Annotated in this window: 45 protein-coding genes, 4 tRNA genes and 6 rRNA genes (1 of these 55 only partly in view); 43 read left to right on the plus strand and 12 right to left on the minus strand. The window is 47.8% G+C overall.

What is annotated here, in order from left to right:
• From aroB to PG915_RS02400, 12 genes are all read left to right on the plus strand, one after another.
• Positions 1-80 carry the 3' end of a 3-dehydroquinate synthase gene (aroB, locus tag PG915_RS02345; RefSeq protein ID WP_353497719.1) on the plus strand. It extends 1,006 nt beyond the left edge of the window, so the window shows 80 of its 1,086 coding nt (coding positions 1,007-1,086); its start codon lies beyond the left edge, outside the window; its stop codon occupies positions 78-80.
• A 104-nt stretch (positions 81-184) separates the two neighbouring features.
• Positions 185-1,678, plus strand: a complete 1,494-nt coding sequence (locus tag PG915_RS02350) for an AAA family ATPase (protein WP_353497720.1) — start codon at positions 185-187, stop codon at positions 1,676-1,678.
• A gap of 158 nt (positions 1,679-1,836) precedes the next feature.
• On the plus strand, positions 1,837-2,661 hold the full coding sequence (locus tag PG915_RS02355; protein WP_353497721.1) for a Dam family site-specific DNA-(adenine-N6)-methyltransferase: 825 nt from the start codon (positions 1,837-1,839) through the stop codon (positions 2,659-2,661).
• 104 nt (positions 2,662-2,765) lie between these two features.
• Positions 2,766-3,443 carry a ribulose-phosphate 3-epimerase gene (gene rpe / locus PG915_RS02360; protein ID WP_252012666.1) on the plus strand — a complete coding sequence of 226 codons (678 nt, stop codon included), beginning with the start codon at positions 2,766-2,768 and terminating at the stop codon, positions 3,441-3,443.
• Positions 3,444-3,455: 12 nt separating this feature from the next.
• Positions 3,456-4,136 (plus strand): phosphoglycolate phosphatase, encoded by a 681-nt coding sequence (locus PG915_RS02365; protein ID WP_353498646.1) that lies wholly within the window; start codon positions 3,456-3,458, stop codon positions 4,134-4,136.
• A gap of 158 nt (positions 4,137-4,294) precedes the next feature.
• Entirely contained in the window at positions 4,295-5,311 is a 1,017-nt protein-coding gene (gene trpS, locus PG915_RS02370) for a tryptophan--tRNA ligase (RefSeq protein ID WP_353497722.1), read from the plus strand.
• Positions 5,312-5,564: 253 nt separating this feature from the next.
• Positions 5,565-8,231, plus strand: coding sequence for an ExeM/NucH family extracellular endonuclease (locus tag PG915_RS02375; RefSeq protein WP_353497723.1), 2,667 nt, complete (start codon positions 5,565-5,567; stop codon positions 8,229-8,231).
• Positions 8,232-8,358: 127 nt separating this feature from the next.
• Entirely contained in the window at positions 8,359-8,940 is a 582-nt protein-coding gene (locus tag PG915_RS02380) for an aminodeoxychorismate/anthranilate synthase component II (protein ID WP_353497724.1), read from the plus strand.
• A gap of 380 nt (positions 8,941-9,320) precedes the next feature.
• Positions 9,321-10,532: an aspartate aminotransferase family protein gene (locus PG915_RS02385; RefSeq protein ID WP_353497725.1), complete on the plus strand. Its 1,212-nt coding sequence runs from the start codon at positions 9,321-9,323 to the stop codon at positions 10,530-10,532.
• 81 nt (positions 10,533-10,613) lie between these two features.
• The gene (astA, locus tag PG915_RS02390; RefSeq protein WP_353497726.1) at positions 10,614-11,633 is read left to right on the plus strand and encodes an arginine N-succinyltransferase; all 1,020 of its coding nucleotides are present in this window, start codon (positions 10,614-10,616) and stop codon (positions 11,631-11,633) included.
• A gap of 77 nt (positions 11,634-11,710) precedes the next feature.
• A complete protein-coding gene (astD, locus tag PG915_RS02395; RefSeq protein ID WP_353497727.1) occupies positions 11,711-13,177 on the plus strand; it encodes a succinylglutamate-semialdehyde dehydrogenase in 1,467 nt (488 codons plus the stop codon).
• Positions 13,178-13,187: 10 nt separating this feature from the next.
• Positions 13,188-13,979, plus strand: a complete 792-nt coding sequence (locus PG915_RS02400) for a DUF1338 domain-containing protein (RefSeq protein ID WP_353497728.1) — start codon at positions 13,188-13,190, stop codon at positions 13,977-13,979.
• Positions 13,980-14,245: 266 nt separating this feature from the next.
• On the opposite strand, the gene crp is transcribed toward PG915_RS02400, so the two are convergent.
• The 5 genes from crp to PG915_RS02425 form a co-directional block, all read right to left on the minus strand.
• On the minus strand, positions 14,246-14,878 hold the full coding sequence (crp, locus tag PG915_RS02405) for a cAMP-activated global transcriptional regulator CRP (RefSeq protein ID WP_004410522.1): 633 nt from the start codon (positions 14,876-14,878) through the stop codon (positions 14,246-14,248).
• 242 nt (positions 14,879-15,120) lie between these two features.
• Positions 15,121-15,990, minus strand: a complete 870-nt coding sequence (locus PG915_RS02410) for a phosphoribulokinase (RefSeq protein ID WP_353497729.1) — start codon at positions 15,988-15,990, stop codon at positions 15,121-15,123.
• Positions 15,991-16,117: 127 nt separating this feature from the next.
• Positions 16,118-16,330 carry a YheU family protein gene (locus PG915_RS02415; protein ID WP_353497730.1) on the minus strand — a complete coding sequence of 71 codons (213 nt, stop codon included), beginning with the start codon at positions 16,328-16,330 and terminating at the stop codon, positions 16,118-16,120.
• 73 nt (positions 16,331-16,403) lie between these two features.
• Complete coding sequence (locus PG915_RS02420) at positions 16,404-17,381, minus strand: hydrolase (protein ID WP_353497731.1); 978 nt, start codon at positions 17,379-17,381, stop codon at positions 16,404-16,406.
• Positions 17,378-18,766, minus strand: a complete 1,389-nt coding sequence (locus PG915_RS02425) for a PLP-dependent aminotransferase family protein (protein ID WP_353497732.1) — start codon at positions 18,764-18,766, stop codon at positions 17,378-17,380. Before PG915_RS02425 ends, PG915_RS02420 begins: the two co-directional genes overlap by 4 nt.
• Before the next feature lie 128 nt (positions 18,767-18,894).
• On the opposite strand from PG915_RS02425, the gene PG915_RS02430 reads away from it, so the two are divergent.
• Entirely contained in the window at positions 18,895-19,491 is a 597-nt protein-coding gene (locus PG915_RS02430) for a LysE family translocator (protein WP_353497733.1), read from the plus strand.
• Here PG915_RS02430 and PG915_RS02435 read toward each other — a convergent pair.
• Both PG915_RS02435 and PG915_RS02440 read right to left on the minus strand, forming a co-directional pair.
• Positions 19,481-19,960 carry a TIGR02444 family protein gene (locus PG915_RS02435; RefSeq protein WP_353497734.1) on the minus strand — a complete coding sequence of 160 codons (480 nt, stop codon included), beginning with the start codon at positions 19,958-19,960 and terminating at the stop codon, positions 19,481-19,483. The two genes, PG915_RS02430 and PG915_RS02435, sit on opposite strands and share 11 nt — an antisense overlap.
• The gene (locus tag PG915_RS02440; RefSeq protein WP_353497735.1) at positions 19,957-21,879 is read right to left on the minus strand and encodes an ABC transporter ATP-binding protein; all 1,923 of its coding nucleotides are present in this window, start codon (positions 21,877-21,879) and stop codon (positions 19,957-19,959) included. Before PG915_RS02440 ends, PG915_RS02435 begins: the two co-directional genes overlap by 4 nt.
• A 300-nt stretch (positions 21,880-22,179) precedes the next feature.
• Between PG915_RS02440 and kefG the strand changes: the two genes are divergently transcribed.
• The 8 genes from kefG (at position 22,180) to rplI (ending at position 27,918) form a co-directional block, all read left to right on the plus strand.
• A complete protein-coding gene (gene kefG / locus PG915_RS02445) occupies positions 22,180-22,794 on the plus strand; it encodes a glutathione-regulated potassium-efflux system ancillary protein KefG (protein WP_353497736.1) in 615 nt (204 codons plus the stop codon).
• A complete protein-coding gene (gene kefB / locus PG915_RS02450) occupies positions 22,778-24,574 on the plus strand; it encodes a glutathione-regulated potassium-efflux system protein KefB (protein ID WP_353497737.1) in 1,797 nt (598 codons plus the stop codon). Before kefG ends, kefB begins: the two co-directional genes overlap by 17 nt.
• Before the next feature lie 32 nt (positions 24,575-24,606).
• The gene (locus PG915_RS02455) at positions 24,607-24,810 is read left to right on the plus strand and encodes a YheV family putative zinc ribbon protein (protein WP_338165463.1); all 204 of its coding nucleotides are present in this window, start codon (positions 24,607-24,609) and stop codon (positions 24,808-24,810) included.
• Positions 24,811-24,928: 118 nt separating this feature from the next.
• Positions 24,929-25,513: a peptidylprolyl isomerase gene (slyD, locus tag PG915_RS02460; protein WP_353497738.1), complete on the plus strand. Its 585-nt coding sequence runs from the start codon at positions 24,929-24,931 to the stop codon at positions 25,511-25,513.
• Positions 25,514-25,599: 86 nt separating this feature from the next.
• On the plus strand, positions 25,600-26,541 hold the full coding sequence (locus PG915_RS02465; protein ID WP_353497739.1) for an isoaspartyl peptidase/L-asparaginase family protein: 942 nt from the start codon (positions 25,600-25,602) through the stop codon (positions 26,539-26,541).
• Between the two features lie 199 nt (positions 26,542-26,740).
• Positions 26,741-27,130 (plus strand): 30S ribosomal protein S6, encoded by a 390-nt coding sequence (gene rpsF / locus PG915_RS02470; protein WP_353496513.1) that lies wholly within the window; start codon positions 26,741-26,743, stop codon positions 27,128-27,130.
• 77 nt (positions 27,131-27,207) lie between these two features.
• Complete coding sequence (rpsR, locus tag PG915_RS02475) at positions 27,208-27,435, plus strand: 30S ribosomal protein S18 (RefSeq protein ID WP_353496514.1); 228 nt, start codon at positions 27,208-27,210, stop codon at positions 27,433-27,435.
• A 30-nt stretch (positions 27,436-27,465) separates the two neighbouring features.
• Positions 27,466-27,918: a 50S ribosomal protein L9 gene (rplI, locus tag PG915_RS02480; protein WP_353496515.1), complete on the plus strand. Its 453-nt coding sequence runs from the start codon at positions 27,466-27,468 to the stop codon at positions 27,916-27,918.
• Between the two features lie 93 nt (positions 27,919-28,011).
• Here rplI and PG915_RS02485 read toward each other — a convergent pair whose 3' ends face one another.
• Positions 28,012-28,782 carry a DUF481 domain-containing protein gene (locus tag PG915_RS02485; RefSeq protein ID WP_353497740.1) on the minus strand — a complete coding sequence of 257 codons (771 nt, stop codon included), beginning with the start codon at positions 28,780-28,782 and terminating at the stop codon, positions 28,012-28,014.
• A 178-nt stretch (positions 28,783-28,960) separates the two neighbouring features.
• Here PG915_RS02485 and PG915_RS02490 point away from each other — a divergent pair, with 178 nt between their 5' ends.
• Both PG915_RS02490 and alr read left to right on the plus strand, forming a co-directional pair.
• The gene (locus tag PG915_RS02490; protein ID WP_353497741.1) at positions 28,961-30,355 is read left to right on the plus strand and encodes a replicative DNA helicase; all 1,395 of its coding nucleotides are present in this window, start codon (positions 28,961-28,963) and stop codon (positions 30,353-30,355) included.
• Positions 30,356-30,376: 21 nt separating this feature from the next.
• Entirely contained in the window at positions 30,377-31,459 is a 1,083-nt protein-coding gene (gene alr / locus PG915_RS02495; RefSeq protein WP_353498647.1) for an alanine racemase, read from the plus strand.
• An 89-nt stretch (positions 31,460-31,548) separates the two neighbouring features.
• Here the strand turns inward: alr and PG915_RS02500 are convergent, their stop codons facing one another.
• A complete protein-coding gene (locus PG915_RS02500) occupies positions 31,549-31,971 on the minus strand; it encodes a secondary thiamine-phosphate synthase enzyme YjbQ (RefSeq protein WP_353497742.1) in 423 nt (140 codons plus the stop codon).
• A gap of 303 nt (positions 31,972-32,274) precedes the next feature.
• On the opposite strand from PG915_RS02500, the gene pgi reads away from it, so the two are divergent.
• Positions 32,275-33,927, plus strand: a complete 1,653-nt coding sequence (pgi, locus tag PG915_RS02505) for a glucose-6-phosphate isomerase (RefSeq protein WP_353497743.1) — start codon at positions 32,275-32,277, stop codon at positions 33,925-33,927.
• An 85-nt stretch (positions 33,928-34,012) separates the two neighbouring features.
• Here the strand turns inward: pgi and PG915_RS02510 are convergent, their stop codons facing one another.
• Positions 34,013-34,486, minus strand: coding sequence for an RDD family protein (locus PG915_RS02510; RefSeq protein WP_353497744.1), 474 nt, complete (start codon positions 34,484-34,486; stop codon positions 34,013-34,015).
• Positions 34,487-34,677: 191 nt separating this feature from the next.
• Here PG915_RS02510 and PG915_RS02515 point away from each other — a divergent pair.
• Positions 34,678-34,762 (plus strand) — tRNA-Leu (locus PG915_RS02515).
• 72 nt (positions 34,763-34,834) lie between these two features.
• On the opposite strand, the gene PG915_RS02520 is transcribed toward PG915_RS02515, so the two are convergent.
• Positions 34,835-35,821 carry an alpha/beta hydrolase gene (locus PG915_RS02520; RefSeq protein ID WP_353497745.1) on the minus strand — a complete coding sequence of 329 codons (987 nt, stop codon included), beginning with the start codon at positions 35,819-35,821 and terminating at the stop codon, positions 34,835-34,837.
• Positions 35,822-36,055: 234 nt separating this feature from the next.
• Here PG915_RS02520 and PG915_RS02525 point away from each other — a divergent pair, with 234 nt between their 5' ends.
• The 3 genes from PG915_RS02525 to PG915_RS02535 all read left to right on the plus strand — a co-directional run bounded on the left by PG915_RS02525 (position 36,056) and on the right by PG915_RS02535 (position 39,249).
• Positions 36,056-36,997: a hypothetical protein gene (locus PG915_RS02525; RefSeq protein WP_353497746.1), complete on the plus strand. Its 942-nt coding sequence runs from the start codon at positions 36,056-36,058 to the stop codon at positions 36,995-36,997.
• Between the two features lie 40 nt (positions 36,998-37,037).
• On the plus strand, positions 37,038-37,847 hold the full coding sequence (locus PG915_RS02530) for a hypothetical protein (RefSeq protein ID WP_353497747.1): 810 nt from the start codon (positions 37,038-37,040) through the stop codon (positions 37,845-37,847).
• A gap of 148 nt (positions 37,848-37,995) precedes the next feature.
• The gene (locus tag PG915_RS02535; RefSeq protein WP_353497748.1) at positions 37,996-39,249 is read left to right on the plus strand and encodes an HD-GYP domain-containing protein; all 1,254 of its coding nucleotides are present in this window, start codon (positions 37,996-37,998) and stop codon (positions 39,247-39,249) included.
• Between the two features lie 69 nt (positions 39,250-39,318).
• On the opposite strand, the gene PG915_RS02540 is transcribed toward PG915_RS02535, so the two are convergent.
• Positions 39,319-40,599 carry a carbohydrate-binding protein gene (locus PG915_RS02540; protein WP_353497749.1) on the minus strand — a complete coding sequence of 427 codons (1,281 nt, stop codon included), beginning with the start codon at positions 40,597-40,599 and terminating at the stop codon, positions 39,319-39,321.
• A gap of 191 nt (positions 40,600-40,790) precedes the next feature.
• Here PG915_RS02540 and PG915_RS02545 point away from each other — a divergent pair, with 191 nt between their 5' ends.
• From PG915_RS02545 to PG915_RS02615, 15 genes are all read left to right on the plus strand, one after another.
• The gene (locus tag PG915_RS02545) at positions 40,791-41,096 is read left to right on the plus strand and encodes a PTS sugar transporter subunit IIB (protein ID WP_353497750.1); all 306 of its coding nucleotides are present in this window, start codon (positions 40,791-40,793) and stop codon (positions 41,094-41,096) included.
• A 38-nt stretch (positions 41,097-41,134) separates the two neighbouring features.
• Positions 41,135-42,460, plus strand: a complete 1,326-nt coding sequence (locus PG915_RS02550; RefSeq protein WP_353497751.1) for a PTS sugar transporter subunit IIC — start codon at positions 41,135-41,137, stop codon at positions 42,458-42,460.
• A 26-nt stretch (positions 42,461-42,486) separates the two neighbouring features.
• Complete coding sequence (locus PG915_RS02555) at positions 42,487-42,798, plus strand: PTS lactose/cellobiose transporter subunit IIA (protein ID WP_353497752.1); 312 nt, start codon at positions 42,487-42,489, stop codon at positions 42,796-42,798.
• A gap of 4 nt (positions 42,799-42,802) precedes the next feature.
• Entirely contained in the window at positions 42,803-44,134 is a 1,332-nt protein-coding gene (locus PG915_RS02560) for a 6-phospho-beta-glucosidase (protein ID WP_353497753.1), read from the plus strand.
• Positions 44,135-44,155: 21 nt separating this feature from the next.
• Complete coding sequence (gene chbG / locus PG915_RS02565) at positions 44,156-44,875, plus strand: chitin disaccharide deacetylase (protein WP_353497754.1); 720 nt, start codon at positions 44,156-44,158, stop codon at positions 44,873-44,875.
• Between the two features lie 139 nt (positions 44,876-45,014).
• On the plus strand, positions 45,015-46,016 hold the full coding sequence (locus PG915_RS02570; protein ID WP_353497755.1) for a LacI family DNA-binding transcriptional regulator: 1,002 nt from the start codon (positions 45,015-45,017) through the stop codon (positions 46,014-46,016).
• 528 nt (positions 46,017-46,544) lie between these two features.
• Positions 46,545-48,095: ribosomal RNA gene (locus PG915_RS02575) — 16S ribosomal RNA — on the plus strand.
• Between the two features lie 64 nt (positions 48,096-48,159).
• Positions 48,160-48,235 (plus strand) — tRNA-Glu (locus tag PG915_RS02580).
• Positions 48,236-48,577: 342 nt separating this feature from the next.
• Positions 48,578-51,461, plus strand: a 23S ribosomal RNA gene (locus PG915_RS02585).
• Positions 51,462-51,588: 127 nt separating this feature from the next.
• Positions 51,589-51,705: ribosomal RNA gene (gene rrf / locus PG915_RS02590) — 5S ribosomal RNA — on the plus strand.
• A 385-nt stretch (positions 51,706-52,090) separates the two neighbouring features.
• A 16S ribosomal RNA gene (locus PG915_RS02595) occupies positions 52,091-53,640 on the plus strand.
• Between the two features lie 79 nt (positions 53,641-53,719).
• Positions 53,720-53,795, plus strand: a tRNA-Ala gene (locus PG915_RS02600).
• A 354-nt stretch (positions 53,796-54,149) separates the two neighbouring features.
• Positions 54,150-57,036 (plus strand): 23S ribosomal RNA (locus PG915_RS02605).
• A 134-nt stretch (positions 57,037-57,170) separates the two neighbouring features.
• A 5S ribosomal RNA gene (gene rrf, locus PG915_RS02610) occupies positions 57,171-57,287 on the plus strand.
• The 16S, 23S and 5S rRNA genes sit together here with 3 tRNA genes alongside, the layout of an rRNA operon.
• A gap of 40 nt (positions 57,288-57,327) precedes the next feature.
• Positions 57,328-57,404 (plus strand) — tRNA-Asp (locus tag PG915_RS02615).
• Positions 57,405-57,671: the final 267 nt, after the last annotated feature.

Here is a 57,671-nt window from a genome sequence, read left to right on the forward strand (position 1 = left end):
CCTCTATCGGCAGCGCGCAAGTGGTCTCTGATGTACCAAGTGATCTGATTGAGCAAGCGATTGATTTATGTCGCAAGTAGCCAATACTTAACGATAGAGAGTTGAGGTTAGGCGACATCCGCGAATAGAATAAGAGGCTCCAGTTGGAGCCTTTTTTAGTTTGGATTGGTGGTAGAAAACCGGGATGAGTTTGTCCTATGAATTGCGAGTGCTAGAACTCGATTCACAAACCCAGTTGCTTGAAAGAATGCAGCTGTTGACGCAATTTGCTTCAAACTTTGTGGTCGTCAAAGGTGAGGCGGGAGCTGGAAAAACCTGGCTTGCTCATCGCTATCTAGAAGCGTGGTCGTATGACAAAAACCAGTCGTTAGTGACCTGCCTGCCTAACCAGGAGGATGAGGTCAATCGCGGTAATATTCTCAGGCAGCTGTTTCCACATCAAATGTACAGCACCACCGATTCACTCAATGACAGTATCGAGCGTATTTTAGATGGTGAAGCGTGTAACATCGTTATTGTGGTCGATAACGCCCACCATGCGTCTCAAGCACTATTGGCTGAACTCTGGCTGCTTTATAGCGCTGCGCTTTCCACACCTAAGCAAAACATCAGCGTGGTGTTGTTTACCGCGAGTGATTCAGTATCGACTAAGCTTGCAAGATTAAGTCATGGACTGGATATCAAGCCGGTTGAGTTGGATATTGATGAATTACCAGAGGCTGAGGCTGAGCGTTTTTTTGAGAGTTTGGTTCTACGCTATCTCGATGAAAGCGTTGAAAAAAGAATCAAAAGCGCGTTTACTAATATCAGACCGCTTCCGGGAGAAATTTTGGCGCTAGGAGAGCACAAAGTGGAAAAGAAAGTGATTATTCGTTCATTGGTGGGCTCGCCCGCGAAGATTGCCGTCACCGTTGCCGTTATTCTGTTGCTGCTGTTCTTAGGCTATCGCTGGTTACTGCAAGCTCCAAAACCGAGTGTTGCACCAGTCGAGATGGCGAGTGAACAAACCGTGATCCCGACTTTAGAGCAGCCAGTGGATGCTGCAAGTGAAGAGCAAGCGCAAAAAGCCAATCAAGAGATGCCATCAAACTTGACCGCCACGGATGATTCCGAGGCATTGCCACCGGTGGTGACGTCAGAAACGGCTAGTGTGGGCGTCGCGGAGACTGGTGAGCGTGTCGTGATCACCTCTGATGTGGTTGATGCTTTACTAGAAGATAAGACCGACATTGCCGCGCAGCAAGCTAAAGAAATCCAGCAAGCGGTGGATAGTGCAAAAAACACGAGTAATATTCAGCCAGTGGCTATTGAGCCTCCACCAGAGGTGGTGATTGATGATGGTGTGACAGAAGCGCTTCAAACGCCTATTACATTCTCGTTTGCGAGAGACCAGCTGAATGCATTAGCCTCGAACAGCTACACGCTACAGATTGCGGCGATGACAGAGCTAGAAGATGTGCAGCTATTTTTGAACCAGCATAGTTTTGATAAGCCGGTGCGCATTTATCCGACTCTGCGTGGCGAGGAAAAGTGGTATATCGTCACTTACGATAATTACGCAACGATTCAGCAAGCGCGAGATGCGGCGGAGAAGCTCCCAGCAGAGCTACAGTCGCTTGGTCCATGGCCAAAAGCGTTGAGCCAAGTGAAGCGTGAAATTGCTCGCTGGACTGAATAAGCTTTCGAGCTAGTCGACTGTGAGCTAGTTAACGGCGACTCCGTCAACATTTACACCAAGCGCTGTTGACCTTTCTACCAGAAAGGTCAACATAACAATTTGAATTATGATATATTCCACAGCCTTAATTTTTGGGGTGGCAGTAAATAGAGCAAGTAATGAAGAAGCAACGTGCCTTTCTTAAGTGGGCTGGTGGAAAATATGGCTTGGTTGAAGACATTCAAAAGCATTTGCCAGACGCTAGAAAACTGGTAGAACCCTTCGTTGGTGCAGGCTCTGTTTTTCTTAATACGGATTATGAGCAATACCTGCTCGCCGATATTAACCCAGATCTTATCAATCTTTACAACCTACTCAAGACGCAGCCAGAGCAATACATTGCTGAGGCGAAACGTCTATTTACCGCAGAGCACAATCGTAAAGAAGTCTATCTCGATATTCGCGCTCAGTTTAACCAAACCGACGACATCATGTTTCGTTCGGTAGCGTTCTTGTACATGAACCGTTTTGGGTTTAACGGCTTATGTCGTTACAACAAAAAGGGGGGCTTTAACGTGCCGTTTGGCTCCTACAAAAAGCCATACTTCCCTGAGAACGAAATGGAGTTTTTTGCAGAGAAAGCGAAGAAAGCAACGTTTGTCTGCGAGGGTTACCCTGAGACATTTAAGCGCGCTCGCAAAGGCAGCGTGATTTACTGCGATCCTCCGTACGCTCCGCTTTCCAACACCGCCAATTTTACCTCTTATGCAGGTAATGGTTTTACCTTGGACGATCAGGCTGCGCTTGCCGATGTGGCTGAACATGCGGCTTTTGACCGTGGTATTCCTGTACTGATCTCTAACCACGACACCACGCTGACGCGACGCTTGTATCACGGAGCCCAGCTTAATGTGGTTAAAGTGAAGCGAACCATTAGCCGCAATGGCGCCGGTCGCAATAAAGTCGATGAATTGTTGGCATTATTTGAACCGCGAGATCAATAACTCCTAGCCAAGGGCTAGGATTTACCCCCTTGCTTCGGTAGAATTGCGCGCACTGTTACTGTTATGTAAAGACTCGCTTGCAATCCATTTCACTGAGGTTAGGTATGAAAGACTTTCTTATTGCTCCATCCATTCTCTCTGCAGACTTTGCTCGTTTGGGGGAGGATGTCGAAAAAGTACTCGCTGCGGGTGCTGACGTCGTTCACTTCGATGTGATGGATAATCACTATGTGCCTAACCTAACGTTCGGTGCGCCAATCTGTAAAGCGCTGCGCGACTACGGCATCACTGCTCCAATTGATGTTCACTTAATGGTGAAACCTGTCGACAGCATCGTACCTGACTTTGCCAAAGCAGGCGCAAGCATGATCACTTTCCACGTTGAAGCGTCTGAGCACGTTGATCGCACGCTTCAGCTCATCAAAGAGCACGGCTGTCAGGCGGGTGTGGTACTAAACCCTGCAACGCCGCTTTCTTGCCTTGATTACATCATGGACAAGGTTGACCTGATTCTACTAATGTCGGTTAACCCTGGTTTTGGCGGTCAATCGTTCATCCCTTCAACGCTAGATAAGCTGCGCGAAGTTCGTAAGCGTATCGATGCGTCTGGTCGTAACATTCGCCTTGAGATTGATGGCGGCGTGAAAGTCGACAACATTCGCGAAATCGCTGAAGCGGGTGCGGACATGTTTGTTGCGGGTAGCGCTATCTTCAATCGTCCAGATTACAAAGAGGTGATTGATGAGATGCGTGCTGAACTTGCTAAAGTAGAAAGTAAGTAACGGGCAGTCATGATGAGCACAATTAAACTGGTTGTATTCGATCTCGATGGTACGCTTCTCGACAGCGTGCCTGACCTTGCCCTAGCTGCTGACCAAGCGGTTCAAGAGCTTGGTTACCCTGCGGTAACAGAAGAGCAAGTTCGTGACTATGTTGGCAATGGCGCTGACATCTTGATTGGTCGTTCGCTGAGCCAAAGCATTGAGGTTGACTCAAGCTTGTCTCCAGAGCTACTCGCAAAAGCGCGAGTTCTGTTCGATGATTTCTATAAAGCGAGTGGTCACAAACTTAGCCACCTTTATCCAGCGGTGCATCAAACGCTGGATACCTTGGTTGCCAACGGTATCACTGTCGCTCTGCTTACCAACAAACCATCAAAGTTTGTTCCAGAGCTACTAGAACAGCACAAGCTGGATAAGTACTTCAAGCACGTGTTGGGTGGTGATGCGTTTGAAAAGCGCAAGCCAGATCCTATTGCTCTGCACTGGTTGATGGAACAAGAACAAGTCTCTGCCGAGCAGGTACTGATGGTTGGCGATTCAAAGAATGACATTCTTGCGGCGCGCAACGCGGGCTGTCACGCGTTTGGTTTGACTTATGGTTACAACCATGGCGAGCCGATTGCCAATGCCAAGCCAGATTTTGTCGCTGACATTGTGTCGGATGTGCTAAAAGCGGTCGGTATCGACGCTTAACTTCCTCAATATGCCGTGAAGCCAGTGTCTTTCTATCCCCTAGTTATAAAACACTGGCAAAATACTCGCCAATGAGTACACTGCTAAAACCGCGTTAAAAGAACGCGGTTTTTCATTCTCCTAAATTATCTCGTCAAGAAGTCAAAGGAATCATAATCATGAGCAAACCCATTGTATTAAGTGGTGTTCAGCCGTCAGGTGAACTAAGTATCGGTAACTACTTGGGTGCTCTACGTCAATGGCAACAAATGCAAGACGACTATGACTGCCAGTACTGCGTTGTTGACCTTCATGCCATCACGGTTCGCCAAGATCCAAAAGCGCTGCATGAGGCAACTCTAGACGCACTAGCAATCTGCCTTGCGGTTGGTGTTGATCCAAAGAAGAGCACGCTATTTGTTCAGTCACACGTACCAGAGCATGCTCAACTTGGTTGGCTTCTTAACTGTTACACCCAAATGGGTGAACTGAATCGTATGACTCAGTTTAAAGACAAATCTCAGCGTTACGCTAACGATGTTAACGTGGGTCTATACGACTACCCTGTATTGATGGCTGCGGATATCCTGCTATACGGTGCCCACCAAGTGCCAGTAGGTAGTGACCAGAAGCAGCACCTAGAGCTAGCGCGTGACATCGCGACTCGCTTTAACAACATCTACAGCCCTGAATCGCCAATCTTTGAAGTACCAGAGCCTTACATTCCGACTGTGAATGCGCGCGTAATGAGCCTGCAAGATGCGACTAAGAAGATGTCTAAATCGGACGATAACCGTAAAAACGTTATCACGCTGCTAGAAGAGCCAAAGTCGATTCTTAAGAAGATTAACAAGGCGCAAACAGACACTGAGACGCCGCCGCGCATTGCTCACGATTGGGATAATAAAGCGGGTATCTCTAACCTAATGGGTCTGTACTCTGCGGCAACTGGTAAAACGTTTGAAGAGATTGAAGCGCAATACGCAGGCGTTGAAATGTACGGTCCATTTAAGAAAGATGTCGGTGAAGCACTGGTAGCCATGCTTGAGCCAATCCAATCTGAGTACCGTCGTATTCGTGAAGATCGTGCTTACATGGATGAAGTGATGCGCCAAGGTGCTGATAAGGCATCTGCTCGCGCAGCAGAGATGCTAGCGAAGGCGTACAAAGCGGTAGGTTTTGTAGCTCGCCCATAACATCATCATTGCAGAAACAAAAACCACCCCAACGGGTGGTTTTTGTTTCTGCAATAAGTGCATGATTTGTAAACGATTGCATGACCGGAACCAGTTCTGTTGAAAGTTGGTGTTGTGCTACAAATTCCTATGTAGCACTGTGATAAATCGCTCAAAACACCCTGACGTGTCTTATTTGTTTCATGAATTAACGTGATAGTTGTCCTGAATTTAGCTTCATTAGATAACAATAACGAGATATTCAGGTGGATGTATGACAACGAACAACCGACGCTCCTTGCTTGCAGTGATGATAGGATCGCTGCTGGCGGCAAATGCGAATGCCGAGCTGATCATTTCCCAGTATGTTGAAGGTGGTGGTTTTAATAAAGCGATAGAGATAGCCAATACCGGCGATACGCCGCTGGCGCTTGATGGTTATCAGTTAGCACGATCAGCCAATGGTGATGGCATTTGGGGCAGCACACTGTCTTTGGATGGTAAAACTCTCGCGGCGAAACAGGTCATGGTGTTTGCGAATTCTAGCGCAAGCGATGCAATCAAAGCCGTGAGTGACGAAGTGGAAAACAATGTCACGAGCTTTAATGGTGATGACCCCATCGCTATCTTGAAATCGGACGGCAGTGTTCATGATGTGCTTGGTATCATGGGTGATGTAGATTTTGGTAAGGACGTGACCTTAGTAAGAACCTCTGCTGCCAGCGAGGCAAGTGCGACGTTTAATGCTTCGGATTGGGTAACGTTAGATAAGGACGTGATTGATGGTTTAGGTGACTACGATCTGCAAGCAGCGCCCGAGGTATTCACGTGTACAGATTCTGGTGCTACGCCAAGCTTCACCACCATTAGCCAAATTCAGGGCAGTGGTGATAGCTCTCCATTTATTGATGGCTACCCGTATATCACCGATGAGGACTTCTTCGTTAACGGCGTGGTTTCTGCTGTTACCTCTGGCCTAACCAAGGGTTTTTACCTGCAAGATGTCACCCCAGATAACGACGTTGCGACATCCGATGGTTTGTTTGTTCACACTGGCGGTTTGGTCGCTGATCTAGTGCCTGGCGATGTGGTGTGCGTGAAAGGTAAAGTAAAAGAGTATTACTCTCATACCCAGCTTGTGTCAGACATGAACAGCTATCTCAAGCAGAGCTCTGGCACTGCCCCTGCGGCGACGCCACTGGAACCGCTTGAAGGCGAAAACCTTAAGCAAGCACTTGAGCGTCATGAAGGCATGTTGATTGAGCTCACCGATCAAAGTGCGCTGCATATTACGCGTAACTTCTCGTATGATTACGATGCGCGCCGCAATAACATGTTGCTTTCCTACCAAGCTCCGTTGTACAAGCCGACACAGTTACATCCAGCTGAGAGTAGTGAGTCGATAGCACTTGCCGAGCATAATGCCAATCACCGTGTGTTTGTTGAATCTGATCAAAAAGCGCCAAACGGTCAGATCCCTTATTACCCAGATTTTGCCACTGACCCGGATCAAAATGGCAGTTCTGAAAATCACCTACGTTTAGGCTCACGAGTGGAAGGCATGCAAGCCGTCGTTACCTATAGCTACAATGAGTATCGCTTGATTGTCACCAACGAGCTCGATAAGAGTAATTTTGTCGCGATAGGTGAGGGCTTCAATGTCGAGCGTAAAGCTGCCCCTAGCGTTGTGGATGCCGATCTGCACGTAGCAAGCTTTAATGTGCTCAACTACTTCAACTCGGTCGCAGACAGTGGCGATCCTAATGCCCTTGGTCAAAATCGCGGTGCAGAGAGTTTTGCCGAGTTTGAGATCCAACGTGCGAAAATCGTTGCGGCAATGAAAGCGATGAACGCAGACATCATCGGCCTAATGGAAATTGAAAATAATGGGTTTGGTGAAGGCAGCGCGCTGAACAACTTGGTTACCGCGCTTAATGCAGAATTTGATAATACCGATGACCACTACGCCTATGTTGAGATAGAGGCTACGGACAAACATCAAGATGCGTATCTAGGCAGTGATGCCATCATGGTGGCGATGATCTACAAGCCTAGCAAGGTGGAAGTGAATCAAAGCGCTCAAGTAATACCAATGCCTGAGCAGCACATTGAAGCTGGCTTAATCAGCCGTGAGAAAGATGACACCACCAACCCAAGCTACGATAAGTATCAGCGCCACAGTTTGCTGCAGACGTTTGATGTGAAAGGCAGTGACGAGTCCATCACCATCGTCGTCAATCACTTCAAGTCTAAAGGCTCTGAGTGTATTGAAGAGTGGATTGCCGGTGTTGAAGATAGTGAACCAAGCGATTTGCAAGGCAACTGTAATAACTTCCGCGTATCGGCAGCGAAAGTGCTAGGGGATGCCATCGACCAGGTATCTGGCGATATCCTGGTGATGGGGGATATGAATGCTTATGGCATGGAAGATCCAATTCTCGTTCTGACCGACTACGATCCTGCGCAGCACAAGCGTGAAATTAAGACCGCCTCTTACACCACGCTTGGCCTAAATGATGATGGCACTAACAAGGTTTACCAGCAGCAAGGTACCATTATTAATCAAGGGTATGGGCTCGTGAATCTCAATACCAGACTGCATGGGGCTGAGACGTTCTCATACAACTATGGTGGCGAGCTTGGCAACCTAGACCACGCGCTGGCGAATCAAAGCTTGGCGCAGAAAGTGGTGGCGATTGAAGACTGGCACATTAACTCGCTGGAGAGTAATTTGTTTGAGTACAGCAGCAAGTACACTGGAGATATGGCGAAGTACCAAGATGCGTATTCAGCATCGGATCACGACCCTATCTTGATTGCTATTGATTATTCTCAAGAGGAAGAGAAAAAGGATGGCGCTGGTTCAACTGGCCTAGCTTCTCTACTCGCGCTGTTCGGTTTTGGTGTTTATCGTCGTCAACGACGTCATGTAAAACGTTAACGCTTGTAGACTTGTAAGGCCAGCGTAAGCTGGCCTTAATTTCAATAAACCATAATTCTGCGCTTGCCTTTCATCGCAGGTATTGCACAATACCGCCTCTTGGTGCGCAACCCTTTAAAGTCTGACTATGCTACTCATCATCGACAACTACGATTCCTTCACCTTTAACCTGTTTCAGTATTTTTCTGAATTGGGCACAGAGGTCAAAGTCGTGCGTAACGATGAGATTGATATTGCCGGTATCGAGGTTTTAAACCCTTCCCACTTGGTTATTTCCCCTGATCCTTGTACACCCAATGAGGCAGGGATCTCGCTTGATGTGATCAAACACTTTGCTGGCAAATTGCCACTGCTTGGTGTCTGCTTAGGTCATCAGGCGATAGCACAGGTGTTTGGTGGCGAAGTCGTGCGTGCAAGGCAGGTGATGCATGGTAAGACGTCACCGATTCGGCATACCAACCAGAGTGTGTTCACTGGACTTAATAATCCTCTTACTGTGACGCGCTATCACTCGCTTATTGTGGCTCGCGACAGTCTACCTGACTGCTTTGAAGTAACCGCCTGGACCGAGCTTGAGAATGGCGAGTTTGACGAAATCATGGGGTATCGTCATAAGATCCTCAACATTCACGCTGTTCAATTCCACCCAGAATCTATCAAAACTGAGCAAGGGCATGAGCTTTTGCGTAACTTCCTGTTGCAGAAATAGTCGATCTAGATCACTCTTTTTGTTTTCTTATCCCTCATAAGTTTAGCTTATGGATTTGCAAATTTATTCGCTTTTACTGATGTAAAGCGAGTGAACACCTTACCTGAGCAGTTTCTTCGCCCCTTCGTCAAAAAACACTTCATTCAAATTCATTTATGATGCATAAATACTCATAAGGCGATATTGAATCCGGCGCAAAGTGCGCTTAAAAAGGTTTTTTCACTATTGCTATGGTTAAATAAATGTAAATACAATGCTGCATCTGTGGAAAGTCGATAGAAAATGTTCTGTCGACAATGGAAAGAGAAGGTTCCCCTAAAACCGTCTCGTTAAAGGCCAGTCTCTTTTCGTCCACACGCAGTAATAAGAAGGAATGTGTTATGACAACGGAAAAAGCGGTAACTCGTGAGTGGTTCGATGAGGTAATGGTGCCTTGTTATAACCCTATGGAGATGATTCCAGTTAAGGGTGAGGGTGCACGTGTTTGGGATCAGCAAGGTAACGAGTATATCGACTTTGCTGGTGGTATCGCGGTGAGCTGTTTAGGCCATTGCCACCCTGCGATGGTGAATGCGGTTACAGAGCAAGCCAACAAAATTTGGCACTTAAGTAATGTAATGACCAATGAGCCTGCACTGCGCCTTGCGAAAAAACTGACTGAAGTGAGCTTTGCTGAGCGCGTGTTCTTTGCCAACTCGGGTGCAGAAGCGAACGAAGCAGCGCTTAAGCTTGCGCGTCGCTGGGCAGCGGATGTACATGGCACTGAAAAGTCAGAAATCATCGCGTTTAACCAAGGCTTCCACGGCCGTACTTTCTTTACCGTGACAGTGGGTGGTCAAGCGGCCTACTCCGATGGTTTTGGTCCTAAGCCAGGTGACGTGACACACATTCCTTATAACGATATCGCGGCGCTCGAAGCGCAAATGTCTGAGAAAACCTGTGCGGTGATGATGGAGCCACTACAAGGTGAGGGCGGTATCGTTTCTCCGCAACCTGAATTCGTTCAAGCCGTTCGTGAGCTTTGTGATAAGTACAATGCGCTACTTATCTTTGATGAAGTACAAACAGGTAACGGCCGTACCGGTAACTTTTACGCTTACCAAGGTCTTGGTATCACGCCTGATATTCTGAGCACGGCTAAATCTCTGGGCGGCGGCTTCCCTATCGGAGCCATGCTAACCACAGAAAAACTGGCCGCTCACATGAAGGTGGGAACCCATGGTTCAACCTATGGCGGTAACCCGCTCGCGTGTGCGGTAGCAGAGGCGGTTGTTGATGTAGTTTCTCGCAAGGACGTACTAGAAGGCGTTGCTGAGCGTGAGGCTTGGTTCCGTGAAGGTCTTGAGAAAATCAACGCGAAATATGACCTATTTAGTGAAATTCGTGGCAAAGGCTTGCTACTTGGCGCTGCGCTTAACGAAGAGTGGCAAGGCCGAGCTCGTGACGTATTAGTTGCTGCAGGCCAACAAGGTTTGATGGTGCTGGTTGCCGGTGCCAACGTGGTGCGCTTCACACCATCACTGGTTATCACTCAACAAGAAGTTGAAGAAGGATTAGCTAAACTAGACAAAGCCATTGGTACGCTAGTTTAAGCAGACAGCCGATAAGTCGGCTTTTAGATACTCTCTCGGATTTGGATGTTCCGAGAGAGTTCGCGTCAGGAGGGATTATTGATGCTTGTTGTTCGTCCTATCACTATGTCTGACTACGATGCGCTGCATACTTGCGCGGTAGAATCAGGCCACGGTTTCACTTCTCTTCCCGTTAATGAAGAGCTTCTGACAAACCGAATTACCCACTCTGAATACAGCTTTGCTAAACATGATGTCACGGCGCCTACCGACGAAGGTTATTTGATGGTTGGCTTTGACACCGAAACCGGCGAAGTCGCAGGGACAACGGGTATTGAAGGTGCGATTGGTTGGGATGTTCCTTTCTACTCTTATCACATAAGTACCGTGGTGCACTCATCGCCAAAGCTGAACGTCAACAACGTGGTGAAGCTTTTGACCTTTGGCAACAATTACACTGGCTGTAGTGAAATCTGTACCTTGTTCTTGCGTCCGGAGTTTCGAGGTGGTCTAAATGGACGCCTAATGTCGAAATGTCGCTTCTTGATGATGGCAGAGCACCCAGAGCGCTTTTCTAAAACCATCTTTGCAGAAATGCGCGGCGTGTCGGATGCAGAAGGTAACTCACCGTTTTGGCAGTGGTTACAAGAGCACTTCTTCTCGATCGATTTCACGATGGCAGATTATCTAACAGGTATAGGTAAAAAAGGCTTTATTGCCGACCTAATGCCAAAGCTACCTATTTACATCAATCTGCTGAGTAAAGAAGCGCAAGCGGTTATCGGTCAAGTGCATGAAAATACGCGTCCTGCATTAAAACTACTTGAGAAAGAAGGTTTTACTTGTCGGAACTATGTCGACATCTTCGATGCAGGTCCAACGGTTGAATGCGATCTTCGTAATATCCAAGCGGTACGAGATTCATTTCGCGCTAAGGTGTCGGTCTCTGAGCACACCAGTTCACAGGACTACCTGATTGCTAATACTTCTTTTGAGCACTTCCGTGCGACGGCGGCTAAAGCGGCGTTTGACGCCGAGTCTGGCACCGTATTGTTGTCTCCTGAGGCGGCGGATGCACTGAATGTTGCTGATGGCGACATGGTTCGTATGCTGGCTCAATAAGCGACGTTACTCGCCTCCACAAGCAATAAGATGGCCGCTCACAGCGGCCACATTTAAAAGACCAAAGGAACTTCACTATGTCTCAACAAACTCAATGGATCTCGGGCAACTGGGTAGCGGGTCTCGGTGACGCGTTTCAGTCACTGTCACCATACGACAATAATATTATCTGGGAAGGTCAATCCGCGACGCCAGAGCAAGTAGATCAGGCAGTATCTTCCGCTCGCAAGGCGTTTGTTGAGTGGAAAAAAAGACCGTTTGCGGAACGTGAGGCTATTGTGCTGGCGTTTGCCGACAAGGTTAAAGAACGTAGTGAAGAGATTGCTATTGCGATTGCCAAAGAAACGGGCAAGCCGTTATGGGAAACCCGCACTGAAGCCGGCGCGATGGCCGGTAAAATTGCCATTTCGATACGTGCTTACCATCAACGCACTGGTGAGAACCAACGCGAAGCAGCTGGAAACCAAATCGTCCTCCGTCACAGGCCACTTGGTGTTATGGCAGTGTTTGGTCCTTATAACTTTCCGGGACACTTGCCAAATGGCCATATCGTGCCAGCGCTGTTGGCAGGGAACACAGTGGTCTTTAAACCCTCAGAGCAAACTCCACTAGTCGGCGAACTTGCAATGAAAATCTGGGAGGAAGTGGGACTGCCTGCCGGTGTTATTAACCTTGTTCAAGGTGGTAAAGAGACGGGTATCGCTCTTGCTGATTCGAAAGGCATTGATGGCGTGCTGTTTACTGGTAGCGCCAACACAGGGCATATCCTGCATCGTCAATTTGCTGGTCAGCCTGGCAAGATGCTGGCGCTCGAGATGGGCGGTAACAATCCGCTTGTCGTCAGTGAAGCGTTTGGTGATGTTGATGCGGCGGTGTACACCATTTTGCAATCGGCCTACATCAGTGCTGGACAGCGTTGTACCTGCGCACGACGCCTTTATGTGCCATTTGGTGAAAAAGGTGATCAACTAGTAGAAAGCCTAGTGTCTGCTATTAATAAGATCCGTATCGATGAGCCGTTTGCACAGCCTGCGCCATTTATGGGCCCGCAGATCTCAGAGCAGGCCGCTGACCATATTATTGCAGCGCAAGCTGAGTTGGTGAAGCTAGGCGGTAAGAGCCTAGTAGAAGCAAAACGCTTGAAAGCCGCCTTCGTGACGCCAGCACTGTTAGATGCCACTGATATCGATGAGCTTCCTGATGAAGAGTACTTTGGGCCGCTGCTACAACTGGTGCGCTACGAAACTCTTGAACAAGCGGTAGAGCTGTCCAACGATACCCGATTTGGTTTGTCGGCAGGGCTTATCTCAGAGCGTGATGAGGAGTGGCAATATTTCACAGACCACATTCGAGCAGGCATTGTAAACCGCAACCGTCAGCTTACAGGAGCCAGTGGTGATGCGCCGTTTGGCGGTCCGGGCGCGTCTGGCAACCTTCGTCCAAGTGCGTTTTATGCAGCAGATTACTGCGCTTACCCTATGGCATCAATGGAGGGCGATAACACCGTTCTTCCTGCGACTTTAAGCCCTGGCATCGAACTATAAGGAGCGTGCTATGACTGTTGACGCGCTATTTGGCCACTTGTGGCAAGACTATATCACTCGCCTGTGCCCATCGGCACATAAGGTGCACGACTTGCTTAGAGAAGATGAGTCGCTTATCAATGACCATATTGCGCTGCGAACCTTTAATGTCGCGCCACTGGGTATCGACACAATAGCTAAGCCGTTTCTAGATCTTGGTTACGAGGTCAGTGGCCATTACGACTTTGAAGCCAAAAAGCTGACTGCGATACACCTAGAACATAGCGATGCTTTGCTTCCTAAGGTGTTTATCAGCGAGTTGCGAGTAGAAGAGTGCTCTCAATCGCTTCAAGATATCGTGGCTAAGTTAGTGGCACAGGTGGACAGCGCCAAGCTTTCCTCTGCTGAGTTCTTATATGGTGGCCGTTTGTGGGACTTAAGCTATCAAGACTTACAAATGTTGGCACAAGAAAGTGAGTATGCCTCATGGCTTGCTGCTCACGGTTATGGCGCCAATCACTTCACGGTGAGCGTGAATCAGCTTGACTGCTTTGCCGAAGTAGTTGAGGTCAATCAGCACCTTCGTGATGCTGGGTTTGCGATTAATGAATCGGGCGGGGAAGTGAAAGGCTCACCAGAGGTGCTGCTAGAGCAATCCTCGACCATGGCAGACAAAGTGTCCGTGGCATTTACTGATGGTGATCAGTTGATTCCAGGTGGCTTCTATGAGTTTGCTAAACGTTACCAGCTAGCCGATGGCAGTTACTACCAAGGCTTTGTCGCGGCATCTGCGGACAAAATCTTTGAGAGTACGCATCAGTAACGATAAACCCTACAGCGCCGTCATTGCACTGGCCAGGCCTCTACGCAGAGATGACGGAGGAACAACAGCTCACGTCATTCCTGCGTAGGCAGGAATCTACTTGAGCTTGGGACGCGCTAAAAGAAGACCCCCTGCCTGCGTAGGGGTGACGACTATTTGGGGTTAGGGTGATATCTCAAGGCTCGTCATTCCTGCGCAGGGGTGACGATAAATTTGAAACAAAAAAAGCCACCCGAGGGTGGCTTTTTAAATCTTGTTACGTGCTCTTAGCGAGTACCGTAAACCACGATTGTCTTACCGTGGGCAGAAATTAGGTTCTGCTCTTCTAGCATCTTAAGAATACGACCTACTGTTTCGCGAGAACAACCAACGATTTGGCCAATCTCTTGACGAGTGATCTTGATTTGCATGCCGTCTGGATGAGTCATTGCATCAGGTTGTTTCGCTAGGTTAAGTAGCGTCTGTGCAATACGACCCGTTACGTCTAGGAATGCTAGGTCACCTACTTTTTGGCTAGTCACTTGTAGACGACTTGCCATCTGAGCAGATAAGCGCATTAGAATGTCTGGGTTAACTTGGATAAGCTGACGGAACTTCTTGAATGAGATTTCCGCAACTTCACAAGGTGATTTTGCTCGTACCCATGCCGTACGTTCTTGGTCCTCTTCGAACAAGCCAAGTTCACCGATGAAGTCACCTTGGTTTAGGTAAGACAAGATCATCTCTTTGCCTTCTTCATCTTTAATCAGTACCGCTACAGAGCCTTTGACGATGTAGTAAAGCGTTTCTGCTTTCTCGCCCGCATGAATAAGCGTGCTCTTTGATGGGTACTTGTGAATGTGGCAGTGTGAAAGGAACCACTCTAACGTTGGGTCGGTTTGAGGTTTACCTAGAACCATATATCTTACTTCCTCTGCAGGGTATGCTTGCTGCTTTCCATATTTGTTAGCAAGCCCGTTGGTTAAGACCTACTAGCATAAAAGCACTTTGAAGATGGCGCAAGCGATCTTCTATTTCCTAGAAATAGTATCCTTTTTTGCGCCGCTTTTCTTGATTTTAATCGTGTCAAAAGCGTATTTATCTATACAAAACTGTGCACATGATCACGATACAAAAAACAGGCTGATTTGGCTCACATTTCCTAACCTATTTTTCCCGTTTCTATAAGTTGCTGAAGTATTGGTCTGACGATTAGCTCCATCGCAAAACTCATCTTACCGCCCGGCACTACGATGGTGTTGTGACGTGACATGAACGAACCATCAATCATCGCTAGTAAGTACGGGAAGTCGACATTCTTGATACCACGTAAGCGAATCACCACAAAACTCTCATCCAAACTCGGAATGCCTTTCGCATTGAGCGGGTTTGAAGTGTCCACGGTTGGGACGCGCTGGAAGTTAATGTGTGTGCGTGAAAATTGCGGTGTAATGTAGCTTAAGTAGTCGTCCATCGAGCGAACAATTGAGTCAGTAACCGCTTCTCGAGAGTGACCACGATCGCGGGTGTCTCGTACGAATTTTTGGATCCACTCGAGGTTAACGATAGGCACCATGCCGATAAGCAGGTCAACGTGCTGCGCAGCATTGACATCGCCATCTACAACGCCGCCGTGTAGGCCTTCATAAAACAGCACATCGCTATTCTCTGGCAGGTCTTGCCATGGAGTGAAGGTGCCTGGCATTTGATTATAAGGCACGGCCTCATCGAAGGTGTGTAGGTAGCGGCGGAACTGGCCAGTACCATTTTGCCCATAGTTGCGAAAAAACTCTTCAAGCGCAGGGAAGTCGTTCGCTTGGGGGCCAAAGTAGCTGATGTGTTTACCTTGATCTTTGGCTTTGCGGATCTCGATGTCCATCTCTGGGCGAGTAAAACGGTGAAAGCTATCACCTTCAATAAATGCAGGCTTGACGCTCATCATGTTGAACATCTTGCGAAATGCTTCTGACGTTGTGGTGGTTCCAGCTCCAGAGGAGCCCGTTACAGCAATGATCGGGTGTTTTGCTGACATGACACTTCCTGTGTATTTGTAATTGTCGTTATAAATTTGCTAACTCACATAAGGAGTTAGACCTTGTAGGCCAATTTCAGTTCAATAGCCTTTCAATATAGCAGCTACTTGCGCAGCTACCGAAAAATTACAGCGAGCGACGCGATTTAATGTCGACGGTTTCGTGCAGTTCAGAGAAAACGATGACGGCCTCACCGCTTTCGAGCTGGCTACGAACATGGCGAACTTTATCATCTAGCGATATTTCCGACTCACCATAGTCGGTGCCTTCGCGCAGCACGAACTCTTTAATAAGGTTATCTAGCGTGTCTGCGTCAATCTGTTGCCATGGGATGATCATAAATACCTCTCAATTCTATGACCGCAGGATTATAGCACTGCTGATTCACAAAGGGATCTATCGCTGTTTTTGGCTAGTCAATAAAGTGTCGGTAGTAGCTTGGTAAGCTCTCTTCTAACCAAAAGCGCGGGCGTCGCAAACTACCCGTCATAAAGCCGACATGACCACCTCGATCAAGCAGTTGGTAATTGATATGGCTTGGAAGACTAAAAGTTGGAATGACCTCGTGTGTCATAAAGGGGTCATCCTTGGCATGAATAAACTGAGTCGGTACGGTGATTTCTCTTAGGCGAGGTAGCCCAGAGCAGCGCTGATAGTAGTCGTCGGCATTTTTAAATCCATGCAGCGGAGCAGTGATCAAATCATCGAACTCGTAAAGCTTTTTCATGTTCTTAATGCGCTCTTCGGTCAGTCCGAGGACTTCGCTTAGCAGATGAAGTTTGTTGAGCGCATTCTTTTTCATCGAACTGAGCAGGTAAGAGCGATAGACCTTAGAGAAGCCTTGTTCAATACGTCTAGCACACGCTGCCAAGTCGAGTGGCGCAGAGATGACGGTTGCGCCATCGAGCTTAGTATCATCGCCGTAGTGAGCGAGATAGTTGGTGAGCATATTGCCGCCAAGGGAAATGCCTACGGCAACCTTTCTACTATTTGGGTAACGATGATCCAAAAGCTCAATGAACTGTCTCGCATCACCAATCTCACCGGAATGATAAGCTCTGGCAAGTCGGTTCGGGTTTGGCCCACAGCCGCGAAAGTGCATCATGACCGACAGCCAGCCCTGCTTAGCAAATGCGTGCATTAGCCCGTTGGCATAAGGGCTGTGAAAGCAGCCTTCTAAGCCATGAAATAGAACAAACACAGGTTTGTTTTGGGCACTTTGTCTATGGGGATCTTCACTCCACGCGAGCTCGACAAAGTCGCCATCTGGGGTATCCAGGGTTTCCCATATCGGCTCAAATAACGCTTTGCGTCGTACAAAGCGTGGGATCAGCGTCTGGACGTGTGGATTGGCTAGCCCTTTGGCGGCGATAAAGTGTTTGCTGCTCATAACGTAAATTCACTTACGGGATTGGATTGCAATAGTGCTTTTAGAGTATCTACGCCTAATTGTAGCTGCTCGATCGTTTGTGGCGAGCTCAGCGATAGACGTACCGCAGGCGCTACCGAGCCACCAGGAGGTGCAAACAGCTCGCCCGATTTGACGACAACCCCTTGCTCTGAGGCTCTACTAACAAACTCACTCAGCCGCCAGTGCTCAGGTAGGGTTAGCCAAACGTGAAAGCCGCCTTGTTGATAACGAAGGTCAAACTCGCCTAGCGTGTCTACCGCGATGGCAATACGCTTTTTCATTTCGCTGTGGATGATAGTGAGGTTTCGCTCTGCATCACCAGAGAGCAGCATTTCACAGGTTAGGGCAGTGAGTAGAGGGCTTATCATCCAGCTGTGGTTTTGCAGTGTCATCACCAGATGTTGATGAAGCTTTTCCGGGGCGCTCATATAGCCCACCCGTAGACCGGGTGCGAGACATTTCGAGAAAGCACCAATATGGATAACGCGCTCAGGCGCGAAGTTAACCATGGGAGCCGGGGCTTTTTCTATCAGCAGGCCGTTGATCTCATCTTCAATCACGTAGACATCATAAGACTCACAGATGCGCAAGATATCGCGGCGGCGCTCTTCAGACATAATGGCAGTGGTAGGGTTTTGCAGCGTTGGCGTTAAGTAGATAAATCGCGGCGAGTAGCGCTGGCAGCATACCTCCAACGATTCTGGCGTTATGCCAAATTCATCCATGTCCACGCCTTTGAGCGTCAATTGATTCTGACGTGCCAAACTAATCACACCCGGGTAGGTGTACTTTTCGACCAAGACGGTATCGCCCGCACGAGTGAAGGTGTCGAGTACCATCTGAATCGCATGCTGCGCGCCTGAACTAAATAGCATCCTATGTGCGGGAAGTTTGATGCCTTTATTATTGAGCCAATTGGCGACTATGGTTCGGTGAGCATCCAGTCCGGCGGGGGGGTGATAGAGCATCAATTGGTTGAGGTGCGAGTTCGAGCTTGAGATGCGCTGCATAGCTTGTTTTAGCATATCGCTTCTGTCGAGCAGAGGCGGAATATTATAACCAAAGTTCATTTCACCTTGCGCCACCGTGCTTTGCTCGAATACCCAGCTGGGTTTATTGGTATCAGAGACATAGGTGCCAGCACCGACTTTTGCTTCCACCAAGCCCCTTCGTTCTACTTCCGCATAGGCTCGGGTAATCGTTCCTACCGTGACACCGAGCTTATCTGCAAGCCAACGGTGAGTGGGTAGTTTACTGTTTGCTTTGAGAGCGCCATCTTCGATCATTGTGGCGATCTGATCAGCGATCTGTTTGTAGATCGGCGCTGGATCTTGCTTGAATACTGTAATCGTCTCGATTGTCATGGTGACAATAAACCCTTTGCGTCTGCTGTATGGCTTTGTTAGGGTTATTTTGTGCTCGAATTAACAATAAATCAACGTATTTATGGAAATTGTATCGATACAATTTTTATCATAGAGGGAGAAAAGGGATGGATTGGTCATTTTTGCTATCAGTGGCATTGTTTGCCGTGGTCATGACGGGGACACCGGGTCCTAACAATGTCATGTTAACTGCGTCGGGTGCTAACTTTGGCTATGTTAGATCGATCCCGCACTTTGTTGGGATTGGTCTCGGTCTGATCAGCTTGATCTTATTGAATGGCGCAGGTCTCGGCGTGATCTTCCAGACTTACCCGATGGTTCAGGAAGTTCTTAAATGGCTGGGTAGCGCGTATTTGCTGTATTTGGCTTGGCGAATTCTGACCGCAGGGATCAATAAGGGAGAATCTGATAGTAAAGCCAAACCTATGACCTGCTTTGAAGCCATGACATTTCAATACTTGAATCCAAAAGCTTGGGTGATGTCGGTAACCGCCGTGAGTTCATTTGCATTGAGCGGTGACTACTATTGGTGGTCGCTGGTGGGGATCTCGGTGATCTTTTTGCTTGTTCAGATACAAACGTCGTCGGTATGGGTGGGGTTTGGCACCTTTATCCGCCGCTGGCTGGCAACACCTACTGCATGGCGCCGCTTTAACTCCAGTATGGCGCTGCTTACTGCATCATGTGTGGTGTTTATTTGGTAGCGAGTTCGCTGACTGGCTTGGAGAAAATAAGCCCGAGGTGCTCAGCGCCAAGTTGGCGACAGTAGCCGAGTACAAGTGCCTCATCCTGTTTGGGGCTGAGCGTTAACGCATTAATGCAATCAACAAGGTCGGATTGCTGTTGCTTCTCAAGGCTGAGTTCAAACTCAAGTGCTTCACGATATAAACTATCAACCACACTGTGCTTGAGCTGACGGCGAATATCGCGAAATTGATGTAGCAGTTTTTCAGTGCGACCGAGGCAGGATTGGACGTGATGCCAATCCTCGGCGTTGAAGCGAAGTGCCTGTTCGTCTAGGCACTTCAGTAGCAACAGCAAATTGACGTTGCCGTGGTAGTGATTTTGCAGATTTAAGCACGCCTCTTTTACCTCTCGCACCCCGTAGTACTGCAGGCTGAACTGCCATAGGTGCTCTAGAGTGAGATTTGAAGATGCGTGCTCGCGGGTCATGATTGATTGAATTCCTGTTCCATCTGCTCAAGAACTTCTTGCTGCACCATCCAGTCCATTTCGACTTCTTCAAGTTCGGATTTGCTGGAGGCTTGTTTGGCAAGTACTTCATTAAGTTTAGCTTTATTTTCCGCATCATACAGAGAAGTATCAGACAATTGCTCCTCTGCCTCAGCGATGAGGGCGGATAACTTATCCATTTTTTCCTCAAGCTTTGTCAGTGTTTTGCGAATTGGCGCGGTTTGCTTACGAAACTCGGCGTCTTTGCGTTTTTGCTCTTTCTTAGCGGCTGCACTGTTATTTGAGGCTTTATCTGGCTCATTGGCTTGAGCCTCTTTACGCTCAATTTTTTGCTGCTCTGTCAGCCACTTATAGTAGTCAACGAGGTCGCCATTAAATGGCGCTACCTGACGATCGTGGACTAGGTATAGGTCATCGGTGGTCGCGCGCAGTAAGTAGCGATCGTGGCTGACGATGACCATGGCACCTTCAAAGGTTTGCAGAGCCAGTGTTAGTGCTTGGCGCATATCCAGATCAAGGTGGTTGGTCGGTTCATCGAGTAGTAATAGGTTTGGTTTTTCCCATACAACAAGCGCTAATACCAGTCTGGCTTTTTCACCACCGGAGAACGGCGCGACTTTTTCAAGCGCTTTGTCACCTTGGAAACCAAAGCTTCCCAAGTAATCACGAAGCTGCTGCTCGGTGTGCTGCGGCGCGATCTGCATCATATGTTGCAGCGGCGTCTCTTCTGGGTGCAGGGTTTCCAGTTGGTGCTGAGCAAAGTAACCAATTTTAACGCCTTGAGAGTAATTAAGATCGCCCTCTTTAGCGCCAAGCTCGCCTGACAGCAGTTTGATCAGCGTGGATTTACCTGCGCCATTACGACCTAAAAGACCAATTCGGCTACCTGGAACCAGGTTTAGACGGATCTTTTCAAGAATGATGTTGTCATCGTAACCCGCCGAAACCTCATCCATCATGATGATTGGATTTGGCAGTGCCGCAGGCTCTCTGAATTCGAAGCTAAATGGATTATCAAACTGAGCTGGCAGCACTTTTTCCATGCGTTCCAGCGCTTTGATACGGCTTTGCGCTTGGCGTGCTTTCGATGCTTTATAGCGGAAGCGGTCAATGTACTTCTGCATATGCGACATCTGCTTTTGCTGCTTCTGGTATTGAGCTTGTTGCAAGATGAGTTTTTGCGCGCGCTGTTCTTCAAACGAGGAGTAGTTGCCCGTGTACTCGTTTAGCAGTTGATTCTCGATATGGATAATGCGGCCAACGATTGGATCGAGAAAATCTCGGTCGTGCGAGATCAAGACAAGTGTACCTGGGTAGCTTTGTAGCCAGCGTTCAAGCCACATTACGGCATCTAAGTCCAAGTGGTTGGTTGGTTCGTCGAGCAGCAGTAGATCTGAGCGGCACAATAGCGCCTGCGCTAGGTTAAGGCGCATACGCCAACCACCCGAGAATTGAGTCAGATTCCAGGTCATCTGCTCTTGGCTAAAACCCAGACCGTCGAGAAGCTCTGCGGCGCGAGCACGGATGCTGTAACCGCCAATGACTTCGATTTTGCCATGCAGTTCAGCAACCAGAGTACCGTTGTCTTGTTGCTCTGCGTCAACAAGCTTTTGTTCAAGTGCGCGATACTCTCGATCGCCATCAATCACGTATTCAATAGCGGTGCGCTCTAGTGCTGGGGTTTCCTGTGCGACCCAAGCGAGCTCCCAATGGGATGGCTGACTAAATGAGCCTGCATCAATGGAGAGTTCGTCTTTGAGCAGCGCAAACAGGGTGGATTTACCACAACCGTTTTTGCCGACTAGACCCACTTTGTCACCAGGGTGAATGGTGGCAGAGGCTTGGTCGAGCAGTGGTTTACCGCCGCGAAGCAATTGAATATCAGAGAAGGTGATCATAAGGAAACAACTAGCTAGTGATTGAAATTTCGACCCACGAATACTATGAGGAAAGCAGCGAAATGTCGATCATTATCCCTTGGGAGAAGGCATAAATAGCAAGGCAATCAGGGGCAAACTAACCTGCACGAACGATGAAGTTTGGTATATGATGGAACAAACTGATAACAAAAACAGAATGATTTCAATAACAATCATCACTGTCTACCCTTAAAGATTAGGGTAAAGAAGAGTGACTGACTCTCGCTGTTGTTAGAGAGCAGTTTACGAAGTCGTAAGTATGGAGATGGTTTTCAAGGAATGACGTCAGAATTACAACACTTAAACCAATCCCCAAAAGTTCTGGTGATCTATGCGCACCCAGAGCCACAAAACTCTATCGCCAATCAGGTGATGCTCAAGAAAATCCAATCATTGGATAACGTCACCTTGCGTGATTTGTATGCCCTGTATCCTGATTTCTTTATTGACGTCAATGCTGAGCATCAGATGCTACTTGAACACGATGTGATTGTGTTTCAGCACCCACTTTATATGTATTCCTGCCCATCGCTGCTCAAAGAGTGGATTGACCGAGTGCTGGGCAAAGGCTTTGCGTTTGGTGATGATTGTGCCTTGGAAGGCAAATATTGGCGCAGCGTGATTACCACAGGCGGTAAAGAATCGGCCTTTAGCCAGTCTGGCTATAACAAGTACCCACTTGAGCAGATATTGCAGCCGTTTGAGCTCAGTGCAGCCTTGTGCAAAATGCACTGGATGGAGCCTTTGGTTCTCTACTGGTCACGCCGTGTGGATGATATGGATCGCTATCAGCATGCCGAGCTCTACAGGCAGTGGTTGATGCATCCCTTTGATGAGTCATTGATGATGTCGTCGCTTACGGCAAAGGGGGCAGCTGATGGCAATGGAGAATGATTTCTTACAGAGTGGTGTGATATTTCTCTCTGCGGCAGTGGTGGCTGTGCCGATTGCTCAGCGCTTGGGCCTAGGAAGTGTGCTTGGCTATTTGTTGGCGGGCGTAGCGATTGGCCCTTGGGGACTGGGTCTTATTAGTGATGTCGACGAGATCCTTCATTTCTCCGAGTTTGGCGTGGTGCTGCTACTGTTTTTAATAGGTCTTGAGCTAAACCCCAAGAAGCTTTGGCAAATGCGGGTACCAATACTTGGTCTCGGTGGGGCACAGGTATTAGTGACGACTTTGGTGTTATCGGCCATCGCCTCACTGTTTGGTCTGACTTGGCAGACCAGCTTGGCGATAGGGATGGCTTTAGCACTCTCCTCTACCGCGATTGCATTGCGAGTGATAGAAGAGCAAGGATTAGCGGGCGGAGAAACAGGGCAATCAGGTTTTGCAGTGTTGCTGTTTCAAGATATCGCCGTGATCCCTATGCTGGCGTTGATCCCTGTATTGGCTGGCAACACCGCAGGTAACTGGGGTGACATCTTGTGGATGCTCGCAGGTGTGCTTGGGCTGCTAATCGGTGGTCATTACTTAATTCGACCTCTATTTCGCTATGTCGTGATGAGCGGAGTGCGAGAACTGTTTACGGTGGCGGCGCTACTACTGGTGATCGGTATTGCAGCCTTTATGCAAAAGCTGGGTCTATCGATGGCACTTGGCACCTTTTTGGCAGGGGTGCTATTGGCTGAAAGTGAATATCGTCATGAGCTTGAGATAGCCATTGAACCGTTTAAAGGTCTATTGCTTGGTCTGTTCTTTATTGCGGTGGGGATGGCGGTCAATTTAGGACTTTTGGTCTCTGAGCCATTCAAGGTGCTGTTGGCTGTTGTGTCACTGGTGGTTATAAAAGGCCTAATACTTTACGTGTTAGCAAGGTTGTTTGGTATTCGCCCTAAAGCGCGCAGTAAGATGGCGGCGATATTGAGCCAAGGTGGTGAGTTTGCTTTTGTTATTTTTACCGCCGCGAGCGCGCAAGGTTTGTTACCTGCTGAAGAGTCCGCTTTTCTATTGGTGGTGGTGAGCTTGTCCATGGTGACCACGCCATTGCTATTGATGGCACAGGAAAAGTGGTTTGAAAAATCTCTGAACCAAGAGCAGGAAACCACAATTAAAACCGATGTCGAAGACAGGCAGCCACGAGTCATCATTGCTGGTTTTGGTCGTTTCGGACAAATCGTTGGTCGTTTGATGTACGCCAACAAGGTCAAAATTACCGTATTAGAGAGTGATGCGAGCCAAATTCATCTGTTAAGGAAGTATGGCTACAAAGTATTTTATGGGGATGCCACTCAACTAGACCTGTTGCGCGCTGCTGGCGCAGACAAAGCCGAAGCCATTATTGTCTGTACCGACTCGCCGGAAGAGATCATGGAAGTGGTGGATATGTGCCATAAGCACTTCCCGTCACTCAAGGTTCTAGCGCGTGCTCGAAGTCGTGTGGAAGCCTATCAATTAATGAACCATGGTGTGGATCGTTATTCTCGAGAGACTTTCTTGGGGGCGCTTGACTTAGGTCGCCAAGCTCTTATTGAACTGGGTTTTCATCCTTATGAGGCCAAACGCGCAGAAGCGCATTTTAAAAAGTTGGATAATTCCATGCTCAAGGAGCTGCTGCCGCAGCACAGTGAAGATAAACAACTGGCGCAACGTTCAAAAGAAGCTCGTAAAGAGCTTGAAGAGATCTTTGGCCGTGAAATGGAAAAAGACCGTCAGTCTCGCAATTTTTGGGATTAGGAAGTCAGGTCGTCTGGATAGTAGGAAGTAACATGAGCAGTACCAAGAAACGTTTTATCGCCGGGGCAAGCTGCCCGAAATGCTCCACTCAAGACAGTTTGCGCTGGTGGATAGAGAATAATGTTGAGTGGGTAGAGTGTGTGGATTGTGAGTTCACCGAGCAGAGAACCCCTAAAGCTGTAGAAAAATCTGAACGAAGTGATGAAGAATTAATCGGTATTTTTAAGCCGGAATGATTGAGTTTCTATTTTCTATCCCCATAATATGCTCACACGCCGCCTAACGGCGGCATTGTTTTGATAAGACTAGGCGAAGTTAAGTGTTTAGTCTTAGTGCCAATCCTTTGGAGTATCCATGAAAATTGCTAACAACGCAGTAGTAAGCCTAGCGTACCAAGTAAAAACTGAAGACGGTGTGGTTGTTGACCAAGCAACTGTAGACGCACCTCTAGATTACCTACACGGCCACAACAACCTAATCACTGGCTTAGAAAAGGAACTTGAAGGCAAAGAAGCGGGTGACAAGTTCACGGCAACTGTATCTCCAGAAGAGGCATACGGCGAGCACAATGACGCGCTAGTTCAGCGTGTACCAGCGAACGTATTCCAAGGCGTTGACACAATTGAAGTGGGTATGCGTTTCCTAGCGGATACTGACCAGGGTCCAATCCCAGTAGAAGTAACAGAAGTTGATGGCGACGAAGTTGTGGTTGATGGTAACCACATGCTAGCTGGCCAAACACTAACGTTTGACGTTGAAGTGGTAGCACTTCGCGATGCAACAGCAGAAGAGATCGAGCACGGTCACATTCACCAAGGTGGCGATAGCTGCTGTGGTGGCGAAGGTCACGGTGAAGAAGGTGGCTGTTGTGGTGGTGAAGGCCACGGTGAGAAGAAAGAAGACGGCTGCTGCGGTGGCGGCGGTTGTGGTTCTCACTAATCACACGCTTTTCAAAGGCCTCCCATTGGGAGGCCTTTGTCGTTTATAGTACTCGTAAAATATAACGAAGAATAAGGAAGTGATGTATGACTCAGCCTTTTGCTATCGCAATTCACGGTGGTGCCGGTACCATCCTTAAAACGCAGATGAGTGATGAGTTAAAGCAACAGATACTCGATGCGCTAAGCCGCTCAGTAAAAGCAGGGGCTGCGGTATTGGAAGCGGGTGGTGATGCCCTCGATGCGGCAGTGGCAGCTGTGCAGGTTATGGAAGATTCGCCGCACTTCAACGCTGGTAAAGGCTCGGTGTTGACTCACAATGAGATGGTCGAGATGGATGCCTCTGTGATGCACGGCGCTCAGCAAGATGCAGGTGCGGTGGCCGGTGTTAGGCACATTAAAAACCCGATTGCACTTGCTCGCGATGTGATGCGCGACAGTGACCACGTGCTCTTGATTGGCGAAGGCGCAGAAAAATTTGCTTTTGAGCAAGGCCATGAGTACACAGAACAAGACTATTTCTTTACCGAGCGCCGCTATGAGCAGCTTCAATCTATGAAAGAAAAAGGGCTGTTTGCGCTATCGGAATCAAAATATCCTGATGATAAAAAGTACGGCACGGTAGGTGCGGTGGCGCTGGATATGCAAGGCAATTTGGCGGCAGCTACCAGCACAGGCGGCGTGACCAATAAGAAATATGGCCGTGTCGGCGATACCGCCATTATTGGTGCAGGCACCTATGCGGAGAACAACAACGTTGCCGTATCGACTTCGGGCATGGGGGAGTACTTTATCCGTAAAACCGTAGCCAGTGATGTCGCCGCGCGCATGCGTTATCTCAAAGAAGACGTACATACAGCCTCAGAAAGCGTGATACAGGGTGAACTCAAACAGATGGGTGGAGAAGGTGGCCTTATCGCCATCGACGCAAGCGGTGACATGCATTTTGCAATGAATAGTTCTGGGATGTACCGAGCGTCGATTGATGCGGAAGGTGCGCTGACCGTTAAGATATACGCTGATGAGTAACTGCTTGTTAGCTCCTAGGTTTTTGGTTCTAGTATCTAGGGCCAAGAACCAATCCCCCTGCTCTTCAAAATCGCTTGCTTATTATTCGCCCTTTATGTAACATTTGCGGTCCTTAATTCTCGGTCTTTTTTATTAGTTCCTTGCTTCCTCTGGATGACCGAGCCAAACGTGGAAGCTAATAATCCGTAAGGAGCAACCAATGCGTCATTACGAAATCGTATTCATGGTGCACCCTGATCAAAGCGAGCAAGTTGCTGGCATGATCGAGCGTTACACTGGTTCAATCACTGAAGCTAACGGTACTATCCACCGTCTAGAAGACTGGGGTCGCCGTCAAATGGCTTACCCAATCAACAAGCTTCACAAAGCACACTACGTTCTAATGAACGTTGAAGCGCCACAAGAAGCGATTGATGAGCTAGAAACTGCTTTCCGTTTTAACGATGCAGTTCTACGTAACATGATCATGCGTACTAAAAAAGCTGTTACTGAGCCTTCTATCATGCTTAAGCAGAAAGAAGAGCGTTCTGAGCGTGCTCCACGTCGTGAAGAGCGTACAGAAGCTAAGCCAGAAGCATCTGCAGAGTAATTTTTTACTCATTTAGTACTTGGTAGTGGTTCTCCACTGCCGACTTTAAGACTTTAATTTAGATCAGGAGATAGCCCATGGCTCGTTTCTTCCGTCGTCGTAAATTCTGCCGTTTCACTGCAGAAGGCGTTACAGAGATTGATTACAAAGACGTAACAACTCTAAAAAACTACATTACTGAATCTGGTAAAATCGTACCTAGCCGTATCACTGGCACAAGTGCTAAATACCAGCGTCAGCTAGCTCGCGCTATCAAGCGTTCACGCTACCTAGCACTACTTCCGTACACTGATAAGCATCAGTAATCGGCACCGTTTAGAAAAGAGGATTAAACAATGCAAGTTATTCTACTTGATAAAATCGGTAACCTAGGTGGTCTTGGCGATACAGTTAACGTTAAATCTGGTTACGCTCGTAACTTCCTTATCCCACAAGGTAAGGCTGTAATGGCAACTAAGAACAACGTTGAAATGTTTGAAGCTCGTCGCGCTGAACTAGAAGCGAAAGTTGCTGAGCAACTAACTGCTGCTGAAGCTCGTGCTGAGAAAGTTAACGCTCTTGAAGCTGTTGTTATCGCTTCTAAAGCGGGTGACGAAGGCAAACTATTCGGTTCTATCGGTACTCGTGACATCGCTGACGCAATCACTGCGGCAGGCGTTGAAGTTGCTAAAAGCGAAGTTCGTCTTCCTGAAGGCGCTCTACGTACAACTGGCGAGTTCGAGATCAGCGTTCAACTTCACTCTGAAGTTTTCGCAACTATCGCACTACAAGTTGTTGCTGCTGAGTAATTCAGTTTCAATAACACGAGAAACACCAGCTTCGGCTGGTGTTTTTTGCTTATTTTCTATTGAATTAAGATACGGTTTGCTTTTTTCGAAAGCTTAGAAGGCGAACAGTAGATTCACTGTAAAGATTGAGTCACGCTTACTTAAGGTAGGGCTAGGTACCTTGGTGTGATACTTACTGTCATAGGCAAGCTTAAGGGCAATGGTTTCGGTAATGTCGTTGGTGACGTTTAACTCCGTATCCAAACGCGTGTTGCTTTGACCTGCGGTGACCGTGAGCTTGGTGGCGACCGTTAGGTTATCCAGTGGGTTCCAGGAAAAGTTAATATTACCGCGGACAATGGCTTCTTTTACTATGTCCTTGAAAATGATCTCATCATCATCAATTTCATCAACGTTAGGTTCTTGATAACGAAAACCGGGACCAAGTTCGGCTTCAAGCAAAAGTGAATCAGTATTAAACAACTGATAACCCAAACCGCCCGAAATAGTATGGTCTTCAAAATAGGAGCTGTAGCGAGAAGTAAAACCGTTATAGTTTCCGTACAGATAGGTTCTTGGGCCTAACTTGTAGTCGGTTTGCAGTAAATAGTTTTGCTGGTTTTTGTCTTCTTCCCCATTCTTGTACAATTGATAGTACTTCCATTCACCGTTGGTACGGTGCCTCCCCTCGGTGTATTCAGCGCCAACACGAGCGTTTAGCGATTGAGAGTCGGTATTGCCTGAGTGGGCTTGATAGCCGAACTCTACTTCAGTTTTGAGTGGGGAAGGCGGAGTCTCTTCACTGTCACCAGAAGGCGTGAACTCTTCAGCATAGACAGCCGGCGATGCAAGCAGCACTAAACCAAATAACAACTTCTTAGACACGAAAACCTCATGGCATGGAGAAAAGGGCTGGGGATTATATGTGTGGCATATTCGTTCATCGTCAGCGATAGGTCAAATATTGATTCATGAACCATCGCTTTTGTCGCGTTTTCTTTACTTTAGCCGACACTGAGTTGTGTATATAATGGTGGGTCTTAGTGTGTTATCGAGTTAGGTCATGGCGGATAGTCGAAATCAGAAAAGTAAAGATGCTCAAGTGGACTCAGTGAAGGTACCTCCTCACTCCCTAGAGGCCGAGCAATCGGTCTTAGGTGGTTTGCTGTTGGACAACCAACGTTGGGATACCGTGGCTGAAAAAGTCATTAGCAGCGATTTCTATAGCAGACCGCATCGTTTGATCTTCGAAGGTATTCAAGCCATTCTCGAAGAGAGTAATCCACTCGATTTAATCACGCTTTCCGAACATTTAGAGCTGCGCGAACAGCTCGATGATGTTGGCGGCTTTGCTTATCTTGCTGACTTAGCGAAGAACACGCCGAGTGCTGCTAACATCAATGCTTATGCCGACATCGTTGCCGAGCGAGCGCTGGTTCGTAACCTAATCGGCGTTGCCAACGAGATTGCTGATGCTGGCTACGATCCGCAAGGACGCTCTTCAGAAGACTTGTTGGATTTAGCGGAAAGCAAAGTCTTTAAAATTGCTGAAGATCGTACTAGTGAAAACGAAGGCCCTCAGAATGTTGATAACATTCTTGAGAAAACCCTAGAGCGAATTGAGATACTCTACAAAACGCCACAAGACGGTGTGACGGGTGTGACGACAGGCTTTAACGACCTCAACAAGAAAACAGCGGGCCTGCAGGGCTCTGATTTGATTATTGTGGCGGCGCGTCCATCTATGGGTAAAACCACCTTCGCGATGAACTTGTGTGAAAACGCAGCAATGGCCAGTGACAAGCCTGTGCTTATCTTCTCGCTAGAGATGCCTTCTGAGCAGTTGATGATGCGTATGCTTGCATCCCTTTCTAGAGTCGACCAAACCAAAATCCGTACCGGTCAGCTTGACGATGAGGATTGGGCGAAAATCTCGACCACCATGGGCATGCTCATGGAAAAGAAAAACATGTTCATTGATGATAGCTCCGGCTTAACACCGACGGAAGTACGTTCTCGTGCTCGCCGAATTGCCCGTGAACATGGCGGTCTGAGCCTTATCATGATCGATTACCTTCAGTTGATGCGCGTCCCTTCACTTTCTGAAAACCGTACTCTGGAAATCGCGGAGGTTTCTCGCTCGTTAAAAGCCTTGGCTAAAGAGCTTAACGTACCAGTGGTGGCGCTTTCACAGCTTAACCGTTCCTTGGAGCAGCGTGCTGACAAGCGCCCCGTAAACTCGGATCTTCGTGAATCGGGCTCTATTGAGCAGGATGCCGACCTTATTATGTTCATCTATCGTGATGAGGTGTACCACCCAGATAGTGCGCTAAAGGGCATTGCTGAAATTATCATTGGTAAGCAGCGTAACGGTCCTATCGGCTCAGTTCGCTTAACGTTCCAAGGTCAATTCTCTCGCTTTGATAACTACGCAGGTCCTGCGTTTGACGAAGAATAGTAGGATAGTTGCATGAGTTATATGAAAGCGGCGACGGCGCACATTAATTTAGAGGCGCTGGCGCACAATTTGGCGTGCATTAAACAGCAAGCGCCCGATAGCAAAATTATGGCAGTGGTAAAGGCAAATGGCTACGGTCATGGTCTTAGACATATCGCTAAGAGTGCCCAAGGTGCTGATGCATTTGGTGTGGCGCGTATAGAAGAGGCATTGCAGCTAAGAGCCAGTGGCGTGGTAAAACCTATCCTTTTATTAGAGGGTTTTTACTCGCCGAACGACTTGCCGGTTCTAGTGACCAACAATATTCAAACCGTTGTTCATTGCTACGAGCAACTTGAAGCGTTAGAACAAGCCGAACTCGAAGTTCCTGTCGTGGTCTGGCTCAAAGTCGATAGCGGTATGCACCGTCTTGGCGTTCGCGAAGAGCAATATCAAGAATTTGTCGAGCGCCTGCATCGCTGCGATAACGTGGCGAAACCGCTGCGCTATATGAGTCACTTTGGCTGCGCGGATGAGCTTGAAAATCCAATGACGAAACAGCAAATTGAGCTGTTTCTCTCGTTAACTGAAGGCTGCAATGGTGAGCGCTCAATGGCTGCGTCTGCTGGCCTGCTAGAGTGGCAACCAAGTCAGCTCGACTGGGTTCGACCGGGCATTATTATGTACGGTGTGTCGCCATTCGGAGATAAAACGGCCGCAGAGATGGGCTTTAAGCCAGTGATGACATTGAAGTCTCATTTGATAGCAGTACGTGATGTTAAAAAAGGCGAGAGTGTAGGCTATGGCGCAACATGGACCAGTGAGCGAGATACCAAAGTCGGCGTGATTGCGATTGGCTATGGCGATGGTTACCCGCGAACCGCACCAAACGGCACGCCAGTACTGGTAAATGGCCGCAAAGTGCCGATAGCTGGTCGAGTTTCAATGGACATGCTGACCGTTGATCTAGGTCCAGATGCTCTAGACCGAGTCGGTGATGAAGCTATCTTGTGGGGCGAAGAGCTACCCTCTGAAGAAGTCGCAGACCACATCGGCACTATCGCTTACGAGCTAGTGACCAAACTCACCTCACGTGTAGATATGAGCTACAGCGAAACCAACTAGCCGCTACCTTGCTCTGCTAGTATCGATGTCATCCCTGCGCAGGCAGGGATCTTCTTGCCGCGATTTCAGAACCCAACATTGTTCTTACTTCAAACCTGTCCCTGCAACGTCGCAATCACCCGGCGCTCACCACCAAAATCTCGATGCTCCCCCAAGTAAATACCCTGCCATGTTCCCAAAGCCAACTGACCATTACTAATCGGAATCGACACGCTTGCACCAAGCAATGAGCTTTTAATATGCGCAGGCATATCATCGCTGCCTTCATAAGTATGACGGTAGTATGGTGCATCTTCCGGTACGTAACGATTGAAGTGACTCTCCATATCCGTGCGCACGGTCGGATCGGCATTTTCATTTAAGGTTAAACTTGCTGAGGTATGTTGAATGAAAAGATGTAGCAAACCTACAGAGTAGTCTCGAAGCTGGGGCAATTGTTGTTCAATTTCATCAGTGATTAAGTGAAAACCACGCTTTTTCGCGCTGAGGTAAAGGGTCTTTTGTTGCCACATAATCACTCCTCTGTATTATAGTGCTAAGCATATATAAGATGTTGTCTGAATTTGTTTACATTGTGAACCGATACGTGACCTAACTCAAGGAGCGTACAGGCGCTCTGGTTCATAATTACGCCTGAAAATTTATTACTAAACAAAGCCTCGGCTTTATGAACAACATACAAGATTGTAACGACGAGTGATCATCAAGGGCACTCGTCTGTATTTAGAATATACTGTTTATTATTCGCTAAACTGGGGGTTCCTTTTCCTTGGGGGGATTGGGAATAAAACCGACTAAAAATTGGGATAGAGACCATGTTGAAAAACATCAATCCAACGCAAACTGAAGCTTGGAAAGCACTGACAGCGCACTTTGAATCTGCGCAAGATATGGATTTAGCAGAGCTATTTGCACAAGACGCTGACCGCTTTGGCAAATTCTCTACACGCTTCGGCTCTGACATTCTTGTTGATTACTCAAAAAACCTAATCAACGAAGAAACAATGAACAACCTTTTTGCTCTAGCGAACGAGACTGAGCTTAAAGGCGCAATCAAAGCGATGTTTGCAGGCGATACCATCAACCAAACAGAAGGTCGTTCGGTTCTTCACGTTGCTCTGCGTAACCGCAGCAACACGCCAATTATGGTAAATGGCGAAGACGTTATGCCGGCGGTAAACGCGGTTCTAGAGAAGATGAAAGGCTTCTCTGAGCGCATCATCTCTGGTGATTGGAAAGGTTACACTGGCAAAGCAATTACTGACGTTGTGAACATCGGTATCGGTGGTTCTGACCTTGGTCCTTACATGGTGACTGAAGCCCTAGCGCCATACACAAACCATCTAAACATGCACTTCGTGTCTAACGTTGATGGTACTCACATCGCAGAAACTCTGAAGAAAGTTGACCCTGAAACAACGCTATTCTTGGTGGCTTCTAAGACATTCACCACTCAAGAAACCATGACAAACGCGCACTCTGCACGTGACTGGTTCCTAGCATCTGCATCAGATGAAGCGCATGTTGCTAAGCACTTCGCAGCGCTGTCTACTAACGCGACATCAGTAGCTGAGTTCGGCATCGACACCGACAACATGTTCGAGTTCTGGGACTGGGTCGGCGGTCGTTACTCTCTATGGTCTGCAATTGGTCTTTCTATCATCCTAGCGGTTGGCTACGACAACTTCGTTGAGCTACTAGCGGGTGCACATGAGATGGACAAGCACTTTGCTGAGACTGATCTAGAAAGCAACATCCCAGTATTGCTTGCTCTTATCGGTATTTGGTACAACAACTTCCACGGCGCTGAGTCTGAAGCGATTCTACCTTACGACCAATACATGCACCGCTTCGCTGCGTACTTCCAGCAAGGCAACATGGAATCTAACGGTAAGTTTACTGACCGTAACGGTGAAGCAGTGGACTACCAAACGGGTCCAATCATCTGGGGTGAGCCAGGCACTAACGGTCAACACGCGTTCTACCAGCTAATTCACCAAGGTACTAAGCTTATCCCTTGTGACTTTATCGCACCGGCGATCTCTCACAACCAAGTAAGCGACCACCACCAGAAGCTAATGTCTAACTTCTTTGCTCAAACTGAAGCACTAGCGTTCGGTAAGTCTAAAGAGACAGTAGAAGCAGAGTTTGCAAAAGCAGGTAAGAGTGCGGAAGAAGTGAAAGATCTTGTACCATTCAAGATCTTTGAAGGTAACCGCCCAACTAACTCAATCCTAGTGAAGCAAATCACACCTCGTACTCTGGGTAACCTAATCGCGATGTACGAGCACAAAATCTTCACTCAAGGTGTTATCTGGAACATCTTCAGCTTTGACCAATGGGGTGTAGAGCTTGGTAAGCAACTAGCGAACCAAATCCTACCTGAGCTAGCAGACGACAGCGAAATCTCGTCTCACGACAGCTCAACCAACGGTCTAATCAATGCATTTAAAGCGTTCAAAGCGTAATCATTGAAAAGCAAAACTGAAAAAGGTGCCGAATGGCACCTTTTTTTATGTCTTTCTCAGGCTTTTTTGTTGCTATCGAAAGGCGTTATTTCGCTTTTGGTAACACCACAACCTTAGTCTTCGCCCAGATATCGTGGAAGCCACGTTTTTGAGGGTCAATTGGCACTGCAAGGTTGGATAGACCAAACGCTGAGGTTGCGAGTCTAATCAGCGCCTGCGTGACGGTGATTCTGCCACCCTCAAGGTTTTGCACTTCAATCTTCCAAGCTCGCATACCAAGCGTTTGGCCTGCTCTTGTCCAAAAGAACACAATAAAGTAGATCCAAACAAACGCCAGATAACCGGTGTACACAGGGCTCCAAAGTGGGTGACTTCCTAAGAAGTCGCTGGCATCGGCATATGGAGCGTAAGACATCAGTCCTGCGGCAACAAGTGCTTCCATTATTGCGACAACAACGCCGCCAGCCATCATCACTACCGCAAGAATAATCAAGCTATCGTAGAACAGCGCACCAAGCCTGCGAAAGAATCCTGCAGGTGGGAGAGATTGGGTTTCCATTGAGACAAACTTCCATAACTAAAACTTGCCACAGCATAGCGATTTCAATGCCAAGGGGAAAGCCTTGCCCATCGCATTGCTTCACATTGTGGTGAAAATAGCAGCAAACAATAGAATATTCAGCGTTTTGCTCTTGCGCGATCTAAATGCTTACGTATAATGCCAAGCATCAAAGGACATCAGTCCAAGATGCCGGTGTGGTGAAATTGGTATACACGACGGATTCAAAATCCGTTGCCTTCGGGCGTGGCGGTTCAAGTCCGCCCACCGGTACCATATTTAAACGATAAAGCCTCGACGAAAGTCGGGGCTTTGTTGTATCTGGAGTTTGTAAACTCAACACAGCTATTATTCAGCTATCTGCTTTTTAAACGCCTTGTCAAAAAACACGATCGCATTTTTACCCTGTGTCGCCGTGAAGGTGTGATTGCCATCGTGGGCGTATTCTTCATGAGAGATGTGACGTTTTTTCAACTCGGATGCTAGGTAAGCGCTGCCTTTCGGTATCCAAGGAAACTGGTCGTTCATGCCGTATTCGATACGAATCGAGCTTAATTTTTGTGGTTGTTTGAGATAGCGTTCGAGCTTGTCGGGAATAGCACCAAATCCTGACTCCCACATCGCTTTGATTGCAGGGTCGTTCGCATCCCAGTCGTACCATTCGGCCTTGGCTTCGCTATTTTCAATTGGAGCGAAGGCGGCGGCATAGCCTTTTAGTACTCGATACCAGCGCATCGTTTGCCACTGGGTAACCGCGTCTGTTAATCCATTTTCATCAAACAGCCCGGCGCTAAACGCATGCATATGTTGAAAGGTATCGGGATGGCGCAGGGCGAGGTTGGTTGTAGCAAAGCCACCCATCGAGAAGCCTGCTAGCCCTCTATAATGCGCTTCGCTCAATGTCCGATAGTGGGTGTCGAGATAATTGATGACGTCGTTGACTACAAAGTCCTCCCAGTTACCTGTCACGGCCGAGTTGACATAAAAGCTTCCGCCAAACTGATTGGCGCCATTAACGCCAACAATGATCATTTCTGTGAGCGCGTTGTCTTGCGCTAAAAGAGTCGGTAAATGTTTGGCGATTCGGTCTGCTTCGCGCACTGAACCGTTGTAACCGTGAAGGTAGTAAACGACAGGATAGCGTTTATTGCTGGTGTGATAACTCGGTGGCAGGGCAACAAACAGTTGCTGGGTGTCGCTATTGTCTAGGTATCCTGATTGCAATGAGGGAGCTGGGATCTGAATGGTCTGCTTGAGTGGTGAGCTGGCCAAGGCATGGGGAATGGCCATAACTAAAATCAGGCAAGTAAGTGCTGCGCGGTAGAGTGGTATCACAAAAAACTCCTTCTAAAGACGTAGGTTGATGGGTTTTTGTACAACAATGCAGACATCTTTGGGGGATAAGATGCGAAATGGAGCATCTTTATGCGAGTGTGTTCATATTTGATGGCGTGAGTTTGATGAAACGGAGAGTTTAAAAATATCGCACCATATCGGATTAGCGCTTCGCTGTGTTTGTCTCAAACACAGCGAAGCGCTAGAATCTAGGTATCAGAGAGGAGAATGACTGTGGGCGCAAAATATACCTATCTCGCTTGGCAACAAACCAATTTAGAAGCGAGCCATAAGTTAGTATTGTTGAAGTTGGCTGACTTATGTGGACAGGATGGCTCAGTTGCTGTTGTGCTCTCAGAGATTGCCAAAGAGTGTTTGCTTGGAGAGTTTGGCCTTGCCGATGTGCTCACTGCGTTGGCGCAAAAGGGCATGCTGCAAAAAGGTCAGGTGAGCTCAAATGGCCGAGAGCAGGTGCATCACTTTACTCTGTCGCTTTCTGAGCCAAACAGCTTACCGGTGATTGAGACCAGTCGCGAGCATCAGTCGCAACCTACGCCTGTGGTAACAACACCTCAAGCATCCCCGGCGCCGCCTTGGACATATCATCCAATGAACTTATATAAAGTGCCGGTGGCGATTAGGGACAGCTTGTGGCAACGGTTTATCTGCGAACGTGATGTACGAAATGTCAACGAAGTGCGTCGCGATTCGATGTTGCGAGACTGGCTGGAAATGATGAAAGGCTCTGGTGGTTTTGAGCAGTACTTTGAAGGTGAGTCGCAAGGGCGAAATGACCGAGTTCCAGCCACTCGCCAGCGCACGCAAGCGCCTTCGAATGCCAAGTACATTTCAACTCATGACTTGCAAGAGAATGAAATCGCCGAGTGGGCGATGCAGTCTATCCTACATTCAGGTATGACAGCCGACCCACATCTGTTCTGGGAAAAATTTGTTGTTTACTACAAAGCACGCGCTAATGAATTTTTGTCGGTCACGCAAATGCTGAACAAGCTCAGACTGTGGATCGTTAACGAGAAACAAGCGGAAGATAGACGCAGACAAGCCGATGAAAGGCGTCGTCAGTCTTTCCAACAAAGCCAGAAAGCGGGTGAAGTAAGTCCGTCGGAAGAGTTTCGTGAATACTTGCGTGGGCAAGGTAAGAATCCGAATTTTTAGTATGATGATCCCGTTGTGGTCACTAAGGTAAAGGGTCAATATGAGTAGTGGCAAGAAGCCAAAAAACTTAGATTTTGGCGCAATGGAAAAGAAGCTCCGCGAAATGGGCGTCAGTGGCAACCTTGAGCATTTGAAATCTGCAAAATCAGAGCCTTCGGTGCAGGAGAGTAAGCCTTCAGAGCCCGCTACCTCGCCTAAGATGGATGCTCCGAGCACTCAGGTGCGAGCGACCCCGTCCGTTGAATCTCGCCCGGTGGTGAAAGAAACTCGTCCTATGTTACAAACCGACGGTGAACCGGAGCGTCAGCCGAGTGATTGGTGTAACTACATTTTTGGTACTTTGCTGAGTATTTACGAGTCCACGTGGATAAAATCTTATGGCAGAAGGCCAACCGGTCGCTTTTTAGATTTCGCAGACAGCCTGACTGAGGCTGAGTTGATGCGAGTCATTCAGCATTGTCGTGAGCGCTTACAAGCTGGGGAAAGGTGGCCGCCAATTATGGGTGAGCTTGCCCTGCTGAAAAGTCAGCTGACCGAATCTGAATCACTGGAAGCCTTGAATCGCGTCGTGAGCAAAACGCCGAAGAACCAAATTGAAAAGTGGATCATGCAAAACAAAGGCTATGAGCTAAGACGCTTGCCTCAATCGATGATCGTTCGACGTTTTAAAGAGTTCTACCGTGAAGCCATGAGCCTGCAAGAAAAAGGCAAGTTGGTCACAGAGGCGCCTAAAGCGCTGCCAAGTCAGTCGGTGAAGAACCTGGTAGATCTAAAGCGAGAAGAGTATGAGCATCAGCACGGCAAGGCTCTCGACCCGCGTATTCAATCCATTCTTGACCGTAAATCTTAACCAAATGTCGCGCTCGCTGTTGTAGCGAGCGTCTTACTTTGTATCGTTCTGTTATATATCCGAATCACACTTTATTGATTAATGAGTGAATATTCGCCGTAAGTTCTTTAGAATCACCGCGTGTTTTTCAGCCAATTGCAGTATCGTTGTGGCAAGTATCAAAATTTCAGTGGATCGAATTCAGCCTGGTCTTCATATCAAGATCCCCCTCAAATGGAATGAACATCCCTTTCTATTCAACGTTTTCAAAATCAAATCTGATCAGCAAGTACAGGTGATCCGTCAACTAGGCGTGAAGTATGTCTATGTGACACCAGAGCTTAGTGATGCTTTGCCGTTGCCAGTACAACAAGCATTAGCGCCTGCCGCGAACGATGAGGCTGCGCAATCAGAGTCCGATGCGCTTTGGCAAGAGAAGCAGCAACGCATCGAAGAGTTGTCGGCCTATCGTAGGAAAGTCTCTCGCTGTGAAAAAGAGTTTGACCGTTCATTGGCGCGTATTCGCAACTTGATGACCAAGTTAAGAAGTCGTCCAGAGCAAGCGGCAAAAGAGGCAGCGCAACTGGTCGATGATATTGTTGAATCGCTGCTATCACAGGACGATGTGACCTTACACCTAATGGGCAGTAAGACAGAATTCGAAGATCTCTATTTCCATTGCTTAAACGTCTCGATTCTGGCGATGATGATCGCGAAAGCGAAAGGGCTTAAGGCAGAAGAAATCAAAATGGTCGCGATGGCAGCGCTATTTCATGACATTGGCAAGGCAAAAATTCCAGCGGCCATACTGCGTAAGAGCACACCGTTGACCGAGCCTGAAAATAACTACCTCAAGCTGCATACCAAATACGGCAGTGACATTGCGAGGGCGATAGACATCTTGCCAGAGAAGGTGATCACGGTTATCGAGCAGCATCATGAACTTCTCGATGGTTCGGGTTATCCAAATGGTCTTAAAGGCGATGAGATTGATGTGATCTCTCAAATTGTCTCGGTAGCAAATGCGTTTGATAACTTGTGCCATCATCAAAATCCCGCAGAGAAGAAGATCCCATATACCGCGCTTTCTTGCTTGTATAAGCACGCTAAATCGCACTACAACAATGAGAATTTAAACATTCTTATCAAGTACATGGGTGTCTACCCACCAGGTACTATCGTGAAGTTGTCGAACGAAATGGTTGGCCTTGTGGTATCCATTAACAGCGCGAGCTTACTCAGCCCAAATGTGCTGCTTTACGATCCAAGCGTGCCTAAACTGCAAGCTCCTATCATTGCGCTTGAAGATAAAGACTTGAAGGTAGAGTCGGTGATTCATCCTGAACGTTTACCTGAAGAAATCCGTGAATACTTAAATCCACGTGCTCGAGTGTCCTATTACTTTGATGACAACGCCAACTAGCGTTGCACTAGTTGGCGTATTTCATGTCACAGTCCCATTAGTTAGGGTAAGTGGATAAATACAAGCAGATTATTGCACAGGTGCAAACAATGTTGGTTCAGCATTCGGTGTCCAGTTAGCTTGTGACACGTGTGCGGTAATTACCTGATATTTAGCTCCGTTGTAAACCACGACATCACCAAGCGCATAGCTAACATTTAGCTGCCAGTTGGTCGTTGGATCCGCGTTGTACCATAAAGTTGAATGCAGTGAGGGTGCCCAATCATTTTGTGCAAAGTGATCTTTCTGAGCGACGTAAATGGTACCTTGATGGTTAACGTGATCGCCTGCTTGATAGTGAGTATCTGGCGCCCAATCTTCGATGTAGTTATCCAAAGTATCAAATACATAGCCTGCTTGCAGCGCTAGCTCCAGGAACTTGTCCAGTTTTGGGATATTTTTGGTTTCGCCCATGCCACGGTGGCCATCTTCAAACAAAAACTCATGGGTCAGCACAATGACTTTGTCTTTATGAAGGGCGGTATCACAAGGGAAGTTTTGTGCTTTCGAGTTTACTGGTTCAATGGTTACCGGTGCGCAAGAATTAATAGACGCTTCAACATACGCCAAAAATGGCTCTGGCTCGGTCAAGCTATTCGCTGGCATCTCAATTCCCCAGTTCTCCGGTGCCCAGTCAAGGTCCCAACCGAACAGTTGATAGCTATCGTTGGTGAGCATGTCTGATAAAGTCATCGCATTGCTGGAGCTGTTTGATGGGTTGTCTGGATCGCAGACATAGTTAGGATCCCAAGGCAGATAATCATCAGAGGTCGCACAAAGGTCATCGGCATTAAAGCTCTTAGCGACACGCCATCCATTGGTATACGGTAGGCGGGCAAACTGATCGGCGACATAATTAGGATAGCTAGTGATGTTCGGGATGTATTGTTCAAATTTCGCTAAGTTGAGCGGGAAATAGGTGTAATCGTAGGCTGGATCGCGATAGGAATTGACGTTGTGCATGCCTGTCGCATTACACGCTGCTGCGGTGTTTTCACCGTTCAGACCATCACAGTTGTGTACCATGTGATCATAGCTGTGGTTACCAACCATGTGTCCAGTATTGAGTGCCAGTAGCAGTGCCTCTAGCGCACGGTCTTCATTTTCATCACCAATACCATCTAAGTGCCAAGCATTGAAGAAGAACGATCCTTTCACATTGTGTTTATTGAGGGTTTCGATCACTTTGATCGACGCGTTAATGGGGCCATCATCAAATGTCAGATAGATGGTGGCTTTTGGCTCGGCCGCAGCAGCGCTAAATGATAGAGGGATAAGTAAGCTACTGACGATGCTAGTGATTTTCTTCATAATAAGTCCTATAAGTGTGAGTTTTAATAATACTTCTTTCCAAAAATCGATTTTAATTTAACGAAAAAAATAAAATAAAATCGGCAGATCTTTTATTTTTGCGATCCATTTCAATTAAAAACGCAACCGGTTGCGCTTTAATGTTAATGTTATTTTTGTTACCGTTGTTTTGTAACTGCTATGGAGGCTTTATGAAGAAAATATTACTTTGCTGTAGCGCTGGAATGTCGACCAGCATGCTCGTAAAAAAAATGGAACAATCAGCGGAATCTCGTGGTATTGAGTGCGAAATTCAAGCTAAGTCTGTATCAGATTTCAATGATGCGATTGGTGAGTACGATGTATGCCTACTGGGGCCTCAGGTCAGGTTTCAGCTAGAGGAACTTAGAAAAGTGGCCACGGAGCATGGCAAGAATATTGATGCCATTTCACCACAAGACTACGGAATGATGAAGGGTGCGGAAGTATTAGATCAAGCGCTTGCCTTAATAGATTAGTCAATTAATAACGTTAACGTGAAATAAAGGAATATGTTATGAAGCTTTATGATGCGATTATAAGTGTCGTCGAAAAGCACATCGCGCCAATAGCCACAAAAGTGGGTAATCAACCCCATGTTCGTGCAATGAGAGATGGTTTTATTGTTGCGATGCCATTTATTATTGTCGGTAGTTTTTTACTAGTTTTTGCTTTTCCCCCATTTTCGGAAGACACCACCAATAGCTTCGGCCGAGTCTGGTTAGACTTTGCCACCACACACTTTGATACCATCATGATGCCCTTTAGTATGTCGATGGGTATCATGACGATCTTTGTTTCCCTTGGGGTCGCTTATAGCCTCGCCAAATCTTATAAGATGGATGGCATTACCAGTGCTACGCTGTCTCTGATGAGCTTTTTGCTGGTGGCAGCACCAGCAACAGATGGCGGCCTGCCAACCGGTCATATGGGTGGTACTGGTATCTTTACCGCAGTGATCTGTGCGTTCTTTGCGGTTGAGCTTTATCGTTTCATGAAAAAGCACAATATCACCATCCGTATGCCAGAGCAGGTGCCCCCTGCAATCGCGCGCTCTTTTGAAGTGCTACTGCCTGTCTTGGCAGTCTTCTTTACCTTGTACCCACTGAGCATTTTTGTTCAAACCACGTATGACATGCTGATCCCAGATGCCGTGATGGCGATGTTCAAACCATTGGTGAGTGCTTCGAATACTTTGCCAGCCATCATAGGTGCCTTGTTAGTTTGTCAGTTGCTTTGGTTTGCAGGCATTCACGGTGCGGCGATTGTGGTTGGTTTGCTATCACCAATCTTCCTAACCAACATCAGCGCCAACATTGATGCATTTGTTGCAGGTGAACCGGTACAAAATATCTTTACTCAACCGTTCTGGGATTTCTATATCTTCATTGGTGGCTCAGGTGCAACGTTCGCACTTGTACTGCTTATGATGTTCAGTCGCTCAGTCCACTTAAAGAGCTTAGGTCGCATGAGTGTTGTGCCTGGTTTCTTCCAAATCAACGAACCTGTGATCTTTGGTAGCCCAGTTGTACTTAACCCGATTCTGTTTATTCCATTTGTGTTTACGCCAGTCATTAACGCGACGATTGCCTACTTTGCAGTGCATGCAGGTTTAGTTGGAATGGGTGTAGCGACAACCCCTTGGACGGCGCCAGCCATCATAGGTGCATCCTGGGGATCAGGCTGGACACTATCACCAGTGCTGCTCGTTATCGCACTGTTGATTTTGGATCTATTCCTTTACTTACCGTTCTTCAAGATGTTCGAAAAGCAATTGCTTGAGCAAGAACAGCCAAAACAAGAGAGCGAAGTGGCGCAGCCAGGAAAAGCAGCAACCGCATAACGATTAGCATTATTGAGGAGAGTATCATGGACCAAGAATTGGTAGTGATGGAGATCATCTGCAACGCAGGTGAAGCAAGAAGTTTGTGTTTTGAAGCACTGCAAGCGGCCAGAAAGCAAGATTTAGCCACTGCAGACGCGTCATTAGCTCAGGCAAAAGAGTGCTTGAATAAAGCACACTTGATTCAGACTCAGCTTATCGAGCTGGATCAAGGTGAGGGTAAGGTACCCATGACGTTAGTGATGGTGCACGCCCAAGACCATTTGATGACTACCATTCTTGCCCATGAGCTCGCAACAGAGCTGGTGGAGCTAAGAAAAGCATTGGTAAAGGAGTGATCCTATGACAGTCCAATCCCTGAAAATTGCCGTTATCGGTGGTGGCAGCAGTTATACCCCGGAGCTAATAGAAGGCATATTACTGAGGCAAGACTTATTACCTGTTCGCGAAATCTGTTTAACTGATATCGAGGCGGGTAAAGAAAAGTTAGAGGTTATAACAGCGCTAACCCAGCGTATGGTTGCTAAAGCAAAAGCCGATATCGTCGTCTCTCAAACCTTGGATAGAAGACAGGCGATACAAGGGGCGGACTTTGTGATGACGCAGTTTCGTGTAGGTGGGCTTAAAGCTCGTCAACGCGATGAAGCCATCCCATTGAAGTATGATCGAGTAGGACAAGAAACGACAGGGGCGGGCGGCTTTGCTAAAGCGCTTCGAACCATCCCTGTTGTTTTAGATATCTGTCGAGACATTGAAGAACTCGCGCCTAATGCGTGGATGCTAAATTTCACCAACCCCGCAGGCTTGGTTACCGAAGCCATTCATAAATACAGCAAAGTGAAGACCATTGGACTTTGTAATGTTCCAGTCTCAATGCAAATGATGGCGTCAGAGATGCTAGATTGCGAACCTAGCGCCTTGCAAATGAAATATGCAGGGCTTAACCATCTAGTTTGGGTGACCAGTGCATACCTCAATGGTAAAGAAGTCACCAAAGAGCTGCTCGGTAAAGTAGGTGATGGTGCTAATTTCTCGATGAAAAACATTTTTGAAGAGCCTTGGGACCCTGATTTTCTTAATGCATTGGGTGTGATTCCTTGCCCGTATCACCGCTACTACTATCAAACAGAAGCTATGCTGGCAGAAGAAAAACTATCCTTTATGGAAAAAGGCAGTCGCGCCACGCAAGTCATGGAAACCGAAGCTGCACTGTTTGAACTTTATAAGCAAGCTTCGCTAGACAGTAAACCAAAGGAGCTAGAAGAGCGCGGCGGCGCTTACTATTCCGATGCATCATTGAATCTAGTGGACGCTATTTACAATAATCGAAATGATATCCATGTGGTTAATGTTGCGAATGCTGGCGTGATCAGTGCTTTGCCGGATGATGCGGTGATTGAGTGTTCTGCAGTGATTGGTAATAGCGGTGCAACGCCAATTGCAGTGGATCCGTTGCCTCATTTTGTTGAGAGCCTGATAACCAGGGTAAAAAGCTATGAGATGCTAACAGTGGAGGCGGCTGTACATGGAGATAAGGAAAAAGCGTTACTGGCATTGGCGACTCATCCTTTAGTTGGCGATATTCAAATCGCAAAATCGCTGCTTAACGACCTCCTAGAGCAAAATAAGGATTATTTGCCACAGTTTGTATCGCTACAGGGAACGTTGGATTAAGTAATAAGAGAGGGAAGTGGCATGAAGTTAATTTTTAATGCAGACGACTATGGGCTTTGCCAAGCGGTAAATCAAGGCATCATTGCTAGCCACCTTAACGGTGTCGTGACATCGACAACAATGATGGTTGGTATGCAGGGTGAGCAAGATGCTTTAGAGCGTTTAGAGGCGGCGCCTAATCTAAGTGTCGGCGTCCATTTACGTCTTACCGCGGGCAAACCGGTATCTTCACATTTCCCCCTTATCACTATAGAAGGGAGTTTTCTTAAGTACGATGCGCTTATGGCGAAGTTAGAGCCAAAACATGAGACGGCAATTTATGAAGAGTTTCGAGCTCAAATAGAACACTTTTTGAGTTATGGCATTCCGCTTAGTCATTTGGATAGTCATCATCATGTACACCTTCATCCTATCGTCACAAGAGTGGTCGCTCGGTTGAGTCATGAGTTTGATGTTCCATATCGCGCAACGCCTTCTTTAACGGGCTATCAATTTAGTGACGGCTTTTACGATGGCAACATTTCGTTGGACTGGTTAAAAGCTCAGCTCGCTGATTGGTTAAAACACTATGATGTTGTCGAGGTGATGTGCCATCCTGCTGTTGTCGATGATGAGCTCGCTTCGATCAGTTCGTATCTTGACAAAAGGGAGTTAGAACTTGAAGTACTCAGCTCGCAGGAGCTGAAACAATATTTAATTAGCCATCAGATTGAGTTAACCCATTACAGTGCTGTTATTTAGTCGATACTTTTATCGATAACCATGAGTGCGTTCCCAAAAATTCACCTTGCGCTCATGGTTACTTCTTTCCCTATCTCACTCGGTTTCGTAGTATTGAGTGCAGCAATTTATTTTCAAAATTACCAAGGAAGCATAGCTAATGGCGAGTATTAAGGAAGTTGCTGCATTGGCCGGTGTCAACCGCTCAACCGTCTCACGTATTATCAACGGAGAGGGCAGTTTTCGATCTGACACAAAGCGAAGAGTCGAAGAGGCTATGGCGCAACTCGATTATCGGCCAAGTGCAATTGCCCGTTCTTTGGCAAAATCGCATTCCAATATGATTGGTTTGATGGTGACCTACTATACCGGCGGCTTCTTTGGTCAAATGATGAATCAAGTACAATTGGAACTTGATGTGCAAAACAAGTTCCTGTTGACTGCGCAAGGACATCATAGTGCTGATGGTGAAAAGAAGGCGATAGAGAAGTTTAAAGACCTACGTTGTGATGGCTTTATACTGCACAGTCGCTACTTGAGTGATGAAGAGCTGATCGCTCTATCAAAAACCAAAACTCCGTTTGTGCTTCTTGACCGTTATATAGAAGAAATTAAACAGCAATGTGTGACTTTTGATCATCAAAAGGCTTCCGCATTGGCAACGAGTTATCTTCTAGAACGTGGCCATATCAATATAGGTTGTGTCACAGGCCCCCTAGGCAGAGTGAGTAGTCAGGTTCGTTTGACGGGTTATAAGAATGCGATAGCCGAAAAAGGTATCGCGTTGAATCCAGATTACCTTGTTGAAGGTGACTACGAGCTAGATAGCGGTTACGCAGCAATGGCTCAATTGATGAGCTTAGAGCAAAAGCCAACGGCATTATTTTCAACCGGTGAAGAGATGACTCGTGGGATCATGAAATATTGCTACGAACAGCAAATACGTTGCCCGGAGGATATCTCTATTATTAGCTACGACAGTGTGAATAGTTGTCGTGGGCTTTACCCGCAGGTCACGACCCTTGAATTTCCGATCAGTGATATGGCTCATGAAGCTGTGCTATTGCTCAATGCGCAGCTTAAAGCTCAGAGCCGTGAACAAGCGCAACTGAGCGTTTCTCCACGAATTCAGGAAGGAAATAGTGTTATTAACCTCACTTAAATTAGGACTAAATAATACTTTTTGAACACTTCGGCTGTTTTTTCCTCAAAAAACCGTTTTTTTGGAAATAATCCAAAAAAACACTTGCCAACTTATCGGGCATCTCTATAATGCGCTTCCACTGACACGGCAGAGGCGGCAACGCTTCGAAGGCCGAATCAGAGCGGCAATTAGCCAAAAAGAAAATCTGGTTTTTATTTTAGAAAAATAAAAAAAAGTGTTTGACACAAAAGATTTTCTCGCTAGAATGGCCGCCTCTTCAAACGGAACGCAGCAGCGAACGAATGAAGAGATGTTCTTTAAAAATATAGACCTATCAATCTGTGTGGGCACTCGTTGATGATAATCAAATTAGATACCTCGGTATCAAATTAGGTTTTCAATGAACTGAGTGACCAATCGAGATTACTTTCTTGTAAAAGAACTTAGTCTTGGCACAGTCAATTCATTATCGTTCTGTTGGAACGATAATAGCTTTAGATTACTTATGTAGTTTAAAGTCAGTATTCATTGAGCCGACAAAATCTTAAATTGAAGAGTTTGATCATGGCTCAGATTGAACGCTGGCGGCAGGCCTAACACATGCAAGTCGAGCGGAAACGAGTTAACTGACCCTTCGGGTGACGTTAACGGCGTCGAGCGGCGGACGGGTGAGTAATGCCTGGGAATATGCCTTGATGTGGGGGATAACCATTGGAAACGATGGCTAATACCGCATAACGCCTTCGAGCTAAAGAGGGGATCTTCGGACCTCTCGCGTCAAGATTAGCCCAGGTGGGATTAGCTAGTTGGTGAGGTAATGGCTCACCAAGGCGACGATCCCTAGCTGGTCTGAGAGGATGATCAGCCACACTGGAACTGAGACACGGTCCAGACTCCTACGGGAGGCAGCAGTGGGGAATATTGCACAATGGGCGCAAGCCTGATGCAGCCATGCCGCGTGTGTGAAGAAGGCCTTCGGGTTGTAAAGCACTTTCAGTCGTGAGGAAGGTGGTGTAGTTAATAGCTGCATCATTTGACGTTAGCGACAGAAGAAGCACCGGCTAACTCCGTGCCAGCAGCCGCGGTAATACGGAGGGTGCGAGCGTTAATCGGAATTACTGGGCGTAAAGCGCATGCAGGTGGTTCGTTAAGTCAGATGTGAAAGCCCGGGGCTCAACCTCGGAACTGCATTTGAAACTGGCGGACTAGAGTACTGTAGAGGGGGGTAGAATTTCAGGTGTAGCGGTGAAATGCGTAGAGATCTGAAGGAATACCGGTGGCGAAGGCGGCCCCCTGGACAGATACTGACACTCAGATGCGAAAGCGTGGGGAGCAAACAGGATTAGATACCCTGGTAGTCCACGCCGTAAACGATGTCTACTTGGAGGTTGTGGCCTTGAGCCGTGGCTTTCGGAGCTAACGCGTTAAGTAGACCGCCTGGGGAGTACGGTCGCAAGATTAAAACTCAAATGAATTGACGGGGGCCCGCACAAGCGGTGGAGCATGTGGTTTAATTCGATGCAACGCGAAGAACCTTACCTACTCTTGACATCCAGAGAACTTAGCAGAGATGCTTTGGTGCCTTCGGGAACTCTGAGACAGGTGCTGCATGGCTGTCGTCAGCTCGTGTTGTGAAATGTTGGGTTAAGTCCCGCAACGAGCGCAACCCTTATCCTTGTTTGCCAGCGAGTAATGTCGGGAACTCCAGGGAGACTGCCGGTGATAAACCGGAGGAAGGTGGGGACGACGTCAAGTCATCATGACTCTTACGAGTAGGGCTACACACGTGCTACAATGGCGCATACAGAGGGCGGCCAACTTGCGAAAGTGAGCGAATCCCAAAAGTGCGTCGTAGTCCGGATTGGAGTCTGCAACTCGACTCCATGAAGTCGGAATCGCTAGTAATCGTGGATCAGAATGCCACGGTGAATACGTTCCCGGGCCTTGTACACACCGCCCGTCACACCATGGGAGTGGGCTGCAAAAGAAGTGGGTAGTTTAACCTTCGGGAGGACGCTCACCACTTTGTGGTTCATGACTGGGGTGAAGTCGTAACAAGGTAGCCCTAGGGGAACCTGGGGCTGGATCACCTCCTTATACGAATAGATTATTGCGATGAGTGTTCACACAGATTGATTGGTTTATAGATTTAAGACACCGTGTCCCGTTCGTCTAGAGGCCTAGGACACCGCCCTTTCACGGCGGTAACAGGGGTTCGACTCCCCTACGGGATACCATCTTTAAGCGTTTTCTTTCGAGAATTCTTAAAAATGGTTACTTCATTACGAAGTGATTAGTTCTTTAAAAATTTGGAAAGCTGACGAATAACATTTGATTAATGTTATTCATTTAAAAGTTCTCAAATCCTATGTCTTTTAAAGATGTAGGTACCAACACACATTCAAGTGTTCTTGGAAGTGACGAAAGTCCACTTTTTGCCTCTGCTTTTTCTTAAAAAGCGGAAACAAAGAGTTATTTGAGTCCGGCAAAATCGAGTCTGCACATGTATAAAAATTGCAGACAACTTTGGTTGTTTAACGACAATCTCGAGGTTTCTTTGAAACTCTTTGGGGTTGTATGGTTAAGTGACTAAGCGTACACGGTGGATGCCTTGGCAGTCAGAGGCGATGAAAGGCGTAATAACTTGCGATAAGCCCAGATTAGGTAGTAATAACCTTTGAGTCTGGGATTCCTGAATGGGGAAACCCACCTACATAAGTAGGTATCGCTGAGTGAATACATAGCTCAGCGAGGCGAACCGGGGGAACTGAAACATCTAAGTACCCCGAGGAAGAGAAATCAACCGAGATTCCGAAAGTAGCGGCGAGCGAAATTGGATTAGCCCTTAAGCTTTTAATGAGACAGACGAAGGCTCTGGAAAGTGCCGCAGTAAAGGGTGATAGCCCCGTAGTCGACATCTCATCATCAGTGAAATCGAGTAGGGCGGGACACGTGATATCCTGTCTGAATATGGAGATTCATCCTCCAAGGCTAAATACTACTGACTGACCGATAGTGAACCAGTACCGTGAGGGAAAGGCGAAAAGAACCCCTGTGAGGGGAGTGAAATAGAACCTGAAACCGTGTACGTACAAGCAGTAGGAGCACCTTCGTGGTGTGACTGCGTACCTTTTGTATAATGGGTCAGCGACTTATATTCAGTGGCAAGGTTAACCGTTTAGGGGAGCCGTAGGGAAACCGAGTCTTAACTGGGCGTTCAGTCTCTGGATATAGACCCGAAACCAGGTGATCTCAGCCATGGGCAGGTTGAAGGTTGAGTAACATCAACTGGAGGATCGAACCGACTAATGTTGAAAAATTAGCGGATGACTTGTGGCTAGGGGTGAAAGGCCAATCAAACCTGGAGATAGCTGGTTCTCCCCGAAATCTATTTAGGTAGAGCCTCGGACGAATACTACTGGGGGTAGAGCACTGTTAAGGCTAGGGGTCATCCCGACTTACCAACCCTTTGCAAACTCCGAATACCAGTAAGTACTATCCGGGAGACACACGGCGGGTGCTAACGTCCGTCGTGGAGAGGGAAACAACCCAGACCGCCAGCTAAGATCCCAAATTATAGCTAAGTGGGAAACGATGTGGGAAGGCTTAGACAGCTAGGATGTTGGCTTAGAAGCAGCCATCATTTAAAGAAAGCGTAATAGCTCACTAGTCGAGTCGGCCTGCGCGGAAGATGTAACGGGGCTAAGCTATAAACCGAAGCTGCGGCAATGACTTAGGTCATTGGGTAGGGGAGCGTTCTGTAAGCCGTTGAAGGTGGACTGTAAGGTCTGCTGGAGGTATCAGAAGTGCGAATGCTGACATGAGTAACGATAATGGGGTGAAAACCTCCACGCCGGAAGACCAAGGGTTCCTGTCCAACGTTAATCGGGGCAGGGTGAGTCGACCCCAAGGCGAGGCCGAAAGGCGTAGTCGATGGGAAACGGGTTAATATTCCCGTACTTCTTACAATTGCGATGGGGGGACGGAGAAGGCTAGGTGGGCCTGGCGACGGTTGTCCAGGTTCAAGTGCGTAGGCTTGAGGGTTAGGTAAATCCGGCTCTCTTTAAGGCTGAGACACGATGTCGAGCTACTACGGTAGTGAAGTCATTGATGCCATGCTTCCAGGAAAAGCCTCTAAGCTTCAGATTGTAAGGAATCGTACCCCAAACCGACACAGGTGGTCGGGTAGAGAATACCAAGGCGCTTGAGAGAACTCGGGTGAAGGAACTAGGCAAAATGGTACCGTAACTTCGGGAGAAGGTACGCTCCTCGCGGTGAAGTCCCTTGCGGATGGAGCTATGGGGAGTCGCAGATACCAGGTGGCTGCAACTGTTTATTAAAAACACAGCACTGTGCAAAATCGTAAGATGACGTATACGGTGTGACGCCTGCCCGGTGCCGGAAGGTTAATTGATGGGGTTAGACTTAGGTCGAAGCTCTTGATCGAAGCCCCGGTAAACGGCGGCCGTAACTATAACGATCCTAAGGTAGCGAAATTCCTTGTCGGGTAAGTTCCGACCTGCACGAATGGCGTAATGATGGCCACGCTGTCTCCACCCGAGACTCAGTGAAATTGAAATCGCTGTGAAGATGCAGTGTACCCGCGGCTAGACGGAAAGACCCCGTGAACCTTTACTACAGCTTGGCACTGAACATTGACCCTACATGTGTAGGATAGGTGGGAGGCTTTGAAACGAGTACGCCAGTATTCGTGGAGCCGTCCTTGAAATACCACCCTTGTAGTGTTGATGTTCTAACGTTGACCTCTTATCGGGGCTGCGGACAGTGCCTGGTGGGTAGTTTGACTGGGGCGGTCTCCTCCCAAAGAGTAACGGAGGAGCACGAAGGTGGGCTAAACACGGTTGGACATCGTGTGGTTAGTGCAATGGCATAAGCCCGCTTGACTGCGAGAATGACAATTCGAGCAGGTGCGAAAGCAGGTCATAGTGATCCGGTGGTTCTGAATGGAAGGGCCATCGCTCAACGGATAAAAGGTACTCCGGGGATAACAGGCTGATACCGCCCAAGAGTTCATATCGACGGCGGTGTTTGGCACCTCGATGTCGGCTCATCACATCCTGGGGCTGAAGTCGGTCCCAAGGGTATGGCTGTTCGCCATTTAAAGTGGTACGCGAGCTGGGTTTAGAACGTCGTGAGACAGTTCGGTCCCTATCTGCCGTGGGCGTTGGAAGATTGAAGGGGGCTGCTCCTAGTACGAGAGTGACCGGAGTGGACGAACCTCTGGTGTTCGGGTTGTCATGCCAATGGCATTGCCCGGTAGCTAAGTTCGGAATCGATAACCGCTGAAAGCATCTAAGCGGGAAGCGAGCCCTGAGATGAGTCTTCCCTGGCACTTTAAGTGTCCTAAAGGGTTGTTCGAGACTAGAACGTTGATAGGCAGGGTGTGTAAGCGTTGTGAGGCGTTGAGCTAACCTGTACTAATTGCCCGTGAGGCTTAACCATACAACACCCAAAGGGTTTTGATTGGACTCAAAGCAAGAACAAATTGAATGTGTAGAGAACGCATTAACAGCTTTCCGGATTTATTGTTTTCAGATTTTCAGAAAATCTGAAGGCAAAACAGAATTTGCTTGGCGACCATAGCATTGTGGATCCACCTGATTTCCATGCCGAACTCAGAAGTGAAACGCAATAGCGCCGATGGTAGTGTGGGGCTTCCCCATGTGAGAGTAGGACATCGCCAGGCTCCTATTTATTTTCACTTTTTTGAAAAGTGAAGACAAAAGGTTCGCACTTGCTTATTTAATAAGCAAGTCACCATAGAGTTCTAAAGTTTCTTAGAATTTTATGTTGACTTTCAAAGTGAGAAGCGTATTATACGCACCTCGCTGACGCACTAAGGTGTTGAAAGCAAAGCTCTTTAACAATATAAACCTATCAATCTGTGTGGGCACTCGTTGATGATAATCAAATTAGATACCTCGGTATCAAATTAGGTTTTCAATGAACTGAGTGACCAATCAAGTCGAAAGACTTGGCACAGTCAATTCATTATCGTTCTGTTGGAACGATAATAGCTTTAGATTACTTATGTAGTTTAAAGTCAGTATTCATTGAGCCGACAAAATCTTAAATTGAAGAGTTTGATCATGGCTCAGATTGAACGCTGGCGGCAGGCCTAACACATGCAAGTCGAGCGGAAACGAGTTAACTGAACCTTCGGGTGACGTTAACGGCGTCGAGCGGCGGACGGGTGAGTAATGCCTGGGAATATGCCTTGATGTGGGGATAACCATTGGAAACGATGGCTAATACCGCATAATGCCTTCGAGTCAAAGAGGGATCTTCGGACCTCTCGCGTCAAGATTAGCCCAGGTGGGATTAGCTAGTTGGTGAGGTAATGGCTCACCAAGGCGACGATCCCTAGCTGGTCTGAGAGGATGATCAGCCACACTGGAACTGAGACACTGGTCCAGACTCCTACGGGAGGCAGCAGTGGGGAATATTGCACAATGGGCGCAAGCCTGATGCAGCCATGCCGCGTGTGTGAAGAAGGCCTTCGGGTTGTAAAGCACTTTCAGTCGTGAGGAAGGTGGTGTAGTTAATAGCTGCATCATTTGACGTTAGCGACAGAAGAAGCACCGGCTAACTCCGTGCCAGCAGCCGCGGTAATACGGAGGGTGCGAGCGTTAATCGGAATTACTGGGCGTAAAGCGCATGCAGGTGGTTCGTTAAGTCAGATGTGAAAGCCCGGGGCTCAACCTCGGAACTGCATTTGAAACTGGCGGACTAGAGTACTGTAGAGGGGGGTAGAATTTCAGGTGTAGCGGTGAAATGCGTAGAGATCTGAAGGAATACCGGTGGCGAAGGCGGCCCCCTGGACAGATACTGACACTCAGATGCGAAAGCGTGGGGAGCAAACAGGATTAGATACCCTGGTAGTCCACGCCGTAAACGATGTCTACTTGGAGGTTGTGGCCTTGAGCCGTGGCTTTCGGAGCTAACGCGTTAAGTAGACCGCCTGGGGAGTACGGTCGCAAGATTAAAACTCAAATGAATTGACGGGGGCCCGCACAAGCGGTGGAGCATGTGGTTTAATTCGATGCAACGCGAAGAACCTTACCTACTCTTGACATCCAGAGAACTTAGCAGAGATGCTTTGGTGCCTTCGGGAACTCTGAGACAGGTGCTGCATGGCTGTCGTCAGCTCGTGTTGTGAAATGTTGGGTTAAGTCCCGCAACGAGCGCAACCCTTATCCTTGTTTGCCAGCGAGTAATGTCGGGAACTCCAGGGAGACTGCCGGTGATAAACCGGAGGAAGGTGGGGACGACGTCAAGTCATCATAGCTCTTACGAGTAGGGCTACACACGTGCTACAATGGCGCATACAGAGGGCGGCCAACTTGCGAAAGTGAGCGAATCCCAAAAGTGCGTCGTAGTCCGGATTGGAGTCTGCAACTCGACTCCATGAAGTCGGAATCGCTAGTAATCGTGGATCAGAATGCCACGGTGAATACGTTCCCGGGCCTTGTACACACCGCCCGTCACACCATGGGAGTGGGCTGCAAAAGAAGTGGGTAGTTTAACCTTCGGGAGGACGCTCACCACTTTGTGGTTCATGACTGGGGTGAAGTCGTAACAAGGTAGCCCTAGGGGAACCTGGGGCTGGATCACCTCCTTATACGAATAGATTATTGCGATGAGTGTTCACACAGATTGATTAGGTTTGTAAGTTAAGAGTAAGGAAACCTTTTCCAGATGGGGCTATAGCTCAGCTGGGAGAGCGCTTCGCTGGCAGCGAAGAGGTCTGCGGTTCGATCCCGCATAGCTCCACCATCTTTAAGTGTTTTCTCTCGAGAATATTTAGAAATGGTTACTTCATTTGAAGTGATTAGCTCTTTAACAATTTGGAAAGCTGACGAATAACATTTGATTAATGTTATTCATTTAAAAGTTCTCAAATCCTATGTCTTCCTCTTTTATTAGAGAAGGGATGTAGGTACCAACACACATTCAAGTGTTCTTGGAAGTGACGAAAGTCCACTTTTTGCCTCTGCTTTTTCTTAAAAAGCGGGAACAAAGAGTTATTTGAGTCCGGCAAAATCGAGTCTGCACATGTATAAAAATGCAGACAACTTTGGTTGTTTAACGACAATCTCGAGGTTTCTTTGAAACTCTTTGGGGTTGTATGGTTAAGTGACTAAGCGTACACGGTGGATGCCTTGGCAGTCAGAGGCGATGAAAGGCGTAATAACTTGCGATAAGCCCAGATTAGGTAGTAATAACCTTTGAGTCTGGGATTCCTGAATGGGGAAACCCAACTGCATAAGCAGTTATCGCTGAGTGAATACATAGCTCAGCGAGGCGAACCGGGGGAACTGAAACATCTAAGTACCCCGAGGAAGAGAAATCAACCGAGATTCCGAAAGTAGCGGCGAGCGAAATTGGATTAGCCCTTAAGCTTTTAATGAGACAGACGAAGGCTCTGGAAAGTGCCGCAGTAAAGGGTGATAGCCCCGTAGTCGACATCTCATCATCAGTGAAATCGAGTAGGGCGGGACACGTGATATCCTGTCTGAATATGGAAGATTCATCCTCCAAGGCTAAATACTACTGACTGACCGATAGTGAACCAGTACCGTGAGGGAAAGGCGAAAAGAACCCCTGTGAGGGGAGTGAAATAGAACCTGAAACCGTGTACGTACAAGCAGTAGGAGCACCTTCGTGGTGTGACTGCGTACCTTTTGTATAATGGGTCAGCGACTTATATTCAGTGGCAAGGTTAACCGTTTAGGGGAGCCGTAGGGAAACCGAGTCTTAACTGGGCGTTCAGTCTCTGGATATAGACCCGAAACCAGGTGATCTAGCCATGGGCAGGTTGAAGGTTGAGTAACATCAACTGGAGGATCGAACCGACTAATGTTGAAAAATTAGCGGATGACTTGTGGCTAGGGGTGAAAGGCCAATCAAACCTGGAGATAGCTGGTTCTCCCCGAAATCTATTTAGGTAGAGCCTCGGACGAATACTACTGGGGGTAGAGCACTGTTAAGGCTAGGGGTCATCCCGACTTACCAACCCTTTGCAAACTCCGAATACCAGTAAGTACTATCCGGGAGACACACGGCGGGTGCTAACGTCCGTCGTGGAGAGGGAAACAACCCAGACCGCCAGCTAAGATCCCAAATTATAGCTAAGTGGGAAACGATGTGGGAAGGCTTAGACAGCTAGGATGTTGGCTTAGAAGCAGCCATCATTTAAAGAAAGCGTAATAGCTCACTAGTCGAGTCGGCCTGCGCGGAAGATGTAACGGGGCTAAGCTATAAACCGAAGCTGCGGCAATGACTTAGGTCATTGGGTAGGGGAGCGTTCTGTAAGCCGTTGAAGGTGGACTGTAAGGTCTGCTGGAGGTATCAGAAGTGCGAATGCTGACATGAGTAACGATAATGGGGTGAAAAACCTCCACGCCGGAAGACCAAGGGTTCCTGTCCAACGTTAATCGGGGCAGGGTGAGTCGACCCCTAAGGCGAGGCCGAAAGGCGTAGTCGATGGGAAACGGGTTAATATTCCCGTACTTCTTACAATTGCGATGGGGGGACGGAGAAGGCTAGGTGGGCCTGGCGACGGTTGTCCAGGTTCAAGTGCGTAGGCTTGAGGGTTAGGTAAATCCGGCTCTCTTTAAGGCTGAGACACGATGTCGAGCTACTACGGTAGTGAAGTCATTGATGCCATGCTTCCAGGAAAAGCCTCTAAGCTTCAGATTGTAAGGAATCGTACCCCAAACCGACACAGGTGGTCGGGTAGAGAATACCAAGGCGCTTGAGAGAACTCGGGTGAAGGAACTAGGCAAAATGGTACCGTAACTTCGGGAGAAGGTACGCTCCTCGCGGTGAAGTCCCTTGCGGATGGAGCTATGGGGAGTCGCAGATACCAGGTGGCTGCAACTGTTTATTAAAAACACAGCACTGTGCAAAATCGTAAGATGACGTATACGGTGTGACGCCTGCCCGGTGCCGGAAGGTTAATTGATGGGGTTAGACTTAGGTCGAAGCTCTTGATCGAAGCCCCGGTAAACGGCGGCCGTAACTATAACGGTCCTAAGGTAGCGAAATTCCTTGTCGGGTAAGTTCCGACCTGCACGAATGGCGTAATGATGGCCACGCTGTCTCCACCCGAGACTCAGTGAAATTGAAATCGCTGTGAAGATGCAGTGTACCCGCGGCTAGACGGAAAGACCCCGTGAACCTTTACTACAGCTTGGCACTGAACATTGACCCTACATGTGTAGGATAGGTGGGAGGCTTTGAAACGAGTACGCCAGTATTCGTGGAGCCGTCCTTGAAATACCACCCTTGTAGTGTTGATGTTCTAACGTTGGCCCCCTTATCGGGGCTGCGGACAGTGCCTGGTGGGTAGTTTGACTGGGGCGGTCTCCTCCCAAAGAGTAACGGAGGAGCACGAAGGTGGGCTAAACACGGTTGGACATCGTGTGGTTAGTGCAATGGCATAAGCCCGCTTGACTGCGAGAATGACAATTCGAGCAGGTGCGAAAGCAGGTCATAGTGATCCGGTGGTTCTGAATGGAAGGGCCATCGCTCAACGGATAAAAGGTACTCCGGGGATAACAGGCTGATACCGCCCAAGAGTTCATATCGACGGCGGTGTTTGGCACCTCGATGTCGGCTCATCACATCCTGGGGCTGAAGTTCGGTCCCAAGGGTATGGCTGTTCGCCATTTAAAGTGGTACGCGAGCTGGGTTTAGAACGTCGTGAGACAGTTCGGTCCCTATCTGCCGTGGGCGTTGGAAGATTGAAGGGGGCTGCTCCTAGTACGAGAGGACCGGAGTGGACGAACCTCTGGTGTTCGGGTTGTCATGCCAATGGCATTGCCCGGTAGCTAAGTTCGGAATCGATAACCGCTGAAAGCATCTAAGCGGGAAGCGAGCCCTGAGATGAGTCTTCCCTGGCACTTTAAGTGTCCTAAAGGGTTGTTCGAGACTAGAACGTTGATAGGCAGGGTGTGTAAGCGTTGTGAGGCGTTGAGCTAACCTGTACTAATTGCCCGTGAGGCTTAACCATACAACACCCAAAGGGTTTTGATTGGACTCAAAGCAAGAACAAATTGAATGTGTATTAAGTAACTTTTAAAAAATCAGTTTTCCAGATTTATTGTTTTCAGATTTTCAGAAAATCTGAAGGCAAAACAGAATTTGCTTGGCGACCATAGCGTTGTGGACCCACCTGATTTCCATGCCGAACTCAGAAGTGAAACGCAATAGCGCCGATGGTAGTGTGGGGTTTCCCCATGTGAGAGTAGGACATCGCCAGGCTTTGAATTTTGGACACTTGCAATAGCAAGTATGCCACTGCGGAGTGGTAGTTCAGTTGGTTAGAATACCGGCCTGTCACGCCGGGGGTCGCGGGTTCGAGTCCCGTCCACTCCGCCACTTATTAGAAAACCCGATGCGAAAGCATCGGGTTTTTTGCTATCTGTAATATACTAAACCTTAGACCAAGCTCGATACTAGGTAACCAATTACCTAGCCCTCACAGGACTTTGAGATATTAGCAAGGTGAGACTATCACTTTTGTTATTTCTTCGTGTCATACCATAGATATATTTCCCAGTTCTTCTCCGTTTCAGTTGTTTCAACACTCCATTCTACTGCCTTCAGCACCGACCGTTTGATTCAAATCTTTAAGAAGAAACTTAT

The sequence above is a fragment of the Vibrio sp. CB1-14 genome (assembly GCF_040412085.2).
Lineage (GTDB): Bacteria > Pseudomonadota > Gammaproteobacteria > Enterobacterales > Vibrionaceae > Vibrio > Vibrio chaetopteri.

Bases quoted from the DNA above. Each gene is read 5' to 3' on its own strand.
- PG915_RS02555 (WP_353497752.1), top strand. From the start codon at position 42,487: ATGGACCAAGAATTGGTAGTGATGGAGATCATCTGCAACGCAGGTGAA.
- PG915_RS02465 (WP_353497739.1), top strand. From the start codon at position 25,600: ATGACTCAGCCTTTTGCTATCGCAATTCACGGTGGTGCCGGTACCATC.
- PG915_RS02550 (WP_353497751.1), top strand. From the start codon at position 41,135: ATGAAGCTTTATGATGCGATTATAAGTGTCGTCGAAAAGCACATCGCG.
- crp (WP_004410522.1), bottom strand. From the start codon at position 14,878: ATGGTTCTAGGTAAACCTCAAACCGACCCAACGTTAGAGTGGTTCCTT.
- rpsR (WP_353496514.1), top strand. From the start codon at position 27,208: ATGGCTCGTTTCTTCCGTCGTCGTAAATTCTGCCGTTTCACTGCAGAA.
- PG915_RS02410 (WP_353497729.1), bottom strand. From the start codon at position 15,990: ATGTCAGCAAAACACCCGATCATTGCTGTAACGGGCTCCTCTGGAGCT.
- chbG (WP_353497754.1), top strand. From the start codon at position 44,156: ATGAAGTTAATTTTTAATGCAGACGACTATGGGCTTTGCCAAGCGGTA.
- PG915_RS02420 (WP_353497731.1), bottom strand. From the start codon at position 17,381: ATGAGCAGCAAACACTTTATCGCCGCCAAAGGGCTAGCCAATCCACAC.
- PG915_RS02400 (WP_353497728.1), top strand. From the start codon at position 13,188: ATGACTGTTGACGCGCTATTTGGCCACTTGTGGCAAGACTATATCACT.
- rplI (WP_353496515.1), top strand. From the start codon at position 27,466: ATGCAAGTTATTCTACTTGATAAAATCGGTAACCTAGGTGGTCTTGGC.
- PG915_RS02385 (WP_353497725.1), top strand. From the start codon at position 9,321: ATGACAACGGAAAAAGCGGTAACTCGTGAGTGGTTCGATGAGGTAATG.
- PG915_RS02455 (WP_338165463.1), top strand. From the start codon at position 24,607: ATGAGCAGTACCAAGAAACGTTTTATCGCCGGGGCAAGCTGCCCGAAA.
- PG915_RS02570 (WP_353497755.1), top strand. From the start codon at position 45,015: ATGGCGAGTATTAAGGAAGTTGCTGCATTGGCCGGTGTCAACCGCTCA.
- PG915_RS02490 (WP_353497741.1), top strand. From the start codon at position 28,961: ATGGCGGATAGTCGAAATCAGAAAAGTAAAGATGCTCAAGTGGACTCA.
- PG915_RS02545 (WP_353497750.1), top strand. From the start codon at position 40,791: ATGAAGAAAATATTACTTTGCTGTAGCGCTGGAATGTCGACCAGCATG.
- PG915_RS02500 (WP_353497742.1), bottom strand. From the start codon at position 31,971: ATGTGGCAACAAAAGACCCTTTACCTCAGCGCGAAAAAGCGTGGTTTT.
- PG915_RS02540 (WP_353497749.1), bottom strand. From the start codon at position 40,599: ATGAAGAAAATCACTAGCATCGTCAGTAGCTTACTTATCCCTCTATCA.
- kefB (WP_353497737.1), top strand. From the start codon at position 22,778: ATGGCAATGGAGAATGATTTCTTACAGAGTGGTGTGATATTTCTCTCT.
- PG915_RS02530 (WP_353497747.1), top strand. From the start codon at position 37,038: ATGAGTAGTGGCAAGAAGCCAAAAAACTTAGATTTTGGCGCAATGGAA.
- trpS (WP_353497722.1), top strand. From the start codon at position 4,295: ATGAGCAAACCCATTGTATTAAGTGGTGTTCAGCCGTCAGGTGAACTA.
- kefG (WP_353497736.1), top strand. From the start codon at position 22,180: ATGACGTCAGAATTACAACACTTAAACCAATCCCCAAAAGTTCTGGTG.
- PG915_RS02430 (WP_353497733.1), top strand. From the start codon at position 18,895: ATGGATTGGTCATTTTTGCTATCAGTGGCATTGTTTGCCGTGGTCATG.
- PG915_RS02355 (WP_353497721.1), top strand. From the start codon at position 1,837: ATGAAGAAGCAACGTGCCTTTCTTAAGTGGGCTGGTGGAAAATATGGC.
- astD (WP_353497727.1), top strand. From the start codon at position 11,711: ATGTCTCAACAAACTCAATGGATCTCGGGCAACTGGGTAGCGGGTCTC.
- slyD (WP_353497738.1), top strand. From the start codon at position 24,929: ATGAAAATTGCTAACAACGCAGTAGTAAGCCTAGCGTACCAAGTAAAA.
- PG915_RS02415 (WP_353497730.1), bottom strand. From the start codon at position 16,330: ATGATCATCCCATGGCAACAGATTGACGCAGACACGCTAGATAACCTT.
- PG915_RS02560 (WP_353497753.1), top strand. From the start codon at position 42,803: ATGACAGTCCAATCCCTGAAAATTGCCGTTATCGGTGGTGGCAGCAGT.
- alr (WP_353498647.1), top strand. From the start codon at position 30,377: ATGAAAGCGGCGACGGCGCACATTAATTTAGAGGCGCTGGCGCACAAT.
- PG915_RS02375 (WP_353497723.1), top strand. From the start codon at position 5,565: ATGACAACGAACAACCGACGCTCCTTGCTTGCAGTGATGATAGGATCG.
- PG915_RS02510 (WP_353497744.1), bottom strand. From the start codon at position 34,486: ATGGAAACCCAATCTCTCCCACCTGCAGGATTCTTTCGCAGGCTTGGT.
- rpsF (WP_353496513.1), top strand. From the start codon at position 26,741: ATGCGTCATTACGAAATCGTATTCATGGTGCACCCTGATCAAAGCGAG.
- PG915_RS02440 (WP_353497735.1), bottom strand. From the start codon at position 21,879: ATGATCACCTTCTCTGATATTCAATTGCTTCGCGGCGGTAAACCACTG.
- PG915_RS02350 (WP_353497720.1), top strand. From the start codon at position 185: ATGAGTTTGTCCTATGAATTGCGAGTGCTAGAACTCGATTCACAAACC.
- PG915_RS02425 (WP_353497732.1), bottom strand. From the start codon at position 18,766: ATGACAATCGAGACGATTACAGTATTCAAGCAAGATCCAGCGCCGATC.
- rpe (WP_252012666.1), top strand. From the start codon at position 2,766: ATGAAAGACTTTCTTATTGCTCCATCCATTCTCTCTGCAGACTTTGCT.
- astA (WP_353497726.1), top strand. From the start codon at position 10,614: ATGCTTGTTGTTCGTCCTATCACTATGTCTGACTACGATGCGCTGCAT.
- pgi (WP_353497743.1), top strand. From the start codon at position 32,275: ATGTTGAAAAACATCAATCCAACGCAAACTGAAGCTTGGAAAGCACTG.
- PG915_RS02435 (WP_353497734.1), bottom strand. From the start codon at position 19,960: ATGACCCGCGAGCACGCATCTTCAAATCTCACTCTAGAGCACCTATGG.
- PG915_RS02365 (WP_353498646.1), top strand. From the start codon at position 3,456: ATGAGCACAATTAAACTGGTTGTATTCGATCTCGATGGTACGCTTCTC.
- PG915_RS02380 (WP_353497724.1), top strand. From the start codon at position 8,359: ATGCTACTCATCATCGACAACTACGATTCCTTCACCTTTAACCTGTTT.